Annotated in this window: 42 protein-coding genes (1 of these 42 running past the window's edge); 15 read left to right on the top strand and 27 right to left on the bottom strand. The window is 64.0% G+C overall.

Features of this window, described 5'->3' with window-relative positions; translation table 11 throughout:
- Positions 1–1,168, bottom strand: partial view of a PucR family transcriptional regulator gene (locus tag ACIP0B_RS00210; protein WP_400828746.1) — the 5' portion only. The gene continues 92 nt to the left of window position 1, outside the view; 1,168 of the gene's 1,260 nt are visible here — the first part of the coding sequence; the start codon lies at positions 1,166–1,168; its stop codon lies beyond the left edge, outside the window.
- A gap of 251 nt (positions 1,169–1,419) precedes the next feature.
- On the opposite strand from ACIP0B_RS00210, the gene ACIP0B_RS00205 reads away from it, so the two are divergent.
- Positions 1,420–2,289 (top strand): phytanoyl-CoA dioxygenase family protein, encoded by an 870-nt coding sequence (locus ACIP0B_RS00205; protein ID WP_400828744.1) that lies wholly within the window; start codon positions 1,420–1,422, stop codon positions 2,287–2,289.
- 48 nt (positions 2,290–2,337) lie between these two features.
- On the opposite strand, the gene ACIP0B_RS00200 is transcribed toward ACIP0B_RS00205, so the two are convergent.
- The 8 genes from ACIP0B_RS00200 to ACIP0B_RS00165 form a co-directional block, all read right to left on the bottom strand.
- Positions 2,338–3,309, bottom strand: a complete 972-nt coding sequence (locus ACIP0B_RS00200; RefSeq protein ID WP_400828742.1) for a WD40/YVTN/BNR-like repeat-containing protein — start codon at positions 3,307–3,309, stop codon at positions 2,338–2,340.
- A gap of 10 nt (positions 3,310–3,319) precedes the next feature.
- A complete protein-coding gene (locus ACIP0B_RS00195) occupies positions 3,320–5,734 on the bottom strand; it encodes an RND family transporter (RefSeq protein ID WP_400828740.1) in 2,415 nt (804 codons plus the stop codon).
- Positions 5,735–5,742: 8 nt separating this feature from the next.
- A complete protein-coding gene (locus ACIP0B_RS00190) occupies positions 5,743–7,386 on the bottom strand; it encodes a DUF1302 domain-containing protein (RefSeq protein ID WP_400828738.1) in 1,644 nt (547 codons plus the stop codon).
- Between the two features lie 26 nt (positions 7,387–7,412).
- Positions 7,413–8,834: a DUF1329 domain-containing protein gene (locus tag ACIP0B_RS00185; RefSeq protein ID WP_400828736.1), complete on the bottom strand. Its 1,422-nt coding sequence runs from the start codon at positions 8,832–8,834 to the stop codon at positions 7,413–7,415.
- A 423-nt stretch (positions 8,835–9,257) separates the two neighbouring features.
- A complete protein-coding gene (locus ACIP0B_RS00180; protein ID WP_170930403.1) occupies positions 9,258–9,404 on the bottom strand; it encodes a hypothetical protein in 147 nt (48 codons plus the stop codon).
- An 81-nt stretch (positions 9,405–9,485) separates the two neighbouring features.
- Positions 9,486–10,148 carry a hypothetical protein gene (locus ACIP0B_RS00175; protein ID WP_400828734.1) on the bottom strand — a complete coding sequence of 221 codons (663 nt, stop codon included), beginning with the start codon at positions 10,146–10,148 and terminating at the stop codon, positions 9,486–9,488.
- Positions 10,149–10,196: 48 nt separating this feature from the next.
- Positions 10,197–11,567, bottom strand: a complete 1,371-nt coding sequence (locus tag ACIP0B_RS00170) for an NAD(P)/FAD-dependent oxidoreductase (protein ID WP_400828732.1) — start codon at positions 11,565–11,567, stop codon at positions 10,197–10,199.
- Between the two features lie 125 nt (positions 11,568–11,692).
- Positions 11,693–12,580: a phytanoyl-CoA dioxygenase family protein gene (locus tag ACIP0B_RS00165; protein ID WP_400828730.1), complete on the bottom strand. Its 888-nt coding sequence runs from the start codon at positions 12,578–12,580 to the stop codon at positions 11,693–11,695.
- 401 nt (positions 12,581–12,981) lie between these two features.
- On the opposite strand from ACIP0B_RS00165, the gene ACIP0B_RS00160 reads away from it, so the two are divergent.
- Positions 12,982–13,584 carry a TetR/AcrR family transcriptional regulator gene (locus tag ACIP0B_RS00160; RefSeq protein ID WP_400828728.1) on the top strand — a complete coding sequence of 201 codons (603 nt, stop codon included), beginning with the start codon at positions 12,982–12,984 and terminating at the stop codon, positions 13,582–13,584.
- A gap of 292 nt (positions 13,585–13,876) precedes the next feature.
- Here ACIP0B_RS00160 and ACIP0B_RS00155 read toward each other — a convergent pair whose 3' ends face one another.
- The 5 genes from ACIP0B_RS00155 to ACIP0B_RS00135 form a co-directional block, all read right to left on the bottom strand.
- A complete protein-coding gene (locus ACIP0B_RS00155) occupies positions 13,877–14,752 on the bottom strand; it encodes an alpha/beta fold hydrolase (protein WP_400828726.1) in 876 nt (291 codons plus the stop codon).
- Positions 14,749–16,275, bottom strand: a complete 1,527-nt coding sequence (locus ACIP0B_RS00150) for a flavin-containing monooxygenase (protein ID WP_400828724.1) — start codon at positions 16,273–16,275, stop codon at positions 14,749–14,751. The genes ACIP0B_RS00155 and ACIP0B_RS00150 overlap by 4 nt, the downstream gene beginning before the upstream one ends.
- A gap of 364 nt (positions 16,276–16,639) precedes the next feature.
- The gene (locus ACIP0B_RS00145) at positions 16,640–17,155 is read right to left on the bottom strand and encodes a transcriptional regulator (protein WP_400828722.1); all 516 of its coding nucleotides are present in this window, start codon (positions 17,153–17,155) and stop codon (positions 16,640–16,642) included.
- Between the two features lie 40 nt (positions 17,156–17,195).
- Positions 17,196–19,508, bottom strand: coding sequence for an MlaD family protein (locus ACIP0B_RS00140; protein WP_400828720.1), 2,313 nt, complete (start codon positions 19,506–19,508; stop codon positions 17,196–17,198).
- The gene (locus ACIP0B_RS00135) at positions 19,501–20,121 is read right to left on the bottom strand and encodes a paraquat-inducible protein A (protein WP_400828718.1); all 621 of its coding nucleotides are present in this window, start codon (positions 20,119–20,121) and stop codon (positions 19,501–19,503) included. Before ACIP0B_RS00135 ends, ACIP0B_RS00140 begins: the two co-directional genes overlap by 8 nt.
- 226 nt (positions 20,122–20,347) lie before the next feature.
- Here ACIP0B_RS00135 and ACIP0B_RS00130 point away from each other — a divergent pair, with 226 nt between their 5' ends.
- On the top strand, positions 20,348–20,986 hold the full coding sequence (locus tag ACIP0B_RS00130) for a paraquat-inducible protein A (protein WP_400828716.1): 639 nt from the start codon (positions 20,348–20,350) through the stop codon (positions 20,984–20,986).
- 19 nt (positions 20,987–21,005) lie between these two features.
- Here the strand turns inward: ACIP0B_RS00130 and ACIP0B_RS00125 are convergent, their stop codons facing one another.
- The 9 genes from ACIP0B_RS00125 to ACIP0B_RS00085 all read right to left on the bottom strand — a co-directional run bounded on the left by ACIP0B_RS00125 (position 21,006) and on the right by ACIP0B_RS00085 (position 31,626).
- A complete protein-coding gene (locus ACIP0B_RS00125; RefSeq protein WP_400828715.1) occupies positions 21,006–22,385 on the bottom strand; it encodes an aspartate aminotransferase family protein in 1,380 nt (459 codons plus the stop codon).
- An 86-nt stretch (positions 22,386–22,471) separates the two neighbouring features.
- A complete protein-coding gene (locus ACIP0B_RS00120) occupies positions 22,472–23,725 on the bottom strand; it encodes a diaminobutyrate--2-oxoglutarate transaminase (RefSeq protein ID WP_400828713.1) in 1,254 nt (417 codons plus the stop codon).
- A gap of 90 nt (positions 23,726–23,815) precedes the next feature.
- On the bottom strand, positions 23,816–25,147 hold the full coding sequence (locus ACIP0B_RS00115) for an APC family permease (RefSeq protein WP_400828711.1): 1,332 nt from the start codon (positions 25,145–25,147) through the stop codon (positions 23,816–23,818).
- Positions 25,148–25,156: 9 nt separating this feature from the next.
- Entirely contained in the window at positions 25,157–26,314 is a 1,158-nt protein-coding gene (locus ACIP0B_RS00110) for an iron-containing alcohol dehydrogenase (RefSeq protein WP_400828709.1), read from the bottom strand.
- Between the two features lie 150 nt (positions 26,315–26,464).
- Positions 26,465–28,129, bottom strand: coding sequence for an AMP-binding protein (locus ACIP0B_RS00105; protein ID WP_400828707.1), 1,665 nt, complete (start codon positions 28,127–28,129; stop codon positions 26,465–26,467).
- Positions 28,130–28,223: 94 nt separating this feature from the next.
- A complete protein-coding gene (locus ACIP0B_RS00100; protein ID WP_400828705.1) occupies positions 28,224–28,991 on the bottom strand; it encodes an SDR family NAD(P)-dependent oxidoreductase in 768 nt (255 codons plus the stop codon).
- Entirely contained in the window at positions 28,991–30,163 is a 1,173-nt protein-coding gene (locus ACIP0B_RS00095) for an acyl-CoA dehydrogenase family protein (protein WP_400828703.1), read from the bottom strand. Before ACIP0B_RS00095 ends, ACIP0B_RS00100 begins: the two co-directional genes overlap by 1 nt.
- A 51-nt stretch (positions 30,164–30,214) precedes the next feature.
- Positions 30,215–30,571: a DUF6285 domain-containing protein gene (locus ACIP0B_RS00090; protein ID WP_400828701.1), complete on the bottom strand. Its 357-nt coding sequence runs from the start codon at positions 30,569–30,571 to the stop codon at positions 30,215–30,217.
- Entirely contained in the window at positions 30,568–31,626 is a 1,059-nt protein-coding gene (locus tag ACIP0B_RS00085; RefSeq protein WP_400828700.1) for a phosphotransferase family protein, read from the bottom strand. The genes ACIP0B_RS00090 and ACIP0B_RS00085 overlap by 4 nt, the downstream gene beginning before the upstream one ends.
- A 203-nt stretch (positions 31,627–31,829) precedes the next feature.
- Between ACIP0B_RS00085 and prpR the strand changes: the two genes are divergently transcribed.
- Positions 31,830–33,782: a propionate catabolism operon regulatory protein PrpR gene (prpR, locus tag ACIP0B_RS00080; RefSeq protein WP_400828698.1), complete on the top strand. Its 1,953-nt coding sequence runs from the start codon at positions 31,830–31,832 to the stop codon at positions 33,780–33,782.
- A gap of 15 nt (positions 33,783–33,797) precedes the next feature.
- Here prpR and ACIP0B_RS00075 read toward each other — a convergent pair whose 3' ends face one another.
- Entirely contained in the window at positions 33,798–35,312 is a 1,515-nt protein-coding gene (locus tag ACIP0B_RS00075; protein WP_400828696.1) for a GGDEF domain-containing protein, read from the bottom strand.
- Positions 35,313–35,547: 235 nt separating this feature from the next.
- Here ACIP0B_RS00075 and ACIP0B_RS00070 point away from each other — a divergent pair, with 235 nt between their 5' ends.
- Entirely contained in the window at positions 35,548–36,480 is a 933-nt protein-coding gene (locus tag ACIP0B_RS00070; RefSeq protein WP_400828694.1) for an NAD-dependent epimerase/dehydratase family protein, read from the top strand.
- Between the two features lie 55 nt (positions 36,481–36,535).
- On the opposite strand, the gene ACIP0B_RS00065 is transcribed toward ACIP0B_RS00070, so the two are convergent.
- On the bottom strand, positions 36,536–43,168 hold the full coding sequence (locus ACIP0B_RS00065; protein WP_400828692.1) for a DUF3320 domain-containing protein: 6,633 nt from the start codon (positions 43,166–43,168) through the stop codon (positions 36,536–36,538).
- A 441-nt stretch (positions 43,169–43,609) separates the two neighbouring features.
- On the opposite strand from ACIP0B_RS00065, the gene ACIP0B_RS00060 reads away from it, so the two are divergent.
- From ACIP0B_RS00060 to ACIP0B_RS00020, 9 genes are all read left to right on the top strand, one after another.
- Positions 43,610–45,484 carry a 3-dehydroquinate synthase gene (locus tag ACIP0B_RS00060; protein ID WP_400828691.1) on the top strand — a complete coding sequence of 625 codons (1,875 nt, stop codon included), beginning with the start codon at positions 43,610–43,612 and terminating at the stop codon, positions 45,482–45,484.
- On the top strand, positions 45,481–46,368 hold the full coding sequence (locus tag ACIP0B_RS00055) for a UbiA family prenyltransferase (RefSeq protein WP_400828689.1): 888 nt from the start codon (positions 45,481–45,483) through the stop codon (positions 46,366–46,368). Before ACIP0B_RS00060 ends, ACIP0B_RS00055 begins: the two co-directional genes overlap by 4 nt.
- Positions 46,365–47,135, top strand: a complete 771-nt coding sequence (locus ACIP0B_RS00050; protein ID WP_400828686.1) for an EboA domain-containing protein — start codon at positions 46,365–46,367, stop codon at positions 47,133–47,135. The genes ACIP0B_RS00055 and ACIP0B_RS00050 overlap by 4 nt, the downstream gene beginning before the upstream one ends.
- Positions 47,136–47,171: 36 nt before the next feature.
- Positions 47,172–48,056 carry a TatD family hydrolase gene (locus ACIP0B_RS00045; protein ID WP_400828683.1) on the top strand — a complete coding sequence of 295 codons (885 nt, stop codon included), beginning with the start codon at positions 47,172–47,174 and terminating at the stop codon, positions 48,054–48,056.
- Entirely contained in the window at positions 48,053–49,285 is a 1,233-nt protein-coding gene (gene eboE, locus ACIP0B_RS00040; RefSeq protein ID WP_400828681.1) for a metabolite traffic protein EboE, read from the top strand. Before ACIP0B_RS00045 ends, eboE begins: the two co-directional genes overlap by 4 nt.
- Complete coding sequence (locus tag ACIP0B_RS00035) at positions 49,275–50,720, top strand: alkaline phosphatase family protein (RefSeq protein WP_400828680.1); 1,446 nt, start codon at positions 49,275–49,277, stop codon at positions 50,718–50,720. Before eboE ends, ACIP0B_RS00035 begins: the two co-directional genes overlap by 11 nt.
- Positions 50,699–51,838 carry a hypothetical protein gene (locus ACIP0B_RS00030; RefSeq protein ID WP_400828679.1) on the top strand — a complete coding sequence of 380 codons (1,140 nt, stop codon included), beginning with the start codon at positions 50,699–50,701 and terminating at the stop codon, positions 51,836–51,838. Before ACIP0B_RS00035 ends, ACIP0B_RS00030 begins: the two co-directional genes overlap by 22 nt.
- Before the next feature lie 10 nt (positions 51,839–51,848).
- Positions 51,849–54,224, top strand: coding sequence for a hypothetical protein (locus tag ACIP0B_RS00025; protein WP_400828678.1), 2,376 nt, complete (start codon positions 51,849–51,851; stop codon positions 54,222–54,224).
- 72 nt (positions 54,225–54,296) lie between these two features.
- A complete protein-coding gene (locus tag ACIP0B_RS00020; RefSeq protein WP_400828676.1) occupies positions 54,297–55,346 on the top strand; it encodes a hypothetical protein in 1,050 nt (349 codons plus the stop codon).
- A 74-nt stretch (positions 55,347–55,420) separates the two neighbouring features.
- Here ACIP0B_RS00020 and namA read toward each other — a convergent pair whose 3' ends face one another.
- Positions 55,421–56,467: an NADPH dehydrogenase NamA gene (gene namA, locus ACIP0B_RS00015; RefSeq protein ID WP_400828674.1), complete on the bottom strand. Its 1,047-nt coding sequence runs from the start codon at positions 56,465–56,467 to the stop codon at positions 55,421–55,423.
- 116 nt (positions 56,468–56,583) lie between these two features.
- Between namA and ACIP0B_RS00010 the strand changes: the two genes are divergently transcribed.
- The gene (locus tag ACIP0B_RS00010; protein ID WP_400828672.1) at positions 56,584–56,970 is read left to right on the top strand and encodes a winged helix-turn-helix transcriptional regulator; all 387 of its coding nucleotides are present in this window, start codon (positions 56,584–56,586) and stop codon (positions 56,968–56,970) included.
- 18 nt (positions 56,971–56,988) lie between these two features.
- Here ACIP0B_RS00010 and ACIP0B_RS00005 read toward each other — a convergent pair.
- Positions 56,989–57,671 (bottom strand): LysR substrate-binding domain-containing protein (locus ACIP0B_RS00005; protein ID WP_400828670.1); only part of this gene is annotated, 683 nt, incomplete at its 5' end.

Here is a 57,671-nt window from a genome sequence, read left to right as displayed (position 1 = left end):
TGGGCAACAGATCCTGCGCCCGCTCCAGGCGGCGCAGCAATGTATTGCGGTGGGTGCCCAGCGCCTCGGCGGTCTGGGTGATGTTGCAGCCGTTGGCCAGGAACGCATGCAGTGCGTGCTGAAGCACCGTGGACTCCGTCGCCAGCCGGCCGAGGGTGCTCACCACAAACTGCTTGGACGCCCGGGCATCCTGCGTCATCAGGGAAACCATCCGCACCTGGTCGATGCGGGTGACCGGCGGCGCGCCGGCCAGTCGCCCCACCAGGCTTTGCGTGTTCAGCGCCTCCAGGTGCGAGCGACGGAAGCCGTTCAGCCCCGCTGCGGGAGAGCCGATGGCCGCGCGGATCTTCGGAAACTGCTGAACCACGCCTTGCAGCAGGCTGTGGTCCAAAGGTTTTGCCGCGCCGGCCCAGAGCCAAACGGTGGCGGGACCGGCAAACACGATCAGAGGCGCCGCGGTGCCGGTCAGGCGCGCCAGGGCACGGGCCATTTCCTCCAGCGGGCGGATCTCAGCATCCTGGATCTCGCTCCAGATGACGTAGGCGTAGTGTTTCTGCTGGAGGGAATAGCCCAGCCGCTGGCTCAACTGTTCGGTGTCCACGTCCCGACCATCGAGCAACCGCGTGACCAAGCTGCGCTTGTCGATGTGGTCGTGGTGGGTCAAGGCGCTCTTTTCTTCCAGGACGATCTGGGTGATCACCCGCATGTTGCCGGCGATGAACTCCGAGATGGAACGGGACGAGACCTCCAGCAACTCTTCAAGCAGCACCGGATCCTGCGTCAGGCCGAAGGCCATCTTCATCCACAATTCCCAGGCCGCGCTTTGCGTGGTTCTGGCGGAGTTCATCAGGACTTCCGACAGCCCTCTGCGCGCCAACTCCCGGGCGGTGTCCACCATGTCGGCGGACACGTAAACCCCCACCGGTTCGCCAGGGCGCTGCATGTTGGCGTTCGCCCAATGCAGCAGCTCCGAGCGGTTGGCCCGCCGGCACGCCGCCAGGATCACCGGATCCTCCAGCAGCTTCTCATCCTCGGGCGAGGAAAACAGTGACTGGTTCAGGCGCTCGATCCATTCCGGCGGCAGGCTTTGCGCCCTCTCCGCGCCTTTGCGCATGAGCTCGCGAACGGCTTCCGACGGGCGCGGCCAGGGTTGTGCGGTGGTGTTCATGTAATGTTCAAATCAACCCAAAAAAGCCATTGGAATGGTGCACTTTGTATCTTGTCGAAAGGCCCCGGCAAAAATAGCATGAACCCACTGCCTGAACCAAATAACCCTAAAGAAGCGCCCTGCTTCTCCACACTTGCCTTGAGTTCAGTGCAGTCACTTCCGTAACGGCCGGCCTGCCCAGTGACGCAGTTTGATGCGTCTCTGAGCGCCCGCCTGCGCGAAAAACGTTCCTCTTATTTGGAGTCGCTTCAATGTCCAGCGATCGAAATTCAACCGCCAGCCTGCCTGTCGTCACCCGCTCACATTCAGCGCAGGAAATCGTCTCGCTCAGCGACCGCGCGGGTGCGGTCATCATCCGGGGCTTCATGACGCCTGAGCAAGTTGCGCGCATCAACCACGAACTGGATGCACCGCTTGCGGCGTTGAATGCCGGTTCGAAACATGAACTTCAGTTGATCAAGGATTTTCATGGCTATCAAACCAAGCGGCTCACCAACCTCATTACCTACAGCAAGACATTCCGTGAAGAGATCCTTGATGACGACCTCTTTCATGAAATCGGCCGTGAACTTTACGAGTCGGAATGTGGTGACTGGTGGCTGACCACCGCGCAACTCATTGAGATCGGCCCGGGCAACACCGCGCAGATGCTGCATCGAGACTCGGCCCAGTACCATCCGTTCGTGGCCATGGACAAGCATGCACCGCGAGCCATCACCAACCTGATGCTGGCCCTGACCGACTTCACCGAAGAAAACGGCGCCACACGGGTGATTCCAGGCAGCCAGGATTGGGACAACTTCGAGGATGTGGGATCGCCCGAGATGACCATCCCCGTCGAACTGAAGGCCGGTGACGCCGTGCTGTTCGGAGGCAAAGTGGTTCACGGCGGCGGCGCCAACGTCACGGCCGACCAGTTCCGTCGTGGCCTGACGATCCCGCTGCAGGCCTCGATCCTGACGCCCGAGGAAGCCTATCCGTTGATCGTCCCTCTTGAGGTGGTCAGGACCCTCTCCCCTCGCGTGCAGAAGATCATCGGCTTCCGTTCGCAGTACCCCGTTGCCAGTCCGGGTCTGTGGCAGCATGACTACGCGGACCTGGCGGACTATCTCAAGCTCTGACCGATGCAACGGGTTCGGGGGGAAGCACTGCTTCCCCCCGAACCGTTTTCACTGCCCTGTCGACGACATGGGCAACACGCCCCGACGGGAAAACAGCACCGGCGCCCCTTGCGGATCGAGCAACGCCGCCGTCAGCGAAAGCCCATCGACCGACTGACGTTCCTCGAAGCGCTCTCCCCCGTCGCTGCTCTTCATCATCAGCCCGTCCAGCCCAACCGCCAGCACCCGGTCGCCGGACACCGCCACCGACGTGACGGAGCCTTTGCTCTGGGTCGGCACTCGGCGAAAGTCCTTGCCCTCGGCCGTGCCGTGCATCAGCGTGCCGCGCTGACCGCCCAGCAGCAGGCTGCCGTCCGCCAACACGGCGCCGGACCACAGCGTGCCTTCGTAACCGGTGCTGATGTACCGCCAGTTTTTGCCTTCATCCTCGGAAAGCAGGACCTGTCCGTGTTCGGCGGTGGCATAGAGCTTGTGTTGGCCATCGGTAAACAGGCCCATCAAATTGAGGTCCGCCTTCTTCGCACCCGGTGGCGCCTGCAACGTCTGCTCGGTCCACGTCAGCCCGCCGTCCTCGGTGGTCAGCACCAATGACCACAGCCCCACGGCGACGCCCTGCTGGGCATTGAAGAAATGCACAGCGAACAGCGGCCGGTCCTCTTCGTTGGACATGCGCTGGACCTGCCAGGAGTCGCCGCCGTCCGCGGTGACCAGGATCGCCCCCCAATGGCCCACCGCCCAGCCCCGTTTGGCGTCGACGAAGGACACCCCCGTCAGCGGCGTGGACAACGGCACCGAGCTGGCCTGGCGAAAGCTTTTACCGTGATCGTCCGACAGCAGCACGATCCCGTGGTCACCGACCGCGACCACGCGCTCGCCCGCCCACACGGCATCGAGCATGGTCGCTTGGCTGGCATGTTCCGACTGCACCGCCGGCACCACCTGCAACGGCGAAGCCTGCAAGGACAACGGCGGCAGCATCGCGGCGATCAACACGCCGATGGACAAAAAACCGTTACGCATGACTCTCTCCTCAATGCATCAGCGCGCCGATCATGCGCACGGGGCGCCTGCGCGGGAAAACCCGTTCCAGCCAGACCGCAAAGGCCGGCAGCACGGTCATGGCCATGACCATGTTGACGATGAACATGAACGCCAGCAGCTTGCCCATGTCGGCCTGGAACTTGAGGTCGGAGAACGCCCAGGTGGCGACGCCGATGGCCAGGGTGATGGCGGTGAAAATGGTCGCCATGCCGACTTCCAGCAACGCATGCTCCACGGCCTTGGTGATGGGTTGGCCAAAAGCCTGGTGCAGTTGCAGGCGGTTGTAGATGTAGAACGCGTAATCGACGCCGATGCCCACCGCCAACACCATCACCGGCAAGGTGGCGATGGTCAGGCCGATCTGCAGTTCCTTCATGAACCAGTAGCCGATGAAGGTGCCGATGGTCAGCGGCAGGCAGCAGACCAGCACCGCCCGCCAGTCGCGGTAGACCACGAACACCAGCAAGGCGATGGCGGCGTAGACGTACAGCAGCATCGGGGTTTCGCTCTTCTCCACCTCTTCGTTGATGGCGGCCAGCACCCCGGCATTGCCTGAGGCGAGGCGCACCGTGACGTCGGGCGACGGGTTCTCGCTGCGAAAGGCCTTGGCCGCGTCCACCACCCGGTTGATCGTGGTGGCCTTGTGATCGGCCAAGTACAGGTGCACCGCCGACATGCTGCAATCGGAGCGCATCAGCCCAGGCGTGCGCGCGACTTCGGTTGCCAGTGCGGCGTAGTTCATCGGGTCGATGGGCACCGTGCCCATTTTCGGGTTGCCTTCGTTGTAGCCCTCGTTGAACTGGCGCATGGTCGAGGAGAACGACGCGACGGACAACACGCCGGGCACGCCCTGCATGGCCCAGACGAAACGGTCCTGGTACTGCCCCACCGCGACGTTCTCGCAGGCGGCCTGGCTGTCTTCGCCGGCGCTGTCGCGGTTGGCCTCGAACACCACGCTGAGCCAGTCGAGGCCGATGTCGTAGTTGCTGGCGATGGACACGGCGTCGCGGTTGAAGCGCGAGTCTTCACGCAGCTCCGGGGCGCCGGCCTGCAATGTGCCGACGACCCGGTCATGGCTTTGCCAGATCGCCACCAGAAAGACCGCCAAGGCCACGCCCAGCACCCACTGCGCGTTGCGCCGTTCGGCGAGCCGGCTCAGGCCGTGCAGCCAGCGGGTGCGGCGCTGGCGGGAGACTTCCTGCGCCGCGGCGTACTTGTCGTCCACCTTGAGCAAGGACGCCACCAACGGCAGCATCACCAGGTTGGTGACGATCTTGTAGGCCACGCCGAGCGAGGCGGTGATCGCCAGCTCCCGCACCATGGGAATGGGGATCAGCAGCAACGTCACGAAGGACACCAACGCCGTCACCAGCGCCAGAGTGCCGGGCACCAGCAGGCCGGTGAAGCTTGAGCGCGCCGCCTGCTCGGCGCTCTTGCCGACAGCGATCTCGCGCACGATGAAGTTGATCTGCTGCACGCCATGGGAGACCCCGATGGCGAAGACCAGGAACGGCACCAGCACGGCCAGCGGATCGAGGCCGTAGCCCAACAGGCGCAGGCTGCCGAACTGCCACACCAGCGACGCCAGGGAACACACCAGGGCCAGCAAGGTGAAGCGCAGCGAGTGGCAGTACCAATAGACCGCGGCCGCGGTCAGCAGCAACGCCAGCAGGCAGAACTCCAGCACGGCCGACGCGCCGTCGGCGATGTCGCCGATCTGCTTGGCGAAGCCGATCATCTGGATCTCGAAATCGCCGTCCTCGAAACGCTGGCGGACTTCCTTCTCCAGCGCGTGGTTGAACGCGACGTAGTCCAGGTGGGCGCCGTTGGCGTCGAACTCATTGAGCTCCGCGGTGATCATCGCGCTGCTCTGATCGCGCGAGACCAGGGTGCCGATGAAACCGCCCTGGGCGCTGGAGTTGGCGATGGTCGCGATGATTTCATCGTCCAGGCGTTCGGGCGTCACCGTCCCCGGCACCAACGGGTCGGCCCGGAAGCCCTCTTCGGTGATCTCGTTGACGAAGGCATTGGGCGTCCACAGCGAACGCACGCTGCTGCGGGACACGCCGGGCAGGAAGGTGACCGCCTGGGTGACGTCGTAGAGCCGCTTGAGGCCCGGAGCGCTCCAGATCGCGCCGTTGCGGGCCTTGACCACGAGGGTCAGGCGGTTCGCGCCCATCAGGTCGTTGCGGTAGGCCTCGAAGGTCTTGATGTACTCGTGGCCGATGGGCAGTTGCTTTTCGAAGCCGGCATCCATGCGCAGCTGCACGGCGAACCACGCCATGATCAGGGTGAAGACGGCCAGGCTCGCCAGCACCAGCCGACGATGCCCGAACAGGACGCCCTCGACGCGCGGCAGCAGGCCGCGCGTCCTTGCTTCAGTCAATTTCACAGAACCATTCACGGCAGGCCTCACAATGAGCGGGAAATCGCGATGCCGACGTAATCTCGGTCACGGTAGAGCTGGTCGTAAGGCGTGTCGCCGCCCATGAACTTCGCGTAGTTGAGGTTCACCTGCCAACTGGCCGGGTTGCGCACGAAATTGAGGTACAGGTTCATGCTGCTGGCGTCTTCCGTGAAGGTGGCGGTGAGGTTCGGCGTGCGTCCCCCCAGCGAGCGCGAATAGAAGATCCCCGGCGTGACCTGCCAGCCCGGCAGCAACGTACCGTCGTAGGTCAGGCTCATGTCCAGGTTGATGCCCGAGGACGTCTTGTTGCCGTGGGCCTTGGGCGGGATCGCCGGATCCAGCTGCCACGTGTTCAGGCCGGGCGCGAGCGGCTCGCCGTTGACCTCGTCATGCAGCTGCGGGTACTTGATGACCACCAGTTCCGACAGCAAGGTGCCGGTGCTGGCCCCGGTGAAGTCCAGCAGCGTCGGCGAGTTGGACGGCGTGAAGCTGTACAGGCCGGTCAGGTGCCACTGGAATTTCTTTTCGTCCTTCCAGCATTTGCCGCCGTTGTTCGCGCACAGGTCGACGACCGGATTGAGCATCACCGCATCCTTGGGCCGGTACGACAGCTCCGTGCCGACCGCCCAGTCGCCGATCGGCATGTTCGCGCTGATGCCGTACATCATGCGGTCTTCCTGGTACTCCCAGGTGGGTGCCACGGCGAAGGTGTTCGGATCGAACGCCACGCTCAAGGTCGGCAACTTGTCGTGGTAGCGCATCACGTACAGGCCGTAGTTGATGTCGCTGTCCTCCGGCTGCCAGCGCAGCGAAAGGCCCCACTGGCCGCTGTCCCGGGCCTTCTTGTCGGAGAACCCGTAATCGCCCATGCCCTTGCCCGGACCATTGCTCGTGGACCAGTAGCTGCCCACCGGCGGCAATTCGCTCTTGTTCCAGCCGAACTGGTAGTAGGTCTCGATGTTGAGCCCCGAGCCCAGGCCGGAGGCGACGCTGAGCATCGGCGCCGGCAGCACGGCCTCCTTGAGCTGGACGCCGGGGCGCGCCAGGGCCTGGTAGTCGTAGGCGTTGGTGTTGTTGATGCCGCCGGCCACGAACAGGCTTTCGCCCCAGTTGATCACCTGGTTGCCCAGGCGCGCCCGGACGCGCTGTTCGCCCACGTCAAAGCCCTTGCTCACCCACAGGTCGAGCAGTCGGGCCTTGAACGCGAGGTCGTCATGGGCAGAGTCGCTGAGGCCGTCGCTGCCGACGCTCGCGGGGGTGTTGAAGGACTGGGTGCCGGTGGTGTCGGTGGCGGCGAAGTCGCGGATCCAGCTGCCCCGCGCCATGAAGCTGACGTCGTCGGGCATCTTCAGCAGCAGCTCATGCGTGCCTTTGAGGTAGTTGGTGAACAGGTCGCCGCGGTCGTAGTTCAGGTCGCCCTGATCGGCGACGCCCGAGCTCTGCGCCAGACAGCCCGAGGGCGCATTGTGCCCGGTGACGCCCTGGTTGATCAGGTTGCAGGCGCGGGACTCCGTGCGCAGGCCCATGCCTGCGGTGATCGTGGAGTCGAACGAGCCGCGGATCGTTTCGGTTTCAAACGTGAAGCCCATTGCAAATGGGGTGGCGCACGCGATGACAAGGCCTGAAGCTTTCGTAATTGTTTTTTTCATGCTGGCTCTCGATCTGACGACGTTCGTTAGCGTTCGCTGATGGCTCGCAGGTTATCGGAGGTGAAGAAGTCCCTTTTCAGGCGCGGGCTGGCGTTGTCCTCGGTGAGCCAGCGGATGTCGCTCTTGCCCGCGCCGACCGTGGTCATGTCGAAGAGGTAGCGGCCGTCCACCAGGTTGTACTGGATCTGGGCTTCCACATCGCAGGTGCCGGTTTCGTACACGGGCGTGGACAGTCCTTCGCGCACTTTCCAGATCTGCCCTTGCTTGTCGTAGTCGACGGCCATCACCGCGTTCCAGCTGTCCTCGTCGATGTAGAACAGGCGCTTCGGCGCCTGGTGGCGCATGCCCTGGCGCACGTTGGCCTCGACGACCCACACCCGGTGCAGCTCATAGCGGCGTGCCTGCGGCGCGACCGAATCGTTGCCGGCGAAGGCCTCCACTTTCGCGGCGGTGTCGTAGGCGCCGAACATGTTGTAGGGCACCAGGAGCTCCTGCTTGCCGACCAGTTTCCAGTCGAAGCGGTCCATGGTGCCGAAGAACACGTTCCCTTCATCGACGGTGTACTGGTTGTCGAGGCCGATCTGCGGCGCGTCGTAGGAGTACGACGGCATGCGCCGCACACGGCGTTGGCCGGGGAAGTAGTAGAAGGTGGTGGCCTGTTCGCCGGCGACGGCGGTCTGCACCGCGGCCTGGCCGGCCAGCGCCGCCGGCTCCAGGTAGTTGAAGAAGGTCGCGTTCTCCAGGCGGCCGACCGACGAGAACAGCGCACTGCCCTTCTTGCCCCACGGCGTGAAAAAGAACGTGTCCACCGATTGGCGCGACCACTCCCCGCCCTTGCGTGGCGAGATTCCGGAAACGCTGCGCGGGATTTCGACGCCGACGCCGCGGTAACGCATCTTCATGTTCCACATCACCTCCGCGCCGTTCTTGGGGGCAGGAAACGGAATGCCGGGGACATGGGCTTCCTCAAGGGCGAGCCCCGCCGCGTCAAGCTTGGCGAAGCCGATGTTCTGCTTGGTGTTCTCCGCCACGAAGTCCGGCGCGCCGCAGGTGCGGCGGGTCTGGTAGACGTCCATGCGGTAGCCGGGAATCTTCTTGAACAGCTCAAGCTGGCCGGGGGACAGCTTGGCGGCGTATTGGGCGACGTTGTTCGAGTCGATGCTGTACAGGGGCTTGTCGCCCTTGAACTTCCAGAACTCACCACGGACTTGCCCGTAACTCCATCCCGCGCCCTGGGGACCCGGCTGCGTCCAGGCCGGAATGTCTCCGCTTTTGCTGGCGGCGACCTCGCCGCCCAAGGGGGTCAGCTTCGTCCCCAGCATGGCGGGCTCCACGCTCTCGGCCTGGGCCGAAAACACCACCGTCGCTGCAGCGATCCCCACGATCAGTTGCCGGATGGCATGACGGGGAAAGACTGCGCCTTTTGGATGTTCAACTACGTCATTCATTGCAAGATCCTCAGGGGGCTTTAACCGGCGGCTCGACCGCCAAATGCAAGAAAAGCTGGATGTCGCATGGGTAGATCACCTGACATGATCATTTGACCAAGTCCGGAGATCAGAAAAGCAAGCCATATGCCAAAATCCGGAGATTTGGATTTTTCGCAGGCGTATCAATGGGTTATGGGTTGGCTGTGAATTCGTGTGCGTTGACTGCCCGCACTGCTCTGTAAAATATGGAAACACCTGTTACGAAGATTCACTCGACCCTTCGGGCCCCAGGCGCCATTTCAGGCCCCACTCCGTGCACACCCGGTGTTTCGCCGTGTGCTGCCCCGCCTCGGGGCGACCCGATCCCTTTTGCACCGGCGTAGAACCTTCTGCGTCGGCGCGCTTCGGTAAAAGGAATCCGGGGCTGGCGTACTACTCGTTTCACATGTGTTTAAAGAGATCGCTCATGCTGACGATCGGATGTTTGGTCGGCGGCATGGGTGACGGCCTCACAAACTCTGTTTTCAGTACGTAGATGGTGCTCAGGGTCAGGGCAACGCCAAAGCAAGCGAATCCGAAACGACGCATGGCAAACCTCCAGAATCAACCTTGTTATTGTTTGAACTTGATTGCTGTCCTACACATCCGCCTCATTGCGAGACTTGAGCCTTACCTGGCACCGAGCAGCGAGCGGGAAGCCACTTTCCGGGTTCGCGCCAAGGCGCCGTAGGCGTAATACAACTGCACGATCGAATAGGACCAGGTCAGGAACGCGAGGGTCATGAAGACCAACTTGCTGCCATCCCCGGCGATGGGGAAGAAGTCGTACCTGAGCGCGATGGTCAGCCCCGCCACCCCGCCCAGGGCGGTCGCCAGCGCATGGAAACCGGCGCCTGCGCGCACCAGCCGCCACGTGAAGTAGCACAGGTACACGGTGTAGAGAGACCACATCGCCACATAGAAGTAAGGAAGCGCCTGTTTGGTGAAGTCGGACAGGTAGTAGCAAAAGGTGGCGGCAAATCCGCCGACGAACAGCAGGATGTCTTTCGCCCGGGATGGCTTGTAACCATGGGTGACGGCCATCAATCCCAACGTGGCGATGACCGGCACGCCGACGCCCCGCGAAAAGGCGTCGAGAAACAGCGCGACCTCGTAATTGCCTTTCCAACCCGTGGCGATGTAGGTCGTGAAGTTCGAGGCAGAGATGCCCACGATCAAGAACTCCAGCCCCAGCAGGTAATTTCCTTTCCTGATGAATCCCACCCCGTAGCACAGCCCGGAAATCACCAGGACAATGCACGAGACCAGTGCGCACGCATCGATCAGTTCCACAATGACAGCCTCTTATAGTGTTGTAGCGCCGTACCTGCGCCTGGGTTTTCAGCGCTTGCGGGCGCTGTCTTCGCGGACTTTGCGGTTGGTTCGTTCATCCATCCACTTGGCCGCCGCAAACGCCGTCTTCAACGCGCACCACTGGAACGGCTCGGGCAGCATCGAAGGCGTCTTGTGCTCCAGCGCCGTCAGATGGGAGGGATCCGTGCCGTTGATCCGTGCGGCGAGGTACGAGCCCATCACCGATTGCGAGGCCAGGCCGTGGCCGGAGCAGCCCGCCGCATAGAAGATGTTGTGCTTCTCGCCGGTGGTGCCGACGACGGGCAGCGCGTCGTAGGCCGCGCTGATGTAGCCGCTCCAGCAATGCTGGATGCCGAGGCCCTGCAACGTGGGAAAGCGTTCGCGCAGGCCGCGCACCAAGGCGGCATAAGCGCTGTCGTCCGGCACATTGGGGGTCTTCGAACCGTAGGCGTAGCCCAACTGCTTGGTGGTCAGCACCATCGTGTCGTGGGCGGTCAGGCGGTGGCTCTCCATGGTGAAGTGCGGTGTGATCAGCCCTTCCCGGTTCTTCCAGCCCAGGGACGCCAATTGCTCCGGCGAGAGTCGCTGGGTTTCGATCGCCGACACCCGGATCGGCGCCACCTTGTTGCGCAGCAGCCCCAACTGGGGTGTGTAGGCGTTGGTCGTCAGCACCATGACCGGTGCGGTTGCGCTGCCCGATGGGGTCTTGCAGGTGATGAATGGCCCTTCGCTGTAGGACAGCAACGGCGTGCGTTCGTAAAGCTTCACGCCGGCGGCGAGCGCCGCGCGGCGCAGGCCGCTGATGTACTTGCCGGGGTTCAGGGTGCCGCCGCATTGCCCGCTCCCGAACAGGAAGGCCGGCGGGATTTCACGGGCGCGCATTTCCGCCGGGTCGATGAAGCGCGTCACCGAACCCAACTCGTGCCCCAGCTTCATGTTCGCGCGCAGGCGTTTTTCCTGGGAAGGATGGACCGCTGCGCGGATGACGCCGGAGGGGTTGTAGTCGCAGTCGATGCCCAGTTCCGTCAAGCGCCTTTCCACATAGATCACCCCGTCGTCGTAGAGCCGGACGAACTGCCGGGCCCTTTCCAGTCCGACGCGTTTGACGAAGAGATCGAACTCGATGCCCATGCTGCCGAGCAGATAGCCGGCGTTGCGCCCGCTGGCGCCGAACCCGGCGAACTCCTGCTCCAGGACAATGACCTTGGCGCCGGCCGCATTCAGTTCGAGCGCCGTCGACATCCCGGCGAAACCGCCGCCGACCACGATCACATCGGCCTGTTCGTCGCCGATGAGTTCCGGTTGCAGGTCGGTCGGGCGCTCCACCCAGCCGCCCAGACTGCGAAACTTCAGCGATCCGGCAGCGCTGTTGCCGATCGCGTTGTTTGAAGCGTTCATCTGTTTCACTCCTCTGTGCATCCATCCCATCGGGCACGACGGCACGCGCCGCCCAATGGGAGCGTGTCGTCGCCGTTCGGTCAGCGCGCTGACCGCTTAACCGGATGGGGCTTTCTGTGGGGGGCTTAGATGCCTTTCCCGACCTCGGAGAAAGACTCCAGGGTCAGCAGTTCTTGCGGATCCCGCATCTGGCCGTCGACCTCCACCCAGCCGAGCAGCGTGCTGCTGGCGCTCCAGCCCAGCAGGCGTTGCAGCTCGCTGGGCAGTTGCCGGACGCGCTCGATCGGGATCGACAGGAAATGGTTTTCTTCCAGCCGCAAGAAGGCCAAGTCATAGGCCATGGTCAGGCCGGTGCGTGGCTGCACCGTGGTGTTGGCGCCGCCGCCGTGGTACACCGAGCCGATCCACAACAGTGCAGAACCGGCCTTCATCTCGGCCGCCACGGTTTCTTCCTGGGTCGGCATGCGCTCGTCGTCCCAGGTGTGGCTGCCGGGAATGACGCGCGTTGCGCCGTTTTCTTCGGTGAAGTCGGTGATGGCCACCATGATCTGCAACCGGGCTTCACGGCCGAACTGCGGATGGCGCCAGAGCGAGGTGGCGTCGTCGCGGTGCAGAGGCTGCAAGCCTTGCCCCGGTCCGATCTGGATCGCCTGGGTCATGCTCAGTTGGATGTTGGGTTCGATCGGGATGCGGTCGCTGCCCACCCACACGTGGGTCGGGGTCTGCAGGATCTTTTTGGCCGTCTCGATGAACAGAGGGTTCAGCGCGACCTCGATGGCCGTGTCGCTGCGTTCGAAGATGCGCGCGACACGCCGGGTCTGGGTGCCCGCAAAGTAGGGATCGACACCGCAAGGCGTGATGTTCAGGTAACGGTCGAGCTCTTCTTTGAGGGACTGCAGCGTTTGTTCCGAAACAAAATCGGAGATGATCACGCCGCCATCACGCTTAATGGTTTCGACCACCGCCTCGACTGAATCGCTGCTGCTTAAAGTCTTGAGTTTGCGTGTTTCCATTTGTCAATTCCTGCCTATTGAATCTCAAGTCAGAGAGGGATCGGGGTACAGGCCTGGTATATAGGATGAAGAACCAGATCAAACGACATGATCACTTGATCAGGTCGTTTGATCAAAGCAATACACATGCCATTCTGTGAGGAGGCGCAAAACCGAGAAAGTTGAATGCCTGGATCTTCGAAGTTGGATATAAGCGATACCAACCTACCCACTTATTGCCGGGCTTTTCTTTGATGTGTCACTTCAAGCCGGGTACTTACGAAACACTCAACAAGCAGGAAAGGAAATCATTGATCCCTGCCCAAGCACGCATGGATTGAGACGCAGCCATGCGTTAGCATCCATCCCCGCAGACACTGAACCGGGTTACTGACGGAAACACCGAAAAGGAGGCTGAGCCTATGGCCAGAATGGGCGCGGAAGTGCGCAGACAAGATTTCATCGACGCCACCGTGAAGGTGATCGCGAAGTACGGCGCCGCCAACGCGACGACTCGCCGGATCGCCGCAGAGGCCGAGTCTCCATTGGCGTCATTGCACTACACCTTCCACACCAAGGATGAGCTGTTCTATGCGGTGTACGAGTCGCTGATCAACACGCCGCAACAGGCCTTGGAGCAGGTTCCGACGGGCGCCACCGCCGCAGAGGCCGTGGGAGAAATGCTGCGTCAGGCGGTCGACTGGTTCATGACCCACCCTGATCTGGCCATTGCGCAGTCCGAGCTGTTCACCTGGTCGTTGCGCAACAATCCAGCCATGGCGACCCAGATCTATGCCGATGCCGGCCGGGCGACAGAGCAGGCGATCGAAAAGGTCGTGGACGCCGGGCTGGACAAAACCGCATTGGTCACCGTCAGCCGTTTGCTGATCAATCTGCTCGACGGGCTGTTGGTCGCTTGGTCCGCCCACAGCGACGCGGAGCGTCTGAAGACGGACACCGACGCGGCCTGTCAGGCATTGAAGCTGCTGGTGGCGACTTTCGAAAAGGTTCCCGAGGGAGCTTGAGCGTCATGAAAATCCGGTGCAGGATCCTGACGTTCAGAACTTTTTAAGTTTGGGATTGTGTCTGGCCCCTGCCCGCTCAACAGCGTTTTCGAGGAAAAGACATAACGTCAGCGCAGAAGAGAACAGACAACTTTAAGTCGGCGATGAAGTTATAAAACGAGTGCGCTTAAACAATAGCCACTCGAACGCGTCATTTGAAATGACACAGGCGACGCAGAAATAAAAAGTGCAAACCTAAGCATGTAAAAAGAGGGGAGCAAAACTGCACTCCCCTAAATGAGACAAATGCTGCTTACAGCATATGCCCTGCCAATAGCGAAAGTAGCGTGTCGTTCAGTGAGTCGGGAAAGTCGTGTCCCATGCCCGGCAAAAGAACCAACTTCGATCCGGGAATCGCATCAGCGGTGGCAAGCCCTCCGCTGGTGGCGACCATCAGGTCCTTATCCCCGTGAATGACCAGCGTGCTGCATCGTATTTGCCGCAGTTCCTGGGTGCGGTCACCCGAGTTGATGATGGCGCCGATCTGCCTGGCGGTTCCCAGATTGCTCAGCTCATCCCCTCCCCGACCCCAGGCTTGCGCGGCGTAACAGCGCAGGCTTTCTTCGTTCCACTCCAGCGTGGAGCCGATGACGCGCATGATGTCCACGTAATCCCGCACGCTTTCCTTCTGGTTCCTGGGCGGGCGACGCAGCAGCTTCAACAGCGCCTTGAAGGCCGGCTGCCCCACGCGGAGCGATCCGGTGGTGGAAAAAATCGAGGTCAGGGTGATGACCCGCTGCGGGTAACGCGCCGCCAGCGTCTGGGCGATCATGCCGCCCATGGACATCCCCACCACGTGCGCCGCATCCAGTTGCAGGCTGTCCATCAGACCGATCACGTCGTCGGCCATGTGGCCCAGGTCGTAACCGTCAGTGGCCTTGCGGAAAAACTGCTGCAAGACCGTCGGCGGCGTCGCATCGCTGAAGAAGGACCGGCCCGAATCACGGTTGTCCAGGGTGATGACGCGCAGGCCCTGGCCGACCAGGCCGGCGATGATCGCCGGCGGCCAGTAGGTCAGCTGCAGCCCCAGGCCCACCACCAGGATCACGGCAGGATCGTCTTCAGCCCCATAGCTGCGGTAACAGAGACGTCCCTTGCCCGGCAATTCACAGAAGTTGTCTTTGCTCATCGACCTTCACTCACAGGCGCCAGGCCGACGCTTGCCTGCCGGCGGACAGCGGGTGCCGAGGTGAACTTGAGGCAGTCTTCGGCCACCGTCCCGCGACGCAGCAGCTTGACGTCGCGGAAGTAGTCCATCGACATCACCCACGGCTCGCACGGGCCTTGGCGCGGCATGCCGTCCAGGGCGCGCTGCACGTAGCCGGCACCGAAGTCCAGCAGCGGACGGGTCTCGATCCCTTCGGGCGCCTGGGGCTCGCAGACGGTGTGGCCCTGCTCGTCCATGAAACCCAGCAGACGGCAGAAGTGGTCGCACAACAGGCACACCTTCAACGTCCAGGACGAGTTGGTGTAGCCCACCGCGAAGGCGAAGTTCGGAACGCCGGACAGCATCATGCCCTTGTAGGCCAGCGTCTGGCTCAGGGTCACCGGCTGGCCGTCCTTGTGCAGGGTGATGCCGCCGAACAGCTGCACGTTCAGCCCGGTGGCCGTGACGATGATGTCGGCCTTCAGTTCCTTTCCGGACTTGAGCAGCACGCCCGACTCGGTGAACCGCTGGATGTGGTCGGTCTCGACAGATGCCTTGCCCGCGCTGATGGCCTTGAACAGATCCCCTTCAGGCACCGAGCACAGCCGCTGGTCCCAAGGGTCGTACGGCGGGTTGAAGTGCACATCCACCGGATAGTCTTTCGGCAGTTCCTGACGGGTCAGCCACAGGAGCAGCTTGCGGGCGAGCTTCGGGAAACGCTGGCAGAAACCCCAGAAGCCCAATGTGATCTTGGCGTTCTTCCAGCGGGTCAACGAATAGGCGGTCTGCGCCGGCAGCACCTTGCGCAGGAACGCAGCCACGGCGTCCTTGGCCGGCTGATTGATGATGTAGGACGGCGTGCGCTGCAGCATGGTGATGCTGGCCACCTTGTCCGCCATGGCCGGAATCAACGTCACCGCCGTGGCGCCGCTGCCGATCACGACGACGTGCTTGCCGGTGTAGTCCAGGTCTTCCGGCCAGTGCTGCGGGTGAACGATCTGGCCCTTGAACTGCTCCGCGCCCTCGAAGCGCGGGCTGAAGCCTTGGTCGTAGCGGTAATAGCCGCCGGCACCGAACAGCCAGCGACACTCAACCGTGCGGGTCACGCCCAGGTGACCGTCCTCGACCAGAACGGCCCACAGGCCTTTCTCGCTCTGCCAGTTGGCCGACACGACCTTTTGCTTGTACTGGATGAAGGGCTCCAGCCCGTACTCGTCGACCGTCTCGCTCAGGTACTCGAGGATGTCCTTGGCGTCGGCCAGGGACTTGTCTTTGGTCCAGGGCTTGAAATCGAAACCGAAGGTGAACAGGTCCGAGTCGGAACGGATGCCTGGATAGCGAAACAGATCCCACGTTCCTCCCGTTCGCTCACGAGACTCAAGAATGGCAAAGGCCTTGCCCGGCTGGTTGCGTCGCAGATAGGCGGCGGCGCCGATGCCGGACACGCCAGCGCCCATGATCAGGACATCCAGCGGCTCGGTGGGAAGAACTGCGTGAGAAGACATGTCGCCTCCTGTTGTTGTGTTATAGAGACCTGATCATGTGATTTGATCATGCGATCATGGTAAGTCGCGCCATCGCCACGCAACAAGGTACAAAATGCACCACGAACCGACTGCTTTGGTGCAATCCGCACATCGAACAAACGGCCATGCGCAACGACCCCGATCGGCGCGCCCGCACCGAGGGTTTCTGTTTCAGCAAGAACGTTGAAAAGCCTTGAGGACTTTAGCCGATCGGCAGAAGGCGGTCCGCCCACGGCAACAAACCGTGGGCGAGCATCGAGGGGGGAAATCGAGGAGGTGTATCGAGGAAAAGCAGACCACGGGCCAGGCTGAACCGCCGGCCCGTGGCCTCAGGCATCGGCCGTCACATCTGGGCCTTGCCCACCAACGGGATGCGTTGCCCGGTTTCCAGCATGTCCGCCGCATCCAGCTGCTCTTCGATCTGCAGGAAGCGCATGGCGGTCACCGGGGACATCTTCTCGGCCACCTCATCGATGTAGCGGTTCAGGAGCATCTGCCGTTTGACGTGCAGGGTCTTGTAGACCTTGATCATCTTCGACGCATCCTCATCGGTGACCGCGCCGGAGCCGTAGGCCCGCGCATACTCGAGCAGCAACTGGAACGTGTCGCGGTTCAGGCCATCCGTTTCGTTGCGGTAGCGGGTGTAGATCGGCCAGAAGGCTTCGGCCTGCGCGCCGTCGAGTGCCATGTTCGCCTCCACCATGCGCTTGCGCTTGTAGTTCAGGGTTTCGATCTGGTTGTTGATCTTCTCCTTGTTTTCGCTCATCACCTGGTGAACCGACGGCAACGGTTCCTGGGCCGGTGCGGCATACGCGCAGCCGACAGCGAATAAAGCGGCAAAAATGAGGTGCCTGGACATCAGTTGACTCCTGTTGCGTTAACCAAAAAATTCGGCGCGATCACTGCGCGGTTTCCTTGAGCGGGATCTTCGGCGCCCACGCCAGCCATTGCTCATCGACGGCCTCGAACAACGCGAAGGTCTGGCCCGGCCGGGCCGGTTCGCCCATTTGCCCGTTGTCCGGCGTGGCGAAGGCGATGCCGCCTGCGACCATGGCCTCCAGGGATTCGGTGCGCACCGACACCCCTTTGAACAGGCCAGCCTCGATGCCGATGCCGCTGGCGTTCCAGAAGCGGCTGCCGCTGTGCACCAGCGGCGCATAACGCGGCTCGATCAGGACGCTGATCAGCACCCGGTCCGCCTGCGGCCCCAGGTTCATGTCGACCACCTTGCCCACCGGCATCTTGCGGTAGGTCACGGGGCTGCCGAGCTTGATCGAGCCCTTGTCCACCGCGCTCAGGGTCAGGCGCAGGCCGCTGCCCTGCCCCAACAGGTTCGGCGCTTCGGCCAGGGCCTGGAAGCGGGTCTGGCGTTCTCCTGGACGGCTGCCGGCCAAGGCCTCGATGTAAGGCCCGCTGACCAGCGTGCCGAGGTGTTCCGTGCGCAACAGGCCCAGGGCCGGGCGCACCACCCAGAAGCGTGTGCCGCTGCGGGCGAACGATTCGCCGTTGGGCAACAGGCGCGCCTTGAGCTGCACGCCGGACAGGTCGGCCTTCAGGTCGACGCTCTCGACCTTGCCGATCGTCAGCCCCTTGAAGCGGATGGGCGTGCCTTCGCGCAGGCCTTCGCCGTCCTCGACGCTCAGCTGGATCTCCACGCCCTGGGCCAGTGCGGCCTCTTCGCTGTCGTAGAGGGAGAACCGCCGGTCCTTGCCCGAGGCCGGCGCCTTCGCATCCGGGGTGTCGAAGGCGATGCCGCCGTTGATCAGGGTCTGCAGCGATTCGCTCTTGACCTTCAGGCCCGTCAAGTCGCCGCTCAGGGTCACGCCGCTGGCGTTCCAGAAGCGCGTGGAGCTGTTCACCAGGCGCGCAAACTCCGGTTCGACATGCACCCCGATCATCACCTGCCGGTTGTCCCCCGACAGCTGATAGCTCTGCACGCTGCCGACACGGATCTGCCGGTAGAGCACCGGCGCGCCGACCTCCACCGAGCCGCGCTTGTCGCTGGTCAGCACCAGGTGCAGGCCCGGCACGTTGGTGTCCATGGCCGGTGCCTTGGCGAGGACGCTGAACTCGCGCCGCGGCGCGCCGCTCTTGGGGAAACGCACGGCGATGTAGTTGCCCTTGACCAGCGCGTCCAGGCCGGTGATCCCGGCCAGCGAGATGTTCGGCTTGACGGTCCAGAACTCGGTGCCCTCCAGCAGCATGGCCTCGACCCGAGGGTCCATCGCCAGCTCGGCGGTAGCGCCGCTGAAGTCCTGGTTCATGTCGACGTTCTTGACCAGGCCGACCTGCACGCCGTTGTACATGACCTGCGTCTGCCCCGGCTGGATGTCGCTCAGGTCCTTCATCTTCAGCGACACCCGCAGGCCGACCTGGGCCGCGTCATAGTCCTCGTACAGACGGAAAGGCTTGCTGCTGTCCGTGGGTGGGCTGTCGCGGTGGCTGTCCGGCGTGGCGAAGGCAATGCCGCCGGCGGCCAGGGTCAGCAGCGATTCGCTGCGCACCTTGAACCCCGACAGGCCGCCGGAGATCGACAGGCCGCTGGCGTTCCAGAAACGCGTGTGCTTGCGCACCAGATCCGCGTAGGCCGGCTCAATGTGCACCTTGATTTCGATGGTGCGCTGATCCTCGCCCAGCTGAAAACTCTTCACCTGGCCCACCAGGATCTGCTTGTAGAACACCGGGCTGCCCTGCTCCAGGGAGCCCAGGCGATCGGCCTTGAGGGTGATGTGCAGGCCCGGGATCTTCTCGGACATGGGCGGCGGTTCCTTCAGGGCCGTGTAGGCGCGCACGCCTTGATCGCCCTTGTCGCCCTTGGCCGGATCGACGGCGATGTAGACCCCGGAGACCAGCGTCTCCAGGCCCGTGACGCCTGCCAGCGACACCCGCGGCTTGACCAGCCAGAAGTGGGTGTCCTCGTTCAGGTAATGCTGGGATTCCTTGGTCATTTCGATGGTGGCGAGCACGCCCTTGATGTCTTCGCTGACATTCAGTTCCACCACCTTGCCGACCGCGATGCCCTTGTACAGCACCTCGGTCTTCTTGGCCTGGATGCCGTCACCGCTCTCGAAGCGCACCTGGATGACCGGGCCGGCCTCGTCGTAGGCGCGCCAGGTCAGCCAGGCGCCGATGACCAGGGCCAGCAGCGGCAGGATCCAGATCGCCGACCAGTTGGAGGTCGGGCGTTTCGTCGGGGTGGGAAGGTCACTCATGTTCATTGTCCACGTCGGTGTTGTCCCAAAGGAGCCGGGGGTCGAAAGTCAGGGCGGCGAGCATGGTCAGCACTACCACGCCGGCGAAGGCGGCGGCGCCGAGGTTGGCCTCGATGCGCGCCAGATTGCCGAAGTTCACCAGCGCCACCAGGATGGCGATGACGAAGATGTCGAGCATGGACCAGCGCCCCACCCACTCGATGAAGCGGTACATGACGATCCGCTGGCGGGCGGACATCGGCTGGTGCCGCTGCACCGAATAGAGCAGCAGCGCGATCCCGGCCAGCTTGAAGGTGGGCACCACGATGCTGGCCACGAACACCACCAGGGCGATGGGGATCATCCCCAACTGCAGCAGGCTGATGACGCCGCTCATGATGGTGGCCGGCGCGCCTTTGCCGAGGACGCTGACCGTCATGATCGGCAGCAGGTTGGCCGGGATGTAGAGAATCGTCGCGGTGATCAGCAAGGCCCAGGTGCGCCGGATGCTGTCGGGGCGACGCACATGCAACAGCGCCTCGCAACGGCTGCAATGCACCGGCTGCGGACCGTCGACGGGATTGAGCTGATGGCAGTCGCCGCAGACCTGGATGCCGGCATCGATCGCACGCATGGCTACCCTCCTCTCGCGGCATCCGCCGAAACGCTGCCGACAGACGCCGAATACCCTTCCTGGGCCCGTGAACCTCCGCTCCCGCTTGCGCGCACTGTGCCCATGACTCACCTGAGGCTTGATTGAAAACGGCGCGAATGCTACTTTTCAATCCCTAATGAGTCAATATTGTCTCATATGATTTATTTTTATCTTGGCTTTCTTTTTCCTGAGACCCGGCACCCCGATGTCCCCCACCCCTACCGGCCGCTTGCCGGACCTTCCCCTGGACGCGCTGCTCGCCTGCCATGAGTGCGACCTGCTCATGCGCCGCGAACCGCTCGCGCCCGGTGAGAAATGCTGCTGCCCGCGCTGCGGCTACGAGCTGGCCGTGCATCGTCCCCATTGGCAGAGGCGTTCCCTCGCGCTGGTGCTGACCGCCCTGCTCCTCTACATCCCGGCCAATTTCCTGCCGATCATGCACTTGACCCTGCTCGGGCAGACGCGCAGCGAAACGGTCTGGGGCGGCGTGCTCGGGCTGTTCGAAAGCGGCATGCAAGGGGTCGCCGTGGTCGTGTTGCTGAGCAGCATGGCCGTTCCCCTGCTCAAGCTGCTTTGCCAGTTGCTGGTGCTGTTGAGCGTGCGGTTCAAGGTGGCGCGACGGGCTGGCCTGCGGCTCTACCGCAGTTATCACCACCTGCGCGAATGGGGCATGCTCGAGGTCTACCTGTTCGGGATCCTGGTCTCCATCGTCAAACTGGTCGACATCGCCGACCTGAGCCTGGGCATCGGCCTGGCCTGCTTCGTTGCGCTGCTGCTGACCCAGGTCTGGCTGGAACTGAGCATGCCGTCCCACCAGGTCTGGGAGGCGCTGTCCGACGACTAGCGCCGGGCAGCGCCGAGCGTCAGATCAGGCGTTGCGAGCGGGCCCACTCCGTCGCGTCGTGCAGCGTCTTGCCGAACGCGTCGAAGATGGCGTCTACGTCGTCCTGCGTCGTGATCAGCGGCGGGCAGAACGCGATCGTGTCGTAGATGGCACGAACGATCAGCCCATGCTGGTGGGCCTGCCTGAAGACGTAACTGCCCAGGATCCCCGGTTGGCTGAACGGCTGCTTGCGCGCCTTGTCCGCCACCAGTTCGATCCCGCCCATCAGCCCGACGCCTCTTACATCGCCCACCAGCGGGTGGTCGGCGAAGGCCTGCAGCCGCTCCTGGAACACAGGCGCCAAGCGCTGGACATGGCCCACGAGATCGCGCTCTTCGATGATGCGGATGTTCTCCAGCGCCACGGCCGTGGCGACAGGATGCCCGGTGGCGGTCAAGCCATGCACGAACGCCCCCAGCCGCTCGCTTTGGCTCACCAGCACGTCATGGAGGGCATCTGACACCAGCAGCGCCGCCAACGGCAGATAGGACGAGGTGAGCTGCTTGGACAGCACCAGGATGTCGGGCTGGATCCCGTACAGCTCGCAACCGAACATCGTGCCGAGCCGGCCGAAGCCGGTGACGATTTCGTCGATCACCAGCAGGATGTCGTAGCGTTTGCACACCGCCTGGATCGCCGCCCAGTAGCCCTTGGGCGGCGGCAGCACCCCGCCTGCGGCGATGACGGGCTCGCCGATGAACGCAGCGATGGTCTCGGGGCCCTCCACCAGGATGTGCCGCTCCAGTTCTTCCGCCAGGCGCAACGAGAACGCCTCTTGCGATTCTCCCGGTTTGGCGAGGCGGTAATAGTTCGGGCAGGTCAGGTGGTGCACCGGGATCGCCGGCAGATCGAAATCGCGGTGGATCGACGGGATGCCGGTCAAGCTGGCCGACGCGACCGTGGTGCCGTGGTAGGCCTGCTGACGGGAAATGAATTTCTTCTTGGCGGGTTTGCCCCGTGCGTTGTTCACGTACCAGGCCAGCTTCACCACCGAATCGTTGGCCTCGGAGCCGGAGTTGGTGAAGAACACATGGTTCAGGTCGCCGGGGGCCAGTTCCGCCAGTTTTGCCGCGAGCGCCGCGGCTGGCGCATTCGTCTTGTGGCTGAAGGTGTGGTAGTACGGCAGCTGATTGAACTGCGCCATCGCGGCATCGGCCAGCCGCTTTTCGCTGAACCCCAAGGCCGCGCTCCACAGGCCCGACATGGCTTCGATGTAGGCATTGCCCCGATCATCGAAGACCCGTATGTCCTCTCCCTTCGTGATGACGAAAGGCCCGGTCTCACGGTGCAGCGCCAGGTTGGTGTAGGGGTGGATCAGTGCGGACAGATCGTCCCGCACGGTTGAAGTCACGCTGTTCATTCGCGGGTTTTCCTGCGGCGGAGTGTGGGCGATAAGGCCCGATGCAGCGCTGGCCTCGGCACGCGCTGCATGGGGGCCTGGCCGGTTTACTGGCCCAGTGCGGCGGCGACCGATTCGGTGAAGATCTTCAGGCCCTCACCCAGCTGATCGGTCGGCGTATTGATCGGCGGCATCAGCTTGATGATTTCCCCGTTCGGGCCGCAGCGGTCGGCCAGCAGGCCTGCCCGCAGGGCGCGTTGCTGGGCGTCCTTGGTCAACGCGACGTTGCCGCGGCCGAAGTCGATGCCGGCCACCATCCCCCGGCAGCGCGCGCCGACGACGCCGGGGATTTCGGCGATGTCGGCCACGCCCCGCTCCATCAGCGCCATGTTCTCGGCCAGCAGTTTCAGGAAGGCCTCGTCGTGCCAATAGCCGAGGGCGATCTGCGCCGTCAGGAACGCCAACTGGTTGCCGCGGAACGTGCCGATGTGATCGCCCGGCTGCCACACGTCCAGCGCGGAGCGGATCAGCACGATGGCCATCGGCAGGCCGAAGCCGCCGATGGATTTCGCGCAGGTCACCAGGTCCGGCTGGATCCCGGAGCGCTCGAAGCCGAAGAAGTCGCCGGTGCGGCCGCAGCCGGCCTGGACTTCGTCGCAGATGAGGATCACGCCGTGGTCCGAGGTCCACTTGCGCAGCCGTTGCAGCCAGAGGTCCGAGGCCGCATAAACGCCCGCCTGGATCTGCACCGATTCCACGATGACCGCCGCAGGCAATTCCGTTCCGCTGGCCTGGTCGTCGGCGAGGCGTTCGAGAAAACCGATGCTGTCGAACTCGCCGTAGGGGCTGTCCTCGTAGGGCACGAAAATCACCTCGGAGGACAACGCAGCGCCGCGCCGGGTGCGGTTCCCGGTGACGGCCAGGGCCCCCGCCGTCATGCCGTGGTAGGCGCCATAGAACGAGACGACCTTGCTGCGCCCGGTGGCCTTGCGCGCCAGCTTCAGCGCGGCCTCGACGGCATCCGCGCCGGTGGGACCGGTGAATTGCACCTTGTAGTCCCAGCCGCGCGGGTCGAACAGGTCACGCTTGATCGACTCCAGGAAGCGGCGCTTCATGCCGGTGTGCAAATCCAAGGCATGGGTCACGCCGTTGGCCGACAGGTACTCGATCAAGGCATCCCGCATGCGCGGGTCGTTGTGGCCGTAATTGAGGGCACCGGCGCCGGCGAAGAAGTCCAGGTAGTCGCGGCCGTCCTCGCCGCGGATCTTGCTGCCCAGGGCGGTATCGAACACCACGGGCAGGTCGCGGCAATACATCCGCACGTTGGATTCGAGTTTTTCGAAGGTCTCTATGTTGTTCATGCGTAGCCTCTTGCAATGGTCCGGGCGCCGCCTTCAGGCGGCGGGTGCCGGGGGATTCACAATCCCTTGTGTCGATGGATAGAGGGAAACCTAAGCCAAGGCGTCCGGCACGGGGCTGCGGAAGAAGCCGGTGCGGCAGGCCAGGTAAACGGTGCCGACGCCCAGCCAGGCGCACCCCAGGATCAGCGCATCCTTGTCCAGGCTGATGAGCATCCAGCCGGCGGTGATCACGCCGATGACCGGTAGGATCACGCCCCGCAGCAGGCCGGCGCCGTCCCGGTATCCGGCATTGAAGGTGAGCCGCAAGGCGCACAGGTTGACCGCGGTGAACGCGACGAAGGCGCCGAAGTTCACCAGGGACGTTGCGGTGGCGATCGTCAGGGCAAAGCCCACGGTGCCGAACGCCCCGGACAGCAGGATGTTGAACACCGGCGTGCGGAAGCGAGGGTGCAAGCTGCCGAACAGCTTGCGCGGCAGTTGATTGTCCCGGCCGAGGGCGTACAGCAGCCGGCCGACGCTCGCCTGGAACGACAGCCCCGCCGCGAAGTGCGCGATGATGATCCCCGCCAGCACCGCGGCGAAGAACACGTCGCCGCCGATCATCCGGGCGATCTCGAACGCCGCGCCGTCCACGTTGGCGAACGCCATGGAGGGATGCGTCAGGTGCATGAAGTACGACGAGCCCACATACAGCACCCCGCCGATCACCGCGACCAGCAGGATCGCCCGCGGAATCGTCCGGCTCGGGTCCTTGGTCTCCTCGCTCAGCGTGGACAGCGCGTCGAAGCCCAGGAACGAATAGGCGGCGATGGCCGCCCCGGCCATGGTCGTGGCGAACGGCACGTCCGGGTTGAAGAACGGCCTGGCCGACAGCAGCCCGCCGGGGCCGTCGGCCGCCACGATGTAGTGCCAGCAGAGCCCGATGAAGACCGCGATGATCGCCATCTGGACAACCATCAACATGATGTTGAAGCGGTTGGCCACCTGGATGCCCAGGACGTTGAGCACCGTGCTGGAGACGATGAAGCCGACGATCCACACCCACTGCGGCACATCCGGGAAGGCCATGCCGAGGTAACTGGCCCCCAGCAGCCAGATCAGCATCGGGATGAAGAAGTAGTCGAGCAGCGCCGCCCAGCCCACCATGAACCCGAGGTTCGGGTTCAGCATCTTGCGGGTGTAGGTGTAGGCCGAACCGGCGGCCGGGAACACCCGGACCAGGCGTCCATAGCTCAACGCGGTGACGATGACGCCCAGCGCGGCGATCGCGTAGGACAAGGCCGTGGTGTTTTCGCTGGCCTGGGAGATCACGCCGTAGGTGCCGAACACGATCAGCGGCGCCAGGAACGCCAGACCGAACAGCAGCACGGAAAACGGGCCCAGGGCGCGCTTCAACGAAGCATCGGAAGTTGACTGGCTCATGATCCCCCCTCAACCGGCGAAGCGGTAAGCGGCGACGATGATCGCGTGGTAGGTCTCCACGGTCATGGCCTTGGCGTTGCTGGGGTCGGAGAAGTTCTTCTTCGACTTGTCGGCGATGGTCAGGAAGTCTTCTTCACGGACCCCTTTCACGTCGGCGAAACGGGGGATGCCCAGGGCCTTGCTCATCTGGAACAGGTACTCGACCGCCGCTTGGGCGGCGCTGGCCGGCGCCAGGCTCGGGTCGATGCCCAGCGCGTAGGCGACCTGGGCATGGCGCAGGAGGTCCGCATCGATGTTGTGGCCGAACACAAACGGCAGGAAGATCGCGTTGCCCACGCCGTGCGGCGTGTCGTACATGCCGCCGATGGCCTCGGAAATGCAGTGCACGCTGCCCACGTCGGCGTTGCCGAAGGCCATGCCGGCGATCAGGCTGGCCACCAGCATCTGCTCACGGGCTTCCAGGTTGTCCGGCTCCTGCACGGCGGCCTTCAGGTGTTGGCTGATCAGGCGGATGGCATGCAGCGCCAGGCCGTCGCTGATCGGGTTCGACACGCGGCAGGTGTAGGCCTCGATGGCGTGCGTCAGGGCGTCCATGCCGGTCGCGGCGGCGATGGACGGCGGCAGCGTCGCGGTGATGTTCGAGTCGAGCAGCGCCAGCACCGGGCCGATCCGGTAGTCCAACAGGTTCATCTTGAAGTGGCGTGCCGTATCGGTGATCACCGAGAAGCACGTCACCTCGCTGCCGGTGCCGGCGGTGGTCGGGATCGCCACGATCGGCAGCACCCCGTGGGTGAGCTTAAAGGAACCTTCGTAGTCCTCGATCCGGCCGTCGTGGGTCAGCAGCACGCTCAGGGCCTTGGCGGCGTCCATCGCGCTGCCGCCGCCGATGGCCAGCAGGCCGTCGATGCCTCGGCCCCGGAGTGCCTGCGCCGTGCGGTTGATGTCTTCGCTGCGGGGGTTGGCCTTGACGTCCGAAATTTCCTCGAAGGCAATGCCCGACGCGTCCAGGCTGGCGTAGATGCCGGTCAACAGCCCGGCGGCCTTGACCCCGGCGTCCGTCACGATGAGGACGCGCGCAAGGCCCAGCTCACGCAGATGCTCGCCCGTGCGCTCGCGCAGGCCAGGTTCCATGACGACTTTGGTGGGGAGTAGGAATTGGAATTTCATACGTACCTCTTGCCGGTCAGGCTCAGTTTTTGTCGTTGTTCGGGTTCTCGGCAGCTACATCTTTCGGGCTGTACGTCCTGCCCGAACCCCGGCGTGCGCAACGCCGGGCCACGTCCTGTGCAGATCTTGTTGTTGTTCAATGTGCAGCGGTCAGGATCCGGTATCGGCGGTCTCCTGTTGCCGTGCCCACTCGCGCAGCACGAATTTCTGGATCTTGCCGGTGGCCGTCTTCGGCAGCGGCATCAGCGACACATGCCGCGGCGCCTTGAAGTGCGCCAGGCGCTCGCGGCACCAGCGGATCAGGTCTTCGCCGCTGACGTCGGCCAGGGCGTCGTCGCGCAGGGTGACGAAGGCATGCGGGGTTTCGCCCCAACGCGCATCGGGGCGCGCCACCACGGCAGCCTCGATCACCGACGGGTGCTGGTAGAGCACCTCTTCGATCTCCAGCGAGCTGATGTTCTCGCCGCCGGAAATGATGATGTCCTTGGCCCGGTCCTTGATCTCCACATAGCCGTCCGGGTGCAGCACGGCCAGGTCGCCGGTGTGCAGCCAGCCGTTGGCCAGGGCGTCGCGGGTGGCCTGCGGGTTGTCCAGGTAGCCCTTCATCACGGTGTTGCCGCGCACCACCAGCTCGCCCAGGGTGACGCCGTCGGCAGGGACTTGGCGGCCGCTGTCCATGTCCACCACCGTGGCCTCTTCGAGCATCGGGTGGGCAACGCCCTGGCGGCTCATGAACCGGGCCCGGGCCTCCAGCGGCAGCTCGTCGATGCCCGGCTGCCACAGGCACAAGGTGCTGGGGCCGTAGCTTTCGGTCATGCCGTAGGCGTGGGTGATGCTGAAGCCGCGGGCCTCCATCGCCGCGATCACCGCACTGGGCGGCGCCGCCCCGCCGGTGATCACCGACACGCTCGTCGCTTTGGTTGCTGTGCTGCCGTGCCCGGCGTGGATCAGCATCGACATCACCACCGGAGCGGCGCTCAGGTGGGTCACCCCGTGCTCGGCGATGGCGGCGTGGATGGCGTCGGCCTGTACCTTGCGCAGGCACACATGGGTGCCGCCGGACAGGGTCACCGCCCAGGTGTGGCTCCAGCCGTTGCAGTGGAACATCGGCAAGGTCCACAGGTAGACGCTGCGCGGGCCGAGCTGAAAGATCAGCGCCCCGGCGCAGGCGTTGAGGTAGGCTCCGCGGTGATGCAGCACCACGCCCTTGGGGTCGCCGGTGGTGCCCGAGGTGTAGTTGATGGCGATGGACTGCCATTCGTTCTGCGGTGCGGTCAACGGCCGGCCGGGGTCGCCCTGGGCCAGGAAGCTTTCGTAGTCCAGACTGCAGTCCAGGTCGTGCCCCGGTCCGGTCACTTCAGCCTGGCTGTCGTCGATCCCCACCAGCAGCGGCGGCGAATCGAGCATGGCCAAGGCCTGCCGGACCACCGGGCCGAACTCGCGGTCGCAGATCAGCACCTTCGCTGCGCAGTGACGCAGGATGAAAGCGATGCTGCGCGCCTCCAGGCGGATGTTGATGCACACCAGCACGGCCCCGGCACCGGGCACGCCGTAGTGCGCCTCCAGCATTTCCGGAACGTTCGGCGCCAGGATCGCCACACGTTCACCCGGCCGCACCCCAACGTGCTCCAAAGCGCTGGCCAGGGCGCGGCTGCGCTGGTGCAACTGGCGGTAGCTGCAGCGCCGCTCGCCGTAGACCACCGCATCGCGCTCCGGGTACACCTGCGCGGCGCGCTTGAGGAACGACAGCGGCGACAGCGGCACGTGGTTGGCTTCGTTGGGGGCCAGTCCGTGCTCGAAGGTCGAGGTCATCATGACCGTCCCTCCATCACGACATCGCCCAGGCATCGCACATTCATACACACCTCCTGTCCGTTGCAGGTTCTTGTTGTTCTTGCGTTCGGGCGCCTCACAGGCTGCTGCACAGGTGCCCTGCGTCGACCACGATTTCGGCGCCGCTCATGGCCCGGCCGGCATCGCTGGCGAGCAGCAGCAAGGCGCCGTCCAGGTCCTGCGGCTGGCTGAAACGGCGGCCGGGAATGCGCAGGCGCAGCTTTTCGCCGGCCTCGCTGGTGAGGAAGTCCTCGTTCAGATCGGTCATCACGTACCCCGGCGCCAAGGCGTTCACGCGGATCCCATGGCGCGCCAGCTCCAGGGCCATCGCGCGGGTCAGGTGGGCCAGGCCGGCCTTGGCCGCCACATACGGCGCAATGGCCCCCGCCACCCGGCTGGCGAGAATCGAGGTGACGTTGATCAGGCTGCCGCCCTGCCCGGCGGCGATCATCCGCCGGGCGCTTTCCTGGGCCACCGTCCAGGCGCCCTTGAGGTTGGTGTCCAGCACGCGGTCCCAGGCCTGGTCGTCGCAGTCCAGCAAGGGCTGGCTGTCGCTGACCCCGGCGTTGTTGACCAGCACATCCAGCGGCCCGGCGGCATCGAGCACCCGGCAGACGTCATCGCGGCAGGTCACGTCGAGGGCGAAGGCCCGGGCCCGCCCGCCGGCCGCCTCGATCGCTTCCACCAGCGTCTGCAACGGCTCAAGGCGCCGGGCCGTCACGATCACTTCGGCGCCGGCGGCAGCCAACGTCATCGCGAAATGGCGGCCGAGGCCGCTGGAGGCACCGGTGACCAGGGCACGACGCCCCTCAAGGTCGAACAATCGGGCAATAGAGGGTTGCATCACCGATCCCCCAGGCGTTGGTCGAGCAGTTTCTTCGCCAGGCTCATGCGGTGCACTTCGCTCGGGCCGTCGTAGATGCGGAACGGGCGGATGTCGCGGAAGATCCGTTCCACCACGGTCTCCCCGGTGACCCCGCGCCCGCCCAGGATCTGCACGCAACGGTCCACCACCCGCCACAGCGCTTCGGCGCTGATCACTTTGGTCATGCTGGAGTCGACGTTGCCGCGCCCGCCCTCATCCAGCACCCAGGCGCAGTGCCAGACCGCCAGGCGCACCACGTGCAGATCCATCAGGTTGTCGGCCAGCATGAAACCGACGCCCTGGTGTTCGCCCAACGGTTTGCCGAAGGTTTCCCGAGTCCGTGCGTAGTCGCAGGCGATGTCATGGGCGCGCCGTGCGGCGCCCAGCCAGCGCATGCAATGGGTCAGGCGTGCCGGCGCCAGGCGCACCTGGGCGTAACGGAAACCTTTGCCGATCTCCCCCAGCACGTCGCTCGCCGGCACGCGCAGGTTGTCGAAGCGCAACTGTCCGTGGCCGCCGGTGAAGCAGCTGTCCAGCGAGTCCAGCTGACGTTCGTGGACGATCCCTTCGCGCTGCATGTCGGTGAGGAACATGGTCGCGGTGCCGTCCTCCATGCGCGCCATGATGATAGCGAACCCGGCGCCCTCGGCCCCGGTGATCAGCCATTTGCGGCCATTGATCAGGTAATCGTCGCCGTCGCGGGTGGCGGTGGTGCGCAGCATCGAAGGGTCGGAGCCCGAGCCCGGCGCCGGTTCGGTCATGGCGAAGCAGGAACGCACGTGCCCCTGCACCAAGGGCCGCAGCCAGCGGTCCTTCTGCGCGTCGGTGGCCACCACGTCCATCAGGTGGATGTTGCCTTCGTCCGGGGCATGGATGTTCAGCGCCACCGGGCCCAGCGGCGAATACCCCGCCTCCTCGAACACGATCGCCTTGGCCACATGGCTCAGGCCCAGACCGCCCATCTCAAGGCTGGCGTGGGGCGTCAGCAGGCCGGCGGACCGGGCGCGGGCCTGCAGCTCCAGACGCAGGGCGTCGCTGGGGCCATGGGCGCCCTGGCGCGGGTCGTTCTCGAACGGAATGACCTGCTCGGCGATGAATTCGCGGGTTTTGCGCTGCAGTTCGAGCAGCTCGTCCGGGAGGGTGAAGTTCATGGTTATCCTTCTTTTTTCTTGGCAGTCGGGGAATGGGGGCAAGCGCTGCGATCACGGCACGGCTTTGGGATTGCTGATCGCCAGTCGGGTGAGCGTCACCTGGCGCAAGGCCTCGGTCAGCGCGCGCTGGCTGTGCGCAGCGTCGTGACGGCCCTGGCGGATGTCTTGGGCGAGGTGCCGGCGGGCCTCGTGCAGCGGCACCCCGGTGTCGCCGGTCAGCACGCTCAGCAACGCCAGCTCCTGACAGCGAGCCTCGGCTTGCAGACGGTTCTCGCGGGCGGCGATGGCCATGGCATTGGCGATCATCAGCGCCGGGTAACGCAGTTCCCCGGACAGCGTCGGCAGCAACTGTTCCAGCAGGGTCCGGCGGGCGATCTCCAGCAGTTCATGGGCGTTCGGCTGGGTCATGGCGCGTCTCCGCAGGTCAGGTCCAGGATGTCGAGCTCAAGCTCCGGCAGCAGGCGTGCGGTCAGCGCAAGCTCAAGGGAAGGCTCTTCGCCGGACAGGTGGCGTTGGCCTTGCTGCAGGGCGATCACGGCCCAGCGCAATGTCGCCATGACCTGCCAGTAATGCAGTTGGCCGGGTTCGATGCGCAGCGGCGAAACCGAGTGGTAGCCGGCCAGAAAGTCGTCGAGCCGGCCGATGCCGCCCGCCTCCAGGTCCGGCCGGGTGAAGCGCCAGCAACGGGCGGTGAACCAGCCGAGGTCCTCGCAGGGGTCGCCCCACCCGGTGAACTCCCAATCCAGCACCGCCTCCAGCCCTTGTTCGCTGGCCAGGTAGTTGCCCGTGCGGTAGTCACGGTGCAGCAAGCAAAGGTTCGTGCTGCGCGGCGCGTTGAGCTCGCACCAACGCAGGCCCCACTCCAGAACCGGATAGGCCTCGTCGAGGGTGTCGAGGTAACGGCGATAGGCGCTGACGGTGCTCAGGGCCGGCGACGCCTCCGGCACCGGCAGGAACGCCAGCGCCGGACACGGCGGGCGAAGCTGATGCAGACGCGCCAGGTTGGCGCCGAGTTGAGCGGCCAACCGCGTCCGGCCCTGGGGGCCCGCGTCGGCGCTGAGCTGGCGTCCGGCCGCAATGCCCGGCACATGTTCCATCAGGAAGAACACCCGCCCATGGACGCCCGTGTCACGGCACAGCCAAAGCGGCCGCGGCACTTTCACCCCGGCCTGGTGCACCGCTTGCAGCACGGCGAACTCCTGTTCGCGACCAAGGCTGGCCGGCAACGCCGAGAGCGCATCGCTGCGCAACACCCAACGCCGCGCGCCGGCCCATGGGCCGCCCTCGACCTGCAATTCAAGCAGCCAGTTTTCCTGGATGGCGCCGCCGCTCAGGCGTTTGCGGGTCTCGATGACCACCCGGGTCGCTTCGGATTGCTGGCGGATGAAGTTGACCAGATTACCTTTCTCGGTCTTGGTCGCGAACGCCTCATCGGCCGAATGCTTGTTTAGGGAACTGCTCATGGATCCAAAGGCCCCGTCTGCACTTTTTAAAGTTGTCGAGTCACCTAGAGCAATGCCTGGGCCAACTTTGCTGCGATGGTCTGGGAGCCACGCCGTTCGGGCATTTGGGATCTATTGCGGCGGGGCATGAACAGCGCGGACGTTTCACACCTGAAATGATTTGGTTCAGTATTGGGACATTTCACTCCTGAACAGGTCTCGCCATGCACTCCCCCGCCTCCAAGGTCGTCGTGCTGATCAGCCACCTGCAACGCCCCCGGCAACGCAGCCGCCTCGCCCAGGTAGTGGCCGGGCTCACCGGGGATTACCCCGACACCCACATCGAAGTGCTCGACACCTCGGTGTCCGAAGCGCTGCAAACCGCCCGGGAGCTGGAGCAGCGCGGCGAAGCCGACGTGTTCGTCTGCGCCGGCGCCACGGCCGCCTACCTGCGCAAGCACCTGGCGCGGCCGGTGCTGACGATGCACGTCGGCGGCGATGACCTGCTGCGGGCGCTGGGGCGCGCCCGCGAACACTCCCCGCAGGTGGCCCTGCTCAGCTACAACAGCATCAACCATGACCTGCAAGCCATGAACGCGCTGTTCACCGTGCAGGTTCACCAGGCCGCCTACACCTCACTGGAGGAAGCCCGCCAAGCGGTCGAACACGCAGCCCGGTTGGGCTGCCGCAGCATCATCGGTTCGTCGACGGTGGTGGAACTGGCGCTCCAGGCCGGCCTGCACGGCGTGCTGTCGCTGAGCGAGGACACCGTGCGCAAGGCACTGGAAGAAGCCCTCGGCATCCTCGACAGCCAACGCATCGAGATCGCCAAGCGCCGCCACTTGAACGCCGTGCTGCAACACATCCCCACCGGCGTGGCGGCGGTCGACAACCAAGGCGTGGTGCAGTCGCTCAACCCGGCCCTTGCCCACTTGCTCGACCTGCCGGCCGGCGAAGCGCTGGGCCGGCCCTTGCAGCAGCTGTGCCCCGAGCTGGACCTGCCGCAGGCCTTGCAGGACGGCAGCGGCGAGGAAAACCGGGTGATCCGGCTCGGTTCCCATGCGGTAGTCAGCAACCTGTTGCCGATCCTTGAGAACGGCGAGCGCACCGGCCTGGTCCTGACCTGCCAGGACATCACCGCCGTGCAGCGCGCCGACCAGCGCATCCGCTCCACCCGCCGTCCGGGGGCGTTCACGGCCCGCTATCGGCTTGAGCAACTGGCCGGCAACAGCCAGGCCAACCGCGACATGCTGCAATTGGCCAAACGCTTCGCCGCCAGCCACTCGACGATCCTGATCACCGGCGAAAGCGGCACCGGCAAGGAACTGCTGGCCCAGGGCATCCACAACGAGAGCCCCCGCCGTCAGGGCCCGTTTGTCGGCATCAACTGCGCGGCATTTCCGGAATCGCTGCTGGAGAGCGAACTGTTCGGCTACGAGGAAGGCGCGTTCAGCGGTTCGCGCAAGGGCGGCAAGCCCGGCCTGTTCGAAGCGGCGCACCGCGGCACCCTGTTTCTCGACGAGATCGGCGACATGCCGGTGTCGTTGCAGACCCGCCTTCTGCGCGTGCTGCAAGAGCGCGAGGTACTGCGCCTGGGCGGCACCGAGCCGATCTCCATCGACGTGCGGATCATCGCCGCCACCCACCAGAACCTGCGCACCGCCATGGACGACGGCGACTTTCGCAGCGACCTCTACTACCGGCTCAACATCCTGCGCTTGCAGACCACACCGTTGCGCGAACGGCCAGAGGACATCGCCCTGATCTGCCGAGGCATCAGCCAGCGCCTGTTGGTCCAGGGCCAACCGCCGGGGGCAGCCGACATCCCGACCGCCCTGCTCCCGCACCTGAGCCGTTATGCCTGGCCGGGCAATGTCCGGGAACTGGAGAACGTGATCGAACGGGCGATGCTCTCCGCCCGCGAACTGCTGCACGACCACGGCCTGGACGAGCATTACCTGGCCCGCGTGCTGCCCGAACTGTGCGAAGGCCCGCCCCTGACGCCGGCCCCGAAAGCGTCTTCACGGGAATCGGACCTGCAGATGATCGGCAAGGCCGCGCAACTGCGGCACGTGCAGGAGACGCTGGACAGCTGTCAGGGCAACCTCGATGAAGCGGCGCGCCGGCTCGGCATCAGCCGGACCACGTTGTGGCGACGATTGCGGTCCGTGCAGTGATGGGGCATGGAGGGCTCACTCCGCCGCATGCACCCGCGTGCGGTTGCGCCCCTCATGCTTGGCCCGGTACAGGGCCTGGTCGGCCAGGCTGACCCAATGCTCCAGGGAAGCGTCGCCGTCGAGCTGCACCATGCCGATGCTGACGGTCGACGCCAGCTCGCCGCCGGGCACCGGCAACCGGTGCTGGCTCCAGGTCTCGCGCAGGCGCTCCAGCAAGGCCAAGGCCTGTTCACGGTCGGTCTGCGGCAGCAACAGCACGAACTCCTCGCCGCCATAGCGGGCAAACAGGTCCGTGCGGCGGACATGGCTTTCGCACACGGCGCTGAACGCCTTCAGCGCTTGGTCGCCCACCAGGTGGCCGTGGGTGTCGTTGACGCGTTTGAAGTGATCGATGTCGAACATCGCCAGGCACGCCGGACGGCCTTGTTGGCGGGTTTTGGCCAGCTCAAGCTGAGCTTGCTCGATGAAGGCGCGGCGGTTGAGGGCGCCGGTCAACGCGTCCCGCGCGGCGGTTCGGCGCAGTTCCTGCTCCAGGGATTTGCGGCCGCTGACGTCGCGGATCTCCGCCACCTGGGTGCCATCGTCGAGGGCGGCGAGCGTCAGTTCCGCAGCGAACCGGCTGCCGTCGCAGCGCACCGCCACCCGGTCCAGCGCCACACCGTCGCAGCGGCGCAGCTGTTTCTGCAAGTCTTCGTCGGTTTCGAACAGCTCCTCCAGCGGACGCTCGTACAGAAATTCCCGCGGGCAGTCGAACAGGTGCTTGAGCACCGGGTTGGCATCGACGATCCGGCCGTCGCGCACGATCACCACGGCGGCGCTGGTGATGTTCATCAGGCGCTCGAAGCGCACCGCACTGCTCTGGGCCGCCAGCAGAAAGCGCCGCAGGCTCAGCAGCGTCAGGCCGAACAGGCACAGGATCCACAACGGATAACCGACGTTGTAGGCGAGCATTTCGGCGGCCGGCTCGACGTCTTGCCGGCCCTCGCTCTGCGACAGGCCCTCGAACAGACCGAGCACCCCGCTGCCGGCGGCGCTCAAGGCCAGCAGGCCGAACATCAGCGCGGCGAAGATCCGCGCGCTGTGCAGCCGACGGTCGCCCGGCAGCCGCAGCAGCGCATGGCAGGCCATCCCCCGGACGAAGGCGCTGAGGAACGCGTACAGGGCCACCACGTCACCGGGCTCCAGCGGCTGCAGCAGCCAGTGCCACAGCCACCAGGGCGCCGCCGCCAGGAAGGTCACCGGTATCAGCCACCAGGGTGTGGGGCGGCCCAGGAATCGGAACACGCCGATGACCAGCACCGTTTCCCCGGCGGTCAGCAAGCTGTGGCACAACACGTTGTAGGGCAGCGAGGCCGTATAGGCGGTGCCCTGCGCCAGGTACTGGCCCACCGTCACCAGCAGGACACCGCACGTCCAAAGGCCTGGTCCCGGATGGGGCCGCGAGTAGTACCACAGCGCCAGGCAAATGATGGCGCTGGCGATCAGGATGTTGGTACCGATCAGGTGGGGTGACAGCAGCAAGGCATTCATGGCGGCGGGAGTCTGCAAACCGAAGGGGTCGATCACCGTGACAGGAGCGCCCGGCGATGCCTACGAGTTTTCTGCCGGGCCCGTCCGAACTTTAGGCGTCCTGCGAAAAATCCGCCCGTCGGGCTCCAGGGTTTACCCGCCGCCGCGCAAAGAATGCGCTTGACCTTAAAGGCAGCTTTAATCTTAGGGTGCACACCACTCCGACTCGGCACCCTCAATCTTCATAGGAAACACCATGCAAACCGTCCTGGGAGCAACCGGCCAGATCGCCATGGAGCTGGCCCGCGAACTGCACCGAACCCATACGCAAGACATCCGGCTCGTCAGCCGCAAGCCCCTCAAGGTCAATGACTCCGACACCTTGGTGCCGGCCGACCTGTTGGATGCCGAACAAGCGGCCAACGCGGTGAAAGGCAGCAGCATCGTTTACTTCACCGCCGGCCTGCCGCCGGATACGCGAGTGTGGGAAACCCAGTTCCCCGTGATGCTGCAAAACGCACTCGACGCGGCCAGCGCCGCCGGTGCGAAGTTCGTGTACTTCGACAACACCTACATGTACCCGCAGGATGCCCGCGTGCTGACCGAAGACGCTCCGTTCGAGCCGGTCGGCCGCAAAGGCCGGGTGCGCGCGCAGATGGCGTCCATGGTCCTTCGGGAAATGCAGCGGGGCGACATCCCCGTCGTCATCGGCCGCGCCCCGGAGTTCTATGGACCGGGCAAGACCCAGAGCTTCACCAACGCCCTGATCCTCGACAGCCTCAAGGCCGGCAAGACGCCCCGCGTGCCCGTGCGGGACGATACGAAGCGCACGCTGATCTGGACCCCGGACGCCAGCCGTGCCCTGGCCGCGCTGGGGAACGCGCCGGACACCTACGGCCAGACCTGGCACCTGCCCTGCGACGACGACCGCCTGACCTACAAGCAATTCGTGGCGCTGGCGTCCGGCATCATCGGCAGGGAGCCGACCTACAAGGTGCTCGGCAAATGGACGCTGACCGCCGTCGGCCTGATCGCCAAGCCAGTGCGCGAACTGCGCGAGCTGCTGCCGCGGTACGAGCACGACAACCTGTTCGATTCCTCGAAGTTCAAGCGGCGTTTTCCGGAGTTCAGGGTGACGACCTATCGGGAGGGGTTGAGCCAGGTGCTGGCGGGTTTGGGGCGCCGCTGAGCAACTGACTGCCCATAACCCAGAGCCTGGAAAGCCAGGCTCTGGGCATTTCGGACTAGGTCTCTTTGCGATGACGGATAGCTTTTTCGATGCGCAGACGGCCCGCGTGCGCAAGCTTCGTCACACCCGCCTCCTTAGCCACTGCATAGATCAGCGCCTCAGCCTCATGCCCTATTGTCTCCATCTCTTCGACCAGAGCGGATAGTTCCTGAAGGCAAATTTCTGCAAGGCTGCGCACGGAATCATCGTCCCCGGGCCGGCGGAATGTGGCCGTAGCATCTGGCGCGAGGCTCGACGGCCAGAAAAACGTACCCAACTGCTGCTCTTCATGAGATCGGAAGTGAGCGCGTGCCACCTGATCAACACGATCGCGGATACGTGCACCTGTGCGCACCCAACCATGCGCACGCGCAATGCGTCGCGCCAAAACGCTGTCCAGCACAGGGCCTTCCACGTTTATGACATGGGTGATCATGCTCTGCAGAGTCGGCGTATAAGCCGCATCGAAGAAATGATCGGGGCTTACGCCTTCCACCGCCTGGGCAGGATCTGTTTCTCGATAGACCGGATAATCCGCCGGTTTATGGGCTACGTACTCGGGAACCACGTCAACGACAGCTGCTTTCGCATACTGCAGCTCCTGGAAACCGCCCGATGGATCATTGGCAACGGAAACGGTTTCCTCAGCCGGTACCACTTGCTGAACTTGTTCAACCAACTCGATGACCTCGGCGACCGCAGCGTCAGCTTTAAGTCGCTCCGCTTCCTCTGCTGCATCGATTTCGGCCTGTTTCTTGCGCGAAATATCGAGCAACGCCATGAGTTTCTGATGAACCTTCTCCGCAGTTCCAGCAGCATCGATCCACCAATCGGTCGACCAGATCCGGACAACCTCCCAGCCCAACCCACGCAAAACGAACTCACGCAGTTTGTCCCGATCCCGGGCCGTGGCGCTACGGTGATAGGTTGCGCCGTCGCATTCCACACCGGCGAGGAATCGACCGGGTGCATCTGGATGCACGATGCCGAGGTCGACCCGGAACGACGATACGCCGATCTGGGTAACCACGTGCCAGCCCTTCTTGGAGAGTTCAGCCGCGACGGCTTTCTCGAATGGGCTGTCAAAGCCACCCACGCTGCCTCTATCGGCTTCAACCAGAGCCTGCGGGCCGCGTTCGGCGAATTCCAGGAAGTGCTTCAGATCTCGCACGCCTTCGTTCTTGGTTCGAGAAAGATCCATGTGCTCAGGCCGGGTTGTCGAGAACACCACAAGTTCCTGACGTGCCCGAGTGATGGCCACGTTCAAGCGACGCTCCCCACCTTTCTCGTTCATCGGGCCGAAGCTCATCGAGGTATGGCCGGCCGCGTCCTTTCCGAAGGTGATCGAGAAGTAAATGATGTCTCGTTCATCACCCTGCACACTCTCAAGGTTCTTCACGAAAACAGGTTCAAGCAACGATTCCGAGAAGTAGCTATCGAGTGACGGGTCTCTACGGCACGCCTCGTCAAGCAAGTCCTCGATGAGCTTTTGTTGTTCGCCATTGAAGGTCACGACACCTACGGTATGACCAGACTCGCGGAACGCCGGAGATTTCAATCTGGCTACCAGGTGCGCGACAAGCGCCTGGGCCTCGATGCGGTTCGTCCGTGAACCGCCTCTGTCATAAATGCCCGCCACCGGATGGAGCTTGACTGCTTTGTCCGCCGTGAATGGCGAAGGAAATGTCACCAGTTCCGATTTGTAGTAACGCTGGTTCGAGAATGCGATCAGGCTTTCATGGCGGCTGCGGTAATGCCAGTTGAGGTTGCGTGTCGGGAGGTTGGCACTGATGCATTCGTCCAGGATGCTTTCCAGATCCGCCTCAGTGTCCTCGTCGTCCGATGTGGACTCGGCCCTACCGAAGAACGACGTCGGAGGCAGCTGTTTCGGGTCACCGACCATGACAACCTGACGACCGCGAGCCATAGCGCCAATCGCATCCCATACAGGGATCTGAGAGGCTTCGTCGAAGATCACCAGATCGAACGGTGTCGTGTCCGACGGCAAGTATTGAGCGATCGAGAGCGGGCTCATCAACAGGCAAGGCGTGAGCTTGGTCAAGGCACCTGGTGCCTGGCTCATCAGCTCGCGCAGCGGCATGTGCCTGGTCTTTTTGTTCATCTCATGACGTAACAAGCCCCACTCCGATGAGCGGGTTACGCTCTCTTGACTCGGGAGCTCAGAGCAAAGGCGCGCACGCAGCCAGTCACGGGTCAACGCGATGAATTTGTCATCGAGGATTCGGAAGTCACGGATGCGCTGTTCGTGCTCTGCGCTGACAAAGGTCCGGATGACTGCTTCGTTGTCGACCGTCGCGTTGAGCCACCAACGCGCATAGTTCACTTCAAGCACGCGACGTACCTTGCCGGTGGTGATGGCTCCGCTTTCCATCGCCTCCACAATTGGAGCCAAGCCAACCGCATACGCCTCATCCCGGACTTTACGCCAGGCGCACCACGCTTTCAGACGGGGCTCAGAGGCAATCATCAGCTCACAGCTCTGCTTGAGCTCTTCGAGAGACTGTTCTGAGTTCGCGGTCACTGTTTTCTCAGTGAACTGGCCCACAGCAATCAAGTGAGCCGATCGAGCCTCTACTTGCTTGAGCTTTTCACGAAGGGCTATCCCTGACTGAGCAATGGATCCTTCAGGCTCAAGCAGAGCGTTGCCATCGCCCAGCAGCGCACTCAGCGGTGCCTTGAACGCGGCGATCTGCTCCGGGTTTTCCGCCAGTTTGGTCAAGGCCGTTGCGACTTGACCTTGGAACAGCACTGCCTGACGTGCATCGTCCACCTTCGTCTTCAGGTCACTCCAAAGAGGCACAGCGTCTCGGAGATCAGAAAGATCAGCCAACTCTCGCTCGAGGATGCCTCTCTTCTTGATGAGGCCGTAATCATTCCTCAGGGTTTCGCCGCAGCGTCCCTCTTCCACCAGAGCATGGTCATCGGCTAGACGGCCACGCTCTTCAATGTCTCGTCGCTCGGCCTGGAACCGCAACGCTGCTGTGAGTACCTCAACGTCCGTAGCGAGGCCTTTCCACAGATCGTCGGTATGGCCACCGAGCTCAGTGAAACCCGTCAGCTCACTGTCGAGACGAACAATTGCGCGCATGCGAGAAAGCTGAGCCTTCAGCGCCTCTCCAAGTTGCCCTTGCTCAATGGCATCAAAGCCTTCGTCATGCCACGAAGCTTCGGCCAACTGATTCGCCACTGCGGCTTGAAGGGCTATGGCGCTTGAAAGATGTCCAGGGTCGGATTTCGATCCGTGCCAGATGTCTGCGCATTGAACACCAGGCTGCAGCTCGTCAATCGACTTGCGCACACCACGGATCTCAATCCAGGTCGAGAGGTCTCTCCCGACATCTGCCTCTCCCGGCGCGGCCTGCACTGCGGCAAGGGTAGCGGTGACACGACGTTTGCCCAGCCACGATTTAGGCCAGATGGCATCGCCAGCCTTGAGCCAATCCCGGTGAAGTCCTTCAACATCGAGCGCTTCGACCGAGTCGGTGTAAGTCACAGAGAGCTGTTCAGTCAACGCAACGATATGCGAGAACCTGGAAAGTGTCTCTTGTAGCGTCTCGACCACCGCTGAGGACCAAACAGGGGTCAGGGAATCCACGGTCGACCTGCGTTGGCTCAACAGATCCATCGCACGTTTGGCCTCTCCCCCTACCCTGGTAGACCAGATCGCCGACAGTCTGGAAGTCAGGTCACGGTGCTCTTCGATCCGGTTACACCCCTCCGTCAGACGTTGTGCAATGGATCGCGCATTGGGCAACAAGACAAAGCGCCAATCATGACCGGCGGCATTTGGCAGCACCGAGGAAAGCATCGACAGTCCTTCGAGAGCCAAAGGTGTATGAGGGACTGTGGGGAGCCCTGCCAGCTCAGTGAAGCGGTCGACCGCCTTTTGAGCCTCAAGAACCGTAGGCAGTACATCACGGGCCGCCTGAACAAACTCTTGCCTCCAATGCGGAGACCATTCTGTTTGCCCTATTCCGGACAGCGCATGGCTGCCGAGGTTGGCGTAGCCAACCTCTTGAGCGTTGACCTCCAACCGGTCGCCGATCTCGCGAATCTCCAGCATTGCCTTCTGGTCATGAAATTCAGGAGACATCCAGCTCAGGTTCGCTATCGGCTCGTCTGTGCCGGACGTGACGGTTCCGATTGCGTCGTAGACGGTGTAGCCGTTCCGATATCGGTTATGAAGTCTCTCGACATAGATGTTCAAACTGTCTCGAATGGAAGCCAGACGCTGCGACTCAACCTCCCACGCATCTGCATCGACCTCTCCCTTGGCTTCCCAAGCCGACTGCAACTGAGCCAAGACATCAGCCTTACGCGCCTTGCTGGAGTGCAGTTCGAGGCAGAATTCTCCAAGTCCGATTTCGCGAAGGCGCCGATAGACGACATCCAACGCAGCGATTTTTTCAGAGACAAACAATACACGCCGCCCCTGAGCGATCGACTGGGCGATCATGTTGGAAATCGTCTGGCTCTTCCCGGTGCCCGGAGGGCCGATCAGAACGAAGTCCTTGCCCTTGGCGGCAGCCATGACCGCAGCGAGCTGGGATGAGTCTGAAGGCAACGGACAGAAGACATCTGCCGGGCCGTAGTCACGATCCAGGAACTTCGCGTCCGGGAACGGAGTACCGGATGCAAATGAGTCCCTGGGGGTATCGAGAAGGTGTTGCACGACAGAGTTCTGCCGCAAGTGATGTGCGTTCTCTGACAAATCCTTCCACATGAGGTACTTGGCGAAAGAGAACATGGCCAACGTCACATCCTCGGACAGCTCCCATCCGGGAATGTCCTTAATGGCATGGCCTACGCGCCTCCAGATTCCAACGATATCCAGTCCCGAGTCGTCACGTGGCAGCTCAGTCTCCAGCGTTCCCAAACCCAGTTCAAAGTCTTGTCGAAGCATCTCGATCAGTGTCGGGTTGAAGCAAGGCTCATCGTCATGCAGCACGATCGAAAAGCCGGATCGTGCACTTTTACGCTCAAGGCTCACCGGGATCAGTACCAAAGGTGCACTGTATTTTTGTCCGGCCTTGTCTTCGCGCGTCCACTTCAAGAAGCCGACGGCCAGGAACAACGTGTTGGCCCCGCCCTCTTGCAATGCGGTACGGGCTCCTCGATAGAGCTCGGTCAAGCGCACATCCATTTCGCGATGGGTGAGCGCTACGAAAACCTCTCGCCGCTTCAGTGCGTCCTCTGCATGGCGTCGACGAACATCCTCACGCTCACGCAGCTCATACAGCTCCCTCTCACGTGGATCCGCACCATCCATAAGGTCTGGGCGCGTCAGAAGCTTTAGTGACTGTCCGCTAGCGAGAATGTCCTCGAGAGTTCCAGGATCCGGCGCCTCAAGCTTGAGGGCTCGCTTTCCGTACTTGAAGTTGAGGAGGTTGTTACGCAACGAAAGATCAAGGAGCTTACGCTGCCACCGCTCCAACCTGTCTTTGGGGCTGAGCTTGGTGATGTCCTCGACTTCAACATTGACAATCTCATCGGGGATATCGTCGCCATCTTCAATCAGGAGTACCGGCTCATCGTCCGGCTCGGTTGTCATGACCCGGGCAATTTGAGCTTCGGAACTGGCCAAGGGCTTGATGCGTTGCAGTCGGGCTCGCCGGACATCTAGCAGCATCTCGAACTCAGATTCCGCTTCCTCCTCGATCTGCTTGGCTCCACGCTCCACTGCGTAGGCGAATGTCGGAATCGATGTCTGCGTAAGCAGCGTGGTTTCAAACAGAGCGAGCTCCTTGAGCTTCACCCTTTTGCGAACCGTCGAAACGTCGTCGATGAGTGTGGTGGTAAATTCCTCCGGCTTAAGCCACACACCTGCAAAGGCATGGCCCCGGGTAAAGACGATCACTGGATTGAGACCGATCTGCTCCAATGCCGCACACAGGAATAGGGTCAAATCCATACAAGTCGCCAAACCGGAGTCCGCAATTTGACTAGGGCTTCGCACCTTTTGGCCGAATTGCTCAAAGCTGGCCGGAGGCAGGGAGTAATCCAGTTTCATGCGTGCAACTGCGCCCCATGCAGCCGAGGCGAGTTGCCATGCTCGCTTGGGGCCACCGCTGTAGCCATCCAACGCAGGCGACTTCTCGCTCAGACGCATCAACTCCGCAGCTTGCTTAAGCAGCCGCTCTACGGCTGGGTCGTTAGGCTGAACGAACGCAGCCGTCATATCCGGGATGTGCCCTAATCCACCCCACTGGTTTCGGGGGAGTAGCTCAACGACTTGATCGAGTCGGGAGATGACTTGCCGTCCGTCTTCGGCTTCTTTGCAATCCGCTTCCAAGACGAAAGAGAACGTAGACATTTCGGCTTCGGTAAGCCTGCTCAGAAGAGGACCATCCAGCACCAGATCGAGACCTGGAATGGATCGGAACGACTCCGCTGCCACTTCTTCTATACGCCAAGTCTTAGGTTTGAAGACTTCCGGTGAAGAGGTCAGGGTAAGGATCGCGTTGACATGACGCTCACTCGTTTCATTCGAGAGCCGCAACTCATGGATAACCGGGATTGCGTTCTGGAAGTCCGCCAAGTTCAGCTTCGATACCAAAGTGGCGAGGATCTTGAGCTCTTTAGGCTTAGGTTCTTCTTGTGGGGTGACGTGTTGGGCGAACTCGTCCATGTGCAACGTTCCTTGTCAGCGGCCCTGGGGGATGCAGGCGAACGCCCGATCAAGGAGGCCCCATTGAGCTAATGGCGAGATGATAGCGCGTCTGCTTGGCTGAGTAATGAGCCTTTGGTCACCCCCGAGACCATCTGCTTGGCTCTGCCAACCCATACTGTTCCGATCAAGGCATTACGCTTTCTGAGCTCAAGTTGCCGCTAATCCACCGTAAAAAGACAAACTCCTAGCGTTTCCCCCCAAGTCAGGGAGGTCGTCGGCAGACCCAATCGATCCTCCTTGCAAAACCCCGGCGACCGTCTAGTTTTGTGTGAGTTCCAATTAAATAACATCAAAACACCATCACCCTGCCAGGAGGCGCCCTCTCCCAGAAAGCCATCAGCACACTGCCTTTAGTCACTGAAACGGATCTCAGTCAAAACGAATCAAGAGGGATGCTTGATGAAGCGCAGTCTTTTGCACCGTGTGCGTTCGGCACGCGGGCCCGCTGATCATTTCTGGGTGTCGGTGTTTTGCTTCTCGGGCCTTGTGATCGCCAGCTTCCTGCTGTTCGAGCAGCAGATCCACGGCTTCATCGCTCAGCTCGACCTGTACCTGCCCCGCACGCCCGCCCAGCAAATCAACCTGGCTCTGGTGCTGATCGCACTGCTGGCCCTGGACGTCGTCCTGCCGGTGCCTTCGAGCATGGTGGCGCTGCTGGCCGTGGCCGCGCTGGGCGGTGTGGGCGGATATCTGGTGATCTTCATCGGCCTGTGCCTGGGGGCGTGGTTGGGGTATGCGTTGGGCGCCGGGTATTTCCGGGTGTTGTCCGGGCGTCTCGGGCTGCATCAGCGCAAGCCGGGGCAACTGGCGTACCGGTTGGGCACGCTGTCGTTGATCTGCCTTCGCGGCGTGCCGGTGCTGGCGGAGACCTCGGTGGTGGCCGCCGGCATGCAGCGCTATCCGCTGCGCGCGTTCGTGCTGGTGACCACCCTGGCCAATGCCGGCCTGGCGCTGGCCTACAGCGCCATCGGCACCTTGCTTGTCGAACAGAACGCGCTGCTGGTGACCCTCCTCGCCAGCATGGTGTTGCCGGGGCTGTTCATCGCCGGGCACAGCCTGTTCAAGAGTTTGCGCAGGCCGGCGCCGGAGCGCCCGCTGCAAGGCCGTTTCGATGTCCGCTACGACTATCCGGTGTTGTTCACCGATCATCTGTTCGACCCGCTCAACCCCTGCCTGCACCAACAGCTCACCACCGGCCAACGGGGCCCGGTGACGGTGCTGGCGTTCGCCGATGAACAACTGCTGCAATCCACCCCGCAGCTGTCGGGGCAGATCGAAGCCTGGTTCGCCGCCCACGCCGGCGACCTGCGCCTGAAGGCGCCGCCCATCGCCGTGCCGGCCGGGGAACTGAGCAAGACCGGCGAGGTGCTGCAGCAGTTGTACGCCGACATGCTGGAGCACGGGCTGGACCGGCACTGCTATGTCCTGGCCCTGGGCGGCGGTGCCGTGCTGGACTCGGTGGGCTACGCCTGCGCGACCTTCCACCGGGGCATTCGCCTGATCCGCATCCCCAGCACGGTGCTGGCCCAGAACGACGCCGGCATCGGGGTGAAGAACGGCATCAATGCCTTCGGCCAGAAGAACCTGCTCGGCGCGTTCTACCCCGCCACCGCCGTGATCAACGACTTTCAGTTGCTGACCAGCCTCAGCCGCCGCGACCAGATCGCCGGCCTGGCCGAGGCGGTCAAGGTGGCGCTGATCAAGGACGACGCCTTTTTCCAATGGATGGAGCAGCAGGCCGACGCCCTCGCCCGCTTCGATCATCCCGCCAGCCGCTACGCCATCCGCCGCTGCGCCGAACTGCACCTGGGGCACATCACCGGCGCCGGCGACCCCTTCGAACGCGGCAACGGGCGGCCGCTGGACTACGGCCACTGGGCCGCGCACCGGCTGGAGAACCTCAGTCATCACCGCCTGCGCCACGGCGAGGCGGTCGCGGTGGGCATGGCCCTGGACGGGCTCTACGCCAATGCCCTCGGCCTGTTGAGCGATGCCGAGACTGAGCGTGTGCTTGGGCTGCTGACCCGGCTCGGCTTCAACCTGTGCCCGCCGGAACTGGCACTGAAAGACTCGCAGGGCCGTTCGCAGGTGCTGCTCGGGCTGGAGGAATTCCGCCAGCATTTGGGCGGGCAGCTTTCCATTCCCCTACTCAATCGCATCGGCGCATCCATCGACCTGCATGAGATCGATGACCGGCTGATGGAACAGGCGCTGATCCGGCTGTCCACCCGCAGTGCCTCTGCACTGGCCTTGAACGAGGGCTGCGCGCAATGAGCCAGATGTCGGGCCTCAAGACCTGGATGACCCTGGGCCGGATCTCCAACCTGCCGACGGTGTGGACCAACACCCTGGCCGCCACGCTGCTGGCCAGCAGTGCCGGCGCCCTGGCGCCGCCGTCGTCGTTGGTGTGGGTTCTGCTGCTGGTCACACTCTCGCTGCTGTACCTGGCCGGCATGCTGCTGAACGATCTGCTCGATGCCGACTGGGACCTGCTGCACCACAACCCGCGCCCGATCACCCTGGGCCTGGTCAGCCGGGAACACGTGCGCTTCGCCACCTTGCTGTTGCTGGCGCTGGCGGCGGCCTCGGCGCTGGGCCTGAGCCAATTGACCGACCAGCCGCACTGGCTGCTGGGCAGCGTCGTGCTGCTGGTGGGCTGCATCCTCGGCTACAACCTGCTGCACAAGAAGTACGCCCACAGCGTCTGGCTGATGGGCGCCTGCCGCTCGGCGCTGTACCTCACCGCAGCGGCCAGCCTGGCGGTGCCGCCGGAGCCCATCTGGCTCTGCGCCGTTCTGCTGGGCGTGTACATCAGCGGACTGACCTACCTGGCCCGTCAGGAACACCGCAACCAATTGCTCAGCCGCCTGCCCCTGGTTCTGATGCTCAGCCCGCTGGCCCTGGCGGTGTACGCCGACAACCTGTGGTTCTGGCCGGTGTTGCTGCTGTGGCTCGGCTGGCTGGGATGGCACTACCGGCGGCACCTCGCCGATCCCCGGCGACGGCAGGTGCGGGCCTTCATCGGTGCGGGGCTGGCGGCCCTGCCGCTGTTCGATGCCTTGGTGATGGCCGTGGCCGATCAGCCGCTGGGCAGCCTGTTCTGCGTGATGGTGTTTTTCCTGCTTCCCCACTTTCAGCGCTGGGTGAAACCGACATGAACATGGACGTCACCGTACCGCCCACGGACGCGCTCGACATGCGCCGCGAATGCCTGGCCGAACTTCAGCAAGCCCTGATCCGCCAGCTCGATCCGACCGAGCTGCAATGGTGGCGCGAAGCGCAGGAACAGCTTGCCCGCTCCCCGGACGCCGACACCGCCGCGCTGTTGAGCAGCCAGTGCAAGCGCCATCTGCGCGAGCAAGCCGTGGCCGACAACGGCTGGAGCACCCTGGAACTGGCGCGCGCCCTGTTGCTGGCCCACGTGCTCGAACACCACGCCCCCGGCGCGCAACTGCCCTTGCTGCATCAGCTGTTTCTGTGGGGCGACGACCACGAAAAGGTCGCCCTGCTCAAGGCCCTCGACTGGCTCGACAGCCATGGCCGTTGCCTTGAGCTGGCGTTGCAGGCCGGCCGCACCAGCAACAGCCAGGTGTTCGCCGCCCTCGCCCTCGACTCTCCTTACCCGTCGCGCCATTACCCCGAACGGGCCTTCCACCAGCTGGTGCTGAAGGCACTCGGCATGGGGCTCGACGCCGCACGCTTGATCGGCCTGACGCAGCGGCACAGCGTCACCCTCAACCAGTTAGCCCTCGACCTGCTGGAAGAACAGCTCGCCGCCGAACGCACGGTGTCCGCCGGATTGCCCCGGCTGATCGCCTTCAGCCTGCTCGACCCTGCGCAACGCCAAAGGCTGGACGACCTGAAGCGGCAGCACCGCTTGCCGCCGGAGTGGCACGGCCACCTGGCCGGCACCCCAACGAACTGATGCCCAACCCGCCTGCGCCTTTGACGAGGAGTCACCATGCCCAAGTACTTCGATCCGCATATCCATATGGTCAGCCGCACCACCGACGACTACCAGAACATGGCGGCCGCCGGCATCACCGGAGTGATCGAGCCGGCGTTCTGGCAGGGCCAGGCCCGGACCAGCGTCGGCAGCTTCGTGGACTACTTCGACACCCTGCTGGGCTGGGAGCGCTTTCGCGCCAGCATGTTCGGCATCCACCACTTCTGCACCATCGGCCTCAACCCGAAGGAGGCCAATGACCTGTCGGTGGCCGACGAAGTGCTGAAGATTCTGCCGCGCTATCTGGTGAAGGACGGCGTCGTGGCCGTCGGCGAGATCGGCTACGACGACATCACGCCCGCCGAGGATCGTTTTCTGTGCATCCAGCTGGAGCTGGCCAAGCGGTTCAAGCTGCCGGTGCTGGTGCACACCCCGCACCGCGACAAGATCGGCGGCACCAAACGCACCCTGGCCGTGATCCAAGAAATCGGGATCCCGGAGCATCAGGTGATCATCGACCACCTCAACGAACTGACCCTGCCGCTGGTGATGGAGACCGACTGCTGGCGCGGCCATTCGATCTACCCCAACACCAAGATGTCGGAGACGCGCATGGTCGCGCTGCTCCAGCAGTACGGCACGGACAAGATGGTGGTCAACAGCGCCGCCGACTGGGGCATCAGCGACCCGCTCAAAGTGCCGAAGACGGGCCAGGCCATGCTGGACGCCGGCTTCAGCGAAGCCCAGGTCGAAAAGGTGCTGTTCCACAACCCGGTGGACTTCTTCGCCCAGAGCGGCCAGCTCGACAAGGCCCTGGTCAGCACGCCGCTGCCCATCGACCAGCGTAAGCAGTGGCAGGAAAACTCCGCCCTGCGCGGTCAGGATCCGGTGATCAAATGAGCGCAGCCGCCGGATGGACGGCCGCGCAGGTCGGCTATTGCAGCAACGTGCACCCGACCCGGGACCTGGCCGGAACGCGGGCCTCCATCGAGCGGCACTTTCAGGGCGTGCGCCGGCTGCGGGGCTTGAGCGAACAGGACAGCGGCCTGTGGATCAGCGCCCTCGCCGCCGCCGAGCTGCAACAGGCGCCGGCCCGCGCGCAGTTCCTGGGCATGCTCCAGCAAAAGGGGCTGCGCCTGACTTCGCTGAACGGCTTTCCGTATGGGCAGTTTCATGACGGCGCGGTGAAAGCCGATGTCTACCTGCCCGACTGGAGCCAGCCGAAGCGCTTGGCGTACAGCCTGAACCTGGCGCACCTGCTCGCGCAGGCCTTGCCGGCGGACTGCCCTCAGGGCGTGATTTCCACCGTTCCCTTGGGCTATGCCGCCCGCTGGAGCCCGGCATTGCAGCAGCGGGCCGAGCATCAGTTGCGCCAGCTCACCGCCTCGCTCGCCAGGCTGCACCGGGAAACGGGCAAGAAAATCGTGTTCTGTCTGGAGATGGAGCCCGATTGCGTCCTGGAAAACACCGACCAGGCCATCGCGTTCTTCCGCCATTGGCAAGCGGTCGATCCGCACCATGGCCATCTCGCGCTGTGTTTCGACGTCTGCCACCAGGCGGTGATGTTCGAAGACTGTTATCAGTCGCTTAACCGGTTGCGCCAGGCCGGGGTGCCGGTCGGCAAGATCCAGCTGTCCAACGCGCTGATCTGCCGCCTGGACGGTCTGGACGAGAACCGCGCCCGGCAGATCCTTGACGTGTTGAGCGCTTTTTCCGAAGCCACGTACCTGCATCAGGTCAAGGCACGGGATGCCGAGGGCCGCTTGATGGCCTGGCCGGACCTGCCCGCGGCGCTCGACGATTGCGCGAAGCATCCGGGGCGCTACCCCGAGCTGAGGATCCATTTCCACGTGCCGCTGTTCAGCGAACACTTGCTGCTACCTGAACTCAGCGGCAGTCAGATGGCCCTGGCGCAGACCTTCGACTACCTGGCCGAGCACAAGGACTTTCGTCCGGTGCTGGAGGTGGAAACCTACAGTTGGGGCGTGTTGCCCGCTTCACTGCGGCCCGCCGATGAACAGGCCCTGCTCGAAGGGATCGGCGCCGAGCTGCGCTGGGTCGAGGCGCAACTTCGTCAGCGGCGCCTGCTGCAAGCCCACGCACAGGAGATCAGCGCCGATGCCCTCTGAACGCCCGCGTCAACCGCTGATGCTGATCAACGTGGTCGGGCTGACCCCGGCGCTGCTGGGCCCGGACACGCCGCACATCAATGCGCTGCTGAAGACGGCGCAGATGGCCAGCCTGCAACCGTCGTTTCCGGCCGTCACATCCACCGTGCAGGCGTCGATTCTCACCGGGCTGCCGCCCTCCGGGCACGGCATCGTCGGCAATGGCTGGTATTTCCGCGATCAGGCCGAAGTGCGTTTCTGGCTGCAGCCCAACGCGCTGATCCAGGGCGAGAAGGTGTGGGACGTGCTCAAGCGCGAGCTGCCGGGGTTTCGCTGCAGCCAGTTGTTCTGGTGGTACAACATGTACGCGAACGTGGACGCCTCGATCACCCCGCGCCCGCATTACCCGGCCGACGGCCGCAAGCTGTTCGGCCTGTATTCGTCGCCGCCGGGGCTGCACGAGCGCATCGAGGCGCAGATCGGCGAGTTCCCGTTTCCGGGCTTCTGGGGGCCGGCGGCCGGCATCGCCTCCAGCCGCTGGATCGTCGATTGCGCCCTGCTCGAGTTCCAACTCAACCGGCCCGACCTGCAACTGATCTACCTGCCCCACCTCGACTACAGCCTGCAACGGGTGGGCCCCGATCATCCTTCGGTCGCGGGTGAGGTGCGGGCCATCGACAGCGAGGTCGGCCGCCTGCTCGATTTCGCCCGGGAACAGGGCGCGGCGGTGATGCTGTTGTCCGAATACGGAATCGAAACCGTCGAACGCTCGGTGTCGATCAACCGCATACTGCGCTCGGAAGGCCTGTTGCAGGTGCGCCAGTCGCTGACCTGGGAGCTGCTGGATCCGGGGGCCAGCGCGGCCTTCGCCGTGGTCGATCATCAGGTCGCGCACATTTATGTGAAGCACGCCCGCGACCTCCCACGGGTCAAGGCACTGCTGCAGCGCGACCCCGGCATCGAACAGGTGCTGGACAAAGGCGAGCAGCGCACCCGGCAACTGGATCACCCGCGCAGCGGCGAGCTGGTGGCCGTCGCCGCCCCAGGGCACTGGTTCGATTACCGCTACTGGCTCGACGACCGCAAGGCGCCCGACTTCGCCCGCACCGTGGACATCCACCGCAAGCCGGGCTACGACCCGCTGGAGCTGTTCATCGACCCGGCCATCCGTTTTCCGAAACTCAAAGTGGCGCGCCGCCTGCTGCAGAAGAAGCTCGGCTTTCGCTACTACATGGACCTGATTCCGCTGGACACGTCCATGGTCCGCGGCAGCCATGGCCGCCCGCCTGCCGACGAACAGACCGGCCCTTTGCTCATCACCGATTGCGACCTGCCGTTGCCGCAGCGTTTGGCGGCGACGGCGGTGCAACAACTGCTCCTGCAGCATTTCCTGGGGCAGACCTACACCCACCTGGCCAATGCCAAGGAGCTCACATGCGGCGAGCCATCTCCATAACCGTTCTCAGTACCCTGGCAGGATTAGCCCAGGCGGGAACGAACGACACCTTCGATTGCAGCAACTTCCTGCAATTCGGCGGCGACCTGAACAAGACCCGGGCCGAATTCGCGCAAAGCCCGGAGACCATGAGCTGGAACTGGTTCGCCTGCCTGAACCAACCGGCCTCCGAGGACAGCCCCGACCGGGTCTGGGAAACCATGAAACCGTCGGACCAGGTGTACCTGAGCAACGGCGCCCAGCCCCTGCCCTACGCCCAACGCGTCCCGACGCCCCAGGCCGTGCTGGACAAGGCCACGCAGCAGAAGATGAACCTGAGCCGGGTGTTCCACAACCTCAACGCCATCCAGCAGGTGGACGGGCTGATCCTGGAGATGGGCGGTGACGTGCCGGAGACCGAGCGCGGCAAACCGGTGCGGTTCCAACTGCTGATGGGCGAAGGCACCTTCGACTACATCGTCGAGAAGCAGGTCTACAACATGAACGGTCAGTACGCGCTGACCAGCAACCTGGCCTTCCCTTCCGACGCCTGGGAGCTGAAGTCCGGCTGGCTGTGGATCGGCGATGACCCGGCCTACCAGAAGCGGCTGGAAGACGACGGCTACTACATCGGCCAGGCCTACTACCAGGACAAGGACGGGTATCAGGTCGGCTATGCCGCGCTGAGCGCCCTGCACGTGATCAACAAGCTGAACCCCGGCTGGGTGTGGACCACCTTCGAGAACCGCAACAACAGCAAGTACACCGTGACCAATGCGATTCCGCCCACGCCGATGACCAACAGCACCGGCCCCACCGCTGCGGCGCAGCCGGTCAACACGCAGTTCCAGGGCCAGTTCCCGCAGTTGGCGCAATACGAACAGATCGGCACGCAGATTCGGACGACCCCCACCCTGCTCGCCAACTCCCAGCTGGAGTCGGCCTTCCAGAGCCAGTCCTCGTGCTTCGCCTGTCACGACACGGCCGCGTACTCGAAGAAGGACGGCTACTTCAATTTCGCTCTGAAACAGCAAGGAGGCATCGTTTACCCCACTGCCTTGGTGCCGGCATCGGATTTTGCCGGTTACAACAAACTGGACTTTGTCTGGTCGCTGAAGCGCGCCCAGTGGCAACGCTAAGGAGCATGACATGAGCGTACTGAACTTCCCCCGCATCTACATGAACGGCCATATGTTCTGGAACCCGCCGACGGCCAACAACAACGACACCTACCCGCTCTACGACGCGGTGAGGATGGAGATGAACTGGCGGTTCCTCGAGCACTACAACATCACGCCGGCCAATGCCGCCAGCGACCTGATGCCCTGGATCATCGCCCCGCGGGTGCTGCACGAGGCGCCCGCCTACGTCACCCAGGTGCCGGGCAACGTCGGCATGAGCCCCCCCACCATGCTGCCCGGGGAATGGGACCTGTTCGGCGACAACGCCTGCGGCACCGTCAACTACGACCAGACCCGCTCCGTCATCATCGGCGGCGAACTGCCCAACGGCGGCTACGTCGATCAGGATCCCCTGATCAACCAGACCTACAACCTGATCGGCAACCCGTTCGGCAGCACCAGCCCCACGGCGGCGCGCTTCGTCGACGTGAGCCCCTGGCAGAACACCTTCACGGCGCTGTACTTCGACAAACTGGTGCTGGGCGACGACCAGTGCGGCCTGACGCTCAACCGGCAGTACCGGATGCTCGACCGCTTCCTCAACTTCAACTGGGCGGCGACGCTGCGCGGCTTGATCTACGTGACCGTCACCTGGCAAACCTGCTTCCCGAGGGAGAACCTCAGCTGGGCGATCGGCGATTCGGCCCTGCTGCGCAACCTCAAGGAACAGATGGAACAGCAGAACGCCCAGGGCTTGATGTTCCGGTTTTCCTCCTACCTGACCTGCTACGACAGGAACGGCGTGTTCAACAACTACCCGTTCGTCGACACCCGTTCCGATACGCCATTGGCGTTGGCGAAGCTGCAGGACATGTACCAGCAAGGGCTGGACAACGTCGGCAGCATCTTCTTCAACCCGGCCTACAGCCGCACATCAGGCACCCTGGGCCTGTGGCTGGACGGCGAGTACCCGACGGCGCCGTCCGGTCGACGCCTGGTTCCGGCCAAACCGGTTCCCGTCACCGGCGTCGGGCAAGCCGACAACGCGGTGACGCTGGGCGTCATGTCGGTGCAGGCCCATGGCGACACCTTGTCGCTGGATCTCTTGAACACCTTCCCCAGCTACGCGTTCGACTCGAAGGCCCCCATACCGGTGGCGGAAAAGTTCGAGGCCGGCAACTACAAGCTCGGGATACGCCAAGGTGACCAGTTCACCCCGTTGGTCGGTTTCGGCTTCAACGATTACCGGCAGTCCGAGTTCGACAAACGCTCCGGCATCCTCGATCTGCCCCTGGACGCCGAGGCGCAGAAGCAACTGCAAAGCGGCACCCTTGAGCTGCAATTGCAGACGTCGACGCCCGTAGTGGCCGCGACCCAGGAGATGTGGACCGCCGAGGTGGTCGAAAGCGGCAGTTTCATCGACGTGGGCGAGCGCCGGACGCTGCACATCATGGTGCAGTACGACGGCCAGCCCGCGCCGGCCGGCACCGTGCTGACGGTGGCCGAATACAGCAACCCCTACCTCGTCGGCACGTCCGACTACTACCTGACGTTCAGCAACCACGCCGACTTCACCCTGTTCATCGATCACCCGCAAGACCGTTCGAAGAACAGCTCCAACCTGCCGCAGTTCGAAGGCATGCCGACCGTCGCACGCAGGGTCAACGACGGCACGGGCCGTCAGATCGTCGCAACCCGCATAGCCGAGGCGTCCCCCACCGAGCAGCCGGTCAGCTACCAACAGTACCTGCCGACGCCGGGTTCGGTGGCCCTGAGCCCCTGCCTGTCGTTCGACAACCCCATCCTGGCCGAAGGTCAGTTGCAGGATGAACCGAACGGCTCGGTGCAGTACACCTACACCCGGATCCAGACCGACGCCAACGGCATTGCCCTGTTGACCGTCACGGGGCGGGCGGCGGGCTTCCCGACCCTGCGCTTCTTCCTGCACGACAGCGGTCAGCCGCCGTCGATCCCCTTCAGTTTCGCGTCGGGGCAGGCCTACGTCGATTTCCTCGCACCGCTGCGCATCCTGCCGCAGGAGCCGCAGATGCAGCAGGACTTCGTCGATGCGTGGAACCGCATTTACCAGCAACCCGATGCCGGCGAGCTGATTTGGACGACCTTCATCTACCCCCGCATCCTGGAGCCCTTCTATTACCTGTACCCGATCATGAACAAGTACATGCCGCTCAATTCGTTGCCGCGCATCGAAGGCGCCATCGACCAGTTCATCGTGCTGATCAGCAAGGAGTACCAAGAGGAAAGCACCCTGGCGATGCCGATCACCCGGGACCTGCCGCAGAGCCGGCGGGCGATCCTGGAGCTGTGGGCGAATGCGCTGGTCAAGCATAACTACCCACCCTTCCCGCTCAGCCTGAGCGACTACCCGCAACGCAAGGCCTGAAGCGGCAGCGCTTCACGCAGGAACGCCGGGTGACAGGCCTGTCACCCGGCGCTTGTCCACGGAGAGAGACCCATGCCCATGCACATCCCGGCGCAGCCCCGCGAGGCCTTGCGCCCCCAGACGATCATCGCCAAAGGCCTGCTGAACCCCCGCGGCGTCTGCGCCCAGGCCGACGGCAGCCTGCTGCTGGCCGAGGCCGGTTCGGGCCTGCCGGACGAACCGTTCAGCGGCCGGATCAGCCGGCTGCGGCCCGATCCGCATAACCCTGGAGCCTACCTGCCACGGGAAACCCTGGCGCAGGGTTTCCGCGCCATGAACATGCAGGCCCGCATGCTGCGGGACGAAATCATGGGGCTGTCGGACATCGCGTTCGGCGACGGCCGCTGCCTGGTCAGCCAGACCGACTATGTCGAAGGCTCCAAACTGCTTGACCTGCAATACAGCCCGCCTGAGCCGGTGTGCCACAGCCGGGGCAACCTCAACGCCCTGTGCTACCACCCAGGCCGCCGCAGTTGGCTGGCGGTCAAACCCGATACCAACGAGCTGGTGGAGTTCAGGCCCGGCCAAGAGGAACGTGTGCTGGTCCGGTTGCCCGAACTGAATCAGGGCCAGGAAGCCGTGCCCGTCACCCTGGTGCACGAACCGGCGACGGACGCCGTGCTGATCAGCCTGTTCTCCGGCGAACTGCACGGCGATCCGGATCGCAAAGGCATCGACTTCGCCGACAAGGCCGGCCAGGTGATCCGGGCGTGGCCGGACAGCGGACAGATCGAGCGCCTGATCGACGGCCTGCAACTGCCCACCGGGCTGGCCCTGAGTGCCGAGGGGGACGTGCTGGTGCTCGAACTCTGCGACCGCCTGCAGCAACCCTTGACCGCCGACTGGCACGGCGAGCCCCGGCACGGCGGCTTCACCCGGTTCAGCGGACGGCTGCTGCGCTGCGACCTGACAACCGCCCAGGTGACCGTGCTCGCCCGCGACCTCGACACCCCCTCCAACCTGTGCGTGCTGCAGGACGCGGTGCTGATCAGCGAAGGCATGGGATTGAAGGGCCGGCCGCTGCCCACGCCGGAGGGCGGCGTGGTGGCGTTGAGCGGACGGTTGCGTCGGGTGGGGCTCTGAGGGAACCGGTTCAGACAGGCAAAAAAAAGCCCAGGGCATGCACGTCTCAAGTGCAATGCCCCGGGCCCCTCACATCAGGCCGGCACCTTGGCATCCAGCCACACCGCCCCGTAGCGCGTGTAGGCCTTCGGAATCTCGATGTATTCCTTCAGGTCATCCGCCGCGCTGCGCACCCAGAACGGGTCACGCAGCATCTGGCGGCCGACGAAGATCAGGTCCGCCCGGCCGTTCTGCAGGATCTCTTCCGCCTGGCGCCCGTTCTGGATCAGCCCCACGGCGCTGGTGGCGATGTCCAGTTCCTTGCGCAGCAGTTCCGATGCCGGCACCTGGTAGTTCGGGTAGGTGTGCACCTTGATCATCTTGATGCCGCCCGAGCTGCAATCGATCAGATCCACGCCCTGCTCCTTCATCCAGCGGCCGTACTCCAGGAACGACTCCGGGGTGTTGCCGCCTTCGACGTAGTCGGTGCTGGAGATGCGCACGAACAGCGGACGGTCGCCCCACACCTGTTTCACTTCATCGATGATCTCGCGGACGATCCGGTAGCGGCGCTCGGCGTCGCCGCCGTAGGCGTCGGTGCGGGTGTTGGCCAGCGGCGACAGGAACTCGTTGAGCAGGTAACCATGGGCGGTGTGGAGCTCCAGCACATCGAACCCGGCTTCGAGGGCGCGGCGCGCACCTTGGCCGAACGCCTTGACCAGCGCGGCGATCTCTTCCACGTCCAGGGCGCGGGGCACCGGGCTCTGTTCGGTGAACGGGATCGCCGACGGCGCCACCCGCTCCACGCCCGGCAGGTCCGCGTTGCGGCCGGCGTGGCCGATCTGCGCGCCGGCCTTGGCGCCGAAGCTGTGCAGCAGATCGACCAGGCCCTTCAGGCCGGCGACATGATCGTCGCTCCAGATGCCCAGGTCGCCCTCGCCGATGCGGGCGTCCTTGGCCACCGCCAGCGTCTCGGGGAAGATCAGTCCGGCCTGGCCCTGGGCTCGGGCGCCGTAGTGCACGTGGTGCCACGGGGTGACGAAACCGTCGTCGGCCGCCATGTGCATGCACATCGGCGACATGACGACCCGGTTGCGCAGTTTCAGGCCGTTCAGTTCAAAGGGGGAAAGCAACAAGCTCATGCAGGATGACTCCGTGGATTCAAAGGACGGCGATCATGCTAGGCTGCACAGGCTTTTCATGTAAGTACGCACATTTATGTGCTGTAGGTACATTTTTGTAACCATTGGAGCTGTCCATGAGACTCGGCATACCCCACGGTGAAGTGGAAGCCTTCGCCTGTCCCGTCACCTTCACGGTCGACGTCATCGGCGGAAAGTGGAAGTCGTTGATCCTCTTCCACCTGATCGGCGGCACGCGGCGCTTCAACGAGCTTCGCCGCCTGATGCCGGAAATCACCCAGCGCATGCTGACCCTGCAACTGCGCGAACTGGAGACCGACCGGGTGATCAACCGGGTGGTCTACCGAGAGGTTCCGCCGAAGGTGGAATACTCGCTGGCGCCGTTGGGCGAAACGCTCATCCCGCTGATCACCGCGATGCGCGAATGGGGCGCGGCCCATGAGGAGACGGTCTTGGCGTACCGCCGGCAGGCGTTGGAAGAGAACGCCGCCGAGCTTGAGTGATCGCCCCGCGCCTGCGCATCACGGGTACTTGAACGTCCTGACGGCAAAGTCCAGGAACGCCCGCAGTTTCGGTGTCGCCCGTCTCCCCGAGGCATGCAGCACATGCATCGGGCGGGCACACGGCACGTACTCGGGCAACAACCGCACGAGCCGGCCGTCGCGCAGTTCCTCCGCCACCAGTTCGATGGGCTGGAGCATCACCCCGAGCCCTGCCACCGCCGCGCCTCTGAGCGCTTCGCCGCTGTCGGTGCGGAAGCGGCCGACGATCCGCACCGTGACCCGCCCCTCGGGGCCGTCGAAGGACCAGGCGGTGCGCATGGACGTGTGGGAAAACACCAGGCATTCGTGATCGGCCAGGTCCTCGGGCGTCTCAAGCGGCGCGGCGCCCTGCAAGTAACCGGGCGATGCGCACAGCACCAGCGGATATGCCCCCAGGTGCCTGGCCACCAGGCTGCTGTCGGGCAGTTCGCCGGTCCTGAACACGATGTCGTAGTTCTCCTCCACAAGATCGACCGTCCGGTTGGAGAGGCACAGCTCGACCGAGACCTCCGGGTGCGCGCGCAGGAAGGCCGGCAGCGCCGGAGCCAGCCCGTGGCTGCCGAACGTGACCGGTGCGCTGATGCGCAGCTTGCCCCTGGGCCGTGAGCGCGACTCGGCCATCAGCGCCTCCGCCTGCTCCATTTCGTCCAGGATGATCTTTG

It is taken from the genome of Pseudomonas sp. NPDC089534 (assembly GCF_044749305.1).
GTDB classification, from domain to species: domain Bacteria; phylum Pseudomonadota; class Gammaproteobacteria; order Pseudomonadales; family Pseudomonadaceae; genus Aquipseudomonas; species Aquipseudomonas ekonensis.
The sequence above is the reverse complement of the archived record's forward strand: the minus strand, read 5'-3'. Positions and strand labels throughout refer to the sequence as shown.

Coding starts and splice junctions, on each gene's coding strand:
- ACIP0B_RS00180 (WP_170930403.1), bottom strand. CDS start 9,404: ATGCGTCGTTTCGGATTCGCTTGCTTTGGCGTTGCCCTGACCCTGAGC.
- ACIP0B_RS00055 (WP_400828689.1), top strand. CDS start 45,481: ATGAGCCAGATGTCGGGCCTCAAGACCTGGATGACCCTGGGCCGGATC.
- ACIP0B_RS00085 (WP_400828700.1), bottom strand. CDS start 31,626: ATGAGCAGTTCCCTAAACAAGCATTCGGCCGATGAGGCGTTCGCGACC.
- ACIP0B_RS00115 (WP_400828711.1), bottom strand. CDS start 25,147: ATGAGCCAGTCAACTTCCGATGCTTCGTTGAAGCGCGCCCTGGGCCCG.
- ACIP0B_RS00150 (WP_400828724.1), bottom strand. CDS start 16,275: ATGTCTTCTCACGCAGTTCTTCCCACCGAGCCGCTGGATGTCCTGATC.
- ACIP0B_RS00070 (WP_400828694.1), top strand. CDS start 35,548: ATGCAAACCGTCCTGGGAGCAACCGGCCAGATCGCCATGGAGCTGGCC.
- ACIP0B_RS00045 (WP_400828683.1), top strand. CDS start 47,172: ATGCCCAAGTACTTCGATCCGCATATCCATATGGTCAGCCGCACCACC.
- ACIP0B_RS00170 (WP_400828732.1), bottom strand. CDS start 11,567: ATGAACGCTTCAAACAACGCGATCGGCAACAGCGCTGCCGGATCGCTG.
- ACIP0B_RS00065 (WP_400828692.1), bottom strand. CDS start 43,168: ATGGACGAGTTCGCCCAACACGTCACCCCACAAGAAGAACCTAAGCCT.
- ACIP0B_RS00100 (WP_400828705.1), bottom strand. CDS start 28,991: ATGCAACCCTCTATTGCCCGATTGTTCGACCTTGAGGGGCGTCGTGCC.
- ACIP0B_RS00010 (WP_400828672.1), top strand. CDS start 56,584: ATGAGACTCGGCATACCCCACGGTGAAGTGGAAGCCTTCGCCTGTCCC.
- prpR (WP_400828698.1), top strand. CDS start 31,830: ATGCACTCCCCCGCCTCCAAGGTCGTCGTGCTGATCAGCCACCTGCAA.
- namA (WP_400828674.1), bottom strand. CDS start 56,467: ATGAGCTTGTTGCTTTCCCCCTTTGAACTGAACGGCCTGAAACTGCGC.
- ACIP0B_RS00120 (WP_400828713.1), bottom strand. CDS start 23,725: ATGAACAACATAGAGACCTTCGAAAAACTCGAATCCAACGTGCGGATG.
- ACIP0B_RS00165 (WP_400828730.1), bottom strand. CDS start 12,580: ATGGAAACACGCAAACTCAAGACTTTAAGCAGCAGCGATTCAGTCGAG.
- ACIP0B_RS00105 (WP_400828707.1), bottom strand. CDS start 28,129: ATGATGACCTCGACCTTCGAGCACGGACTGGCCCCCAACGAAGCCAAC.
- ACIP0B_RS00125 (WP_400828715.1), bottom strand. CDS start 22,385: ATGAACAGCGTGACTTCAACCGTGCGGGACGATCTGTCCGCACTGATC.
- eboE (WP_400828681.1), top strand. CDS start 48,053: ATGAGCGCAGCCGCCGGATGGACGGCCGCGCAGGTCGGCTATTGCAGC.
- ACIP0B_RS00130 (WP_400828716.1), top strand. CDS start 20,348: ATGTCCCCCACCCCTACCGGCCGCTTGCCGGACCTTCCCCTGGACGCG.
- ACIP0B_RS00145 (WP_400828722.1), bottom strand. CDS start 17,155: ATGTCCAGGCACCTCATTTTTGCCGCTTTATTCGCTGTCGGCTGCGCG.
- ACIP0B_RS00050 (WP_400828686.1), top strand. CDS start 46,365: ATGAACATGGACGTCACCGTACCGCCCACGGACGCGCTCGACATGCGC.
- ACIP0B_RS00110 (WP_400828709.1), bottom strand. CDS start 26,314: ATGAAATTCCAATTCCTACTCCCCACCAAAGTCGTCATGGAACCTGGC.
- ACIP0B_RS00035 (WP_400828680.1), top strand. CDS start 49,275: ATGCCCTCTGAACGCCCGCGTCAACCGCTGATGCTGATCAACGTGGTC.
- ACIP0B_RS00135 (WP_400828718.1), bottom strand. CDS start 20,121: ATGCGTGCGATCGATGCCGGCATCCAGGTCTGCGGCGACTGCCATCAG.
- ACIP0B_RS00060 (WP_400828691.1), top strand. CDS start 43,610: ATGAAGCGCAGTCTTTTGCACCGTGTGCGTTCGGCACGCGGGCCCGCT.
- ACIP0B_RS00090 (WP_400828701.1), bottom strand. CDS start 30,571: ATGACCCAGCCGAACGCCCATGAACTGCTGGAGATCGCCCGCCGGACC.
- ACIP0B_RS00160 (WP_400828728.1), top strand. CDS start 12,982: ATGGCCAGAATGGGCGCGGAAGTGCGCAGACAAGATTTCATCGACGCC.
- ACIP0B_RS00155 (WP_400828726.1), bottom strand. CDS start 14,752: ATGAGCAAAGACAACTTCTGTGAATTGCCGGGCAAGGGACGTCTCTGT.
- ACIP0B_RS00205 (WP_400828744.1), top strand. CDS start 1,420: ATGTCCAGCGATCGAAATTCAACCGCCAGCCTGCCTGTCGTCACCCGC.
- ACIP0B_RS00140 (WP_400828720.1), bottom strand. CDS start 19,508: ATGAGTGACCTTCCCACCCCGACGAAACGCCCGACCTCCAACTGGTCG.
- ACIP0B_RS00190 (WP_400828738.1), bottom strand. CDS start 7,386: ATGAAAAAAACAATTACGAAAGCTTCAGGCCTTGTCATCGCGTGCGCC.
- ACIP0B_RS00025 (WP_400828678.1), top strand. CDS start 51,849: ATGAGCGTACTGAACTTCCCCCGCATCTACATGAACGGCCATATGTTC.
- ACIP0B_RS00185 (WP_400828736.1), bottom strand. CDS start 8,834: ATGAATGACGTAGTTGAACATCCAAAAGGCGCAGTCTTTCCCCGTCAT.
- ACIP0B_RS00020 (WP_400828676.1), top strand. CDS start 54,297: ATGCCCATGCACATCCCGGCGCAGCCCCGCGAGGCCTTGCGCCCCCAG.
- ACIP0B_RS00200 (WP_400828742.1), bottom strand. CDS start 3,309: ATGCGTAACGGTTTTTTGTCCATCGGCGTGTTGATCGCCGCGATGCTG.
- ACIP0B_RS00095 (WP_400828703.1), bottom strand. CDS start 30,163: ATGAACTTCACCCTCCCGGACGAGCTGCTCGAACTGCAGCGCAAAACC.
- ACIP0B_RS00030 (WP_400828679.1), top strand. CDS start 50,699: ATGCGGCGAGCCATCTCCATAACCGTTCTCAGTACCCTGGCAGGATTA.
- ACIP0B_RS00075 (WP_400828696.1), bottom strand. CDS start 35,312: ATGAATGCCTTGCTGCTGTCACCCCACCTGATCGGTACCAACATCCTG.